This is a genomic window from Xanthobacter variabilis (assembly GCF_043831965.2).
In the GTDB taxonomy this organism is placed as follows: domain Bacteria; phylum Pseudomonadota; class Alphaproteobacteria; order Rhizobiales; family Xanthobacteraceae; genus Xanthobacter.
Map to the genome: position 1 here is coordinate 4,378,891 of NZ_CM195533.1, position 56,604 is coordinate 4,435,494.

The following is a 56,604-nucleotide window of genomic DNA, read 5'->3' on the forward strand; positions in this document are numbered from 1 at the left end:
GCATCCAGCGCTGGGAGCGGGCGGACAGGCGCAGCAGCTTGAGGGCCAGCAGCGGATCCCGCCGCGCCCCGCGCACCAGCGCCCGCACCGCTTCGCGGTGGGGCTCCAGCGCATCAAGCCGCCGCATGAGCACCTCGAACAGCCGCTCCTTCGGCCCCTCGCCGGCGAAATCCTCCGCATCGGGGCCCCCCTCCGCCAGCACATGCCGATCGGTGGCGCGAAAGAAAGCCGCCAGCAGATCGTCCACAGTGGCATAGGCCGCCCGCATCTCGGAAAGGGCCACCCCGCTCTCGGCGGCCACCGCCGCAAGATCGATCCGCCACAGGGGGCGTGTGGCCAGCAGATCCAGGAAGCTGCGCAGACAGGCCTCGCGTGCAGTCTCCGATGTCATGGCTCGACCCTCCGTTGACTCGCCCGGGCCCCGCACAGGGGCTCACAACACGCGCCCCAGCTCCCCAAGCGGCTACATTTCCCACCTGGATGGGCCAGCGTGCCTTAGGAGATCCGAGGTTACGCCAACACTTCCGCCGAGCTTGCGGCGAACAACCGGGATCCGGCCGCGCGCTTGGCATCCTGGTGAGGGCCTGGGATCACGCTGGAGATCCTGGCGGACCGCCACGTCCCGGGTCAAGCGCCCCCATCTCTGGCCCGCTGCCTTCAGACGCACCAGGATGCGCGCGGCTGCCCCTTGGACGGAGGGGCCGCCCGTAGAGGCAAGGGGCGCGGACGAGCCCCGCCAGCGCCCCGGAAGGAACCGTTCGACAGTCAGCGCAGGTGGCAACGCAGACGCTCCTCCCACCAGCCTGTCCCTCGCGCGCGGCTTCTTCCCCCACTAGAGGGCGAGGGAAAGGCCCCATGGACAAACCTTGGTGCCGAATATCGATCGATCGCCACTCAGCGGGCGCGGCTCGCCTCAGCCCGCAAGTTCCTTCCCGCGCCGCGTCGCGGCGGCGACAGCCGCTTCCATCAGGGGACCGAAACCGCGCGTTTCGTGCATGAGAACCGCGAGAGCCGCAGCCGTGGTGCCGCCAGGTGAGGTGACATTCTGCCTCAGGGTCGCCGCCGGAAGATCGGAAGCCTCAAGCAGCGCCCCGGAACCCGAGACGGTGGCGCGGGCAATGCGCGCGGCAAGATCGGCGGGAAGACCCGCAACCCGCCCCGCTTCGGCCAGCACCTCGGCCAACAGGAACACATAAGCCGGCCCGGAGCCGGAAACGGCCGTGGCTGCGTCCATCAGGCCTTCCTCATCCACCCACTCCACGATGCCGATGGCGCCGAGCAGCGCGCTGGCCAGGGCGCGGTCGGCGGCCGAAACCGTCTCGCTGGGCACCGCGACGCTGACGCCGCGTCCGATGGCCGCCGGCGTGTTCGGGATGGCGCGCACCAGGGGCGTGCCCTCAGGGAAATAGTCCGCAAGGAAGGAGAGGGTGCGCCCCGCCATGATGGAGACCACCAGAGTGCCCGCGCGCGCCAGCGGCGCCACCTGGGGCACGGCCTCCGGCGCCACCTGGGGCTTCACCGCGAGCAGCAGCACGGCGGGTGACGCAACGAGGTGCGCCGGCGGGTTCACCGACACGCCCCGCGCCCTGAGGTCGGCGGCCATGGCTTCGGGCAAATGGGGATCGATGACCACGGCCAGATTGGCCGGCAGGCCGAGCTTCAGCCAGCCTTCCAGCATGGCCCCGCCCATCTTGCCCGCGCCCAGCAGCACCACCGGGCCGGACAGGTTCTTCAACACCACGTCGCTCATGATCGCCTCGCATCGCGGCCGGCGAGCGCCTGGGCCGTCGCCGACTGTTCGAGGCTCTGCTTTAAGCCAGCCGCGCGCGGGGGGAAACCCGCGCGGGCTCAAATCGGGAACGGCTCACGCTTCGCCCACGGTGTCGAACAAGGCGGTGTCCATGGCCTCGCGCGCGGTCTTGCCGGCCCACACCACGAACTGAAAGGCGGGATAATAGCGCTCGACCGCGTCAAGCGCGGCATCCACGATGGCCTCGCACTGCCGGTCGGAAGCAGTGGCCCCGCCCGCCAGCACCAAGGCATGGCGGAACATGACGACGCCTTCCTGGGACCAGATGTCGAAATGGCCGAGCCACATCTGCTCGTTGACCAGGGCGAGCAGCTTCAACACCTCACCGCGGCGCCCCTCGGGCACCTTGAAATCGAACGCGCAGGCGACGTGCAGCGCCTCCAGCTCGTCCATCCACTGAAAGGAGACATGGCAGTCGGTCCAGCGGCTGGCGAGCGAGAGGGTGATCTCGTCTTCGTCGGAGCGCTCGAAGGACCAATCGTGGATAGCGGCGAGCTGCTCCACGAGATCCACGGGATTGGCCGGCGCTTCGGCTTCAATGTCGATGAGAGACATGCCTCGACCTCGCGGTGGGAGGAACGCGGAGACGGCCGGACACGGCAGGGGCAGAACGACGCCCGGGCAACGAGGCCAAAGGCATGCGCAGTGCACCGCGCGCCATGAAACGACCCCCTTCAAGACGAACCACTTCAAACCGAGCACACGCCGGTGCCGCGCCGCCTGGTACGGGGTGAGGACCCGGAGAATCCCGAAGCCTGCGCCCCATGGCGGCGTGCCAGACACGATTGCGCCCGACACCCGCACCGGACCCGTGCACGTCAGGCGAGCCTACGCCCCGTCGTATACCCGCGACACGACGAACCGGCTTCGAATCGCCACGAAAATCAGTATATCGCGGGTAAAGATGGCGCGGCTACGACGGATTGTGTACACCGCTTGCGCATGCACACAAAAGGTGCGCTCCGAACGCGCGGAGCGCCCGCGCCGCCTCAGGCCTGGGAGCCGTGGCCGAAGCTCTCGTCATAGGGCTGGGCTGGGGTCTCGCTCCCGTGCGCTCCGGCCGGAGCATCCGGGCTCACGCCGAGCTTGGCCTCCAGGGCGGCGAGGCGCTCAGCCAGGCGCTCATTCTCCTCGCGGGCGGCGGCGGCCATGTCCTTCACGGCCTCGAACTCCTCGCGCTTCACGAGATCCATGTCGCGCAGGAAGCGCTCCACCTGGGTGCGCATCACGGTCTCGGCCTCCCGCCGCACACCCTGCGCCACGCCCGCCGCATCGTTCACAAGGCGGGCCATCTCATCGAAAATGCGGCCGGTGGTCTGGGTCATGGCGGTGGTCTCCTGCGGCGGCGCGGCGGAACTCAGTGTGCGGCGGCGCGCGTCGATTTGCCGTGAACATGGCGAGAGCGCGCCTCCGGCGCAAGGCCCGCGCCGCTGCGGCACACCGGCACCGGGCCTGTGCGGTGCGGCATGCTTCCCGCCCGGCATCCTTGACGACGGCGGCCCGCCCGCGCCAGATGCGCCCCGGTCATCCGGCCCCGGCGCGCTCCAGTCCAGGATTTTCGCAGCATGCTCGCCCTGCCCTTCCCCGCCATCGACCCCGTTCTGGTGCAGATCGGCCCGCTTTCCATCCGCTGGTATGCCCTCGCTTACATTGCGGGGCTCGTGCTCGGCTGGCTGCTCGGGCGACGGCTGGTCGCCATGCCGAAGCTCTGGGGCGGCACCTCGCCCATGAAGCCGCAGGACCTGGACGATGCCCTGTTCTGGGCCACGCTGGGCGTCATCCTCGGCGGGCGCATCGGCTATGTGCTGTTCTACAACCTGCCCCATTTCATGGCCTATCCGGCGGACATCATCGCCGTGTGGAAAGGCGGCATGTCGTTCCACGGCGGGCTTACGGGCACCATCGTCGCGCTCATCCTGTTCGCCCGCTCGCGCGGCATCCGCATCCTCTCGCTGCTCGATGTGGCGGGCGTGGTGGCGCCGCTCGGCCTGCTGTTCGGGCGAATCGCCAACTTCATTAATTCCGAGCTCTGGGGCCGCCCGGCCGATGTGCCCTGGGCGGTGATCTTCCCCAATGGCGGCGGCGTGCCGCGCCATCCCAGCCAGCTTTACGAGGCGGGGCTGGAAGGAATCCTGCTGTTCGCCGTCATGCTGGTCGCGGTGCGCATGGGCGCCCTGAAGCGGCCCGGCCTTGCCGCCGGCATTTTCGGCATGGGCTACGGCTTTGGGCGCATCGTCGGTGAGTTCTTCCGCGAGCCGGATGTGCAGCTTGGCTATCTCGCCTTCGGCACCACCATGGGCATGTGGCTTTCGCTGCCCGTGGTCCTGGCCGGCGCCGCCCTGGCCGCCTATGCGCTGAAGACGAAGGCCGCCGCGTGAGCGGTCCTCTCGCGCAGGAGATCCGCGCCCTTATCGCCGCCGACGGGCCCATGCCGGTGAGCCGCTACATGGGGCTGTGCCTCGGCCATCCCCGATACGGCTATTACATCACCCGCGATCCGCTGGGTGCGGGCGGCGATTTCACCACCGCGCCCGAGATCAGCCAGATGTTTGGCGAGCTGCTGGGCCTTTGGGCGGTGGCCACCTGGCAGCAGATGGGCGCGCCCGCCTCCTTCGTGCTGGCGGAGCTCGGCCCCGGCCGGGGCACCCTCATGGCCGATGCCCTGCGGGCGGCGCGCATCCTGCCCGCCTTCGGCGCTGCGGCGCGCGTGCATCTGGTGGAAACGAGCCCGGTGCTGCGCGACGCCCAAAGGCGCACCCTGGCGGATATTGACGTGCAGTGGCACGCGCGTATCGAGGAGCTGCCGCCGGGCCCAGCCATCGTGCTCGCCAACGAATTTTTCGATGCCCTGCCCATCGACCAGTATGTGGCCGCCGCCGATGGCTGGCACGAGCGGCGCGTGGGGCTCGACGGGGACGGGCAGCTGGTCTTCGGCCTCGATCCGCGCCCCTCGCCTCTGGCCGCGGCCTTCGCGCCGCGGGGCCCGGCTCCCGAGGGTGCGGTGCTGGAGCGCATGGAAAGCGGCCCCGCCCTTGCCCTCGCGCGCCGCCTCGTCGCCGAGGGGGGCGCAGCCCTGATCGTGGACTATGGCCACGCCGGCGGTTTCGGCGATACGCTGCAGGCCCTTGCCCGCCACGCCTTCGCCGATCCGCTGGCGGAGCCCGGCGAGGCCGACCTGACCGCCCATGTGGATTTCGCCGCCCTCGCCCGCATGGCCCGTGGGCAGGGCGCGGCCGCATTCGGCCCCCTGCCCCAGGGCGAGTTTCTGCTGCGGCTGGGGCTCGCCCAGCGGGCCGAACGGCTGATGGCGGAAGCTGGCCCGGCAGGTGAAGCGGCCGTTGCCGCAGCCGCCCTGCGGCTGGCCGGAACTGGGGAAGGGCAAATGGGCGAACTGTTCAAAGTGCTGGCCCTCGCGGGCCCATCCCTTGGTGCACCGCCGGCCTTCGATGCGGCGGAGGCCTTCCACGGCTGAGGGGCAGCCGGACGTTTGAGGCCCGCCGCGCCGTCCTCAAACGGACGATGGGCAACGACCCGGCGCCGACATCACAGATGCCCATTGTGCCGCCGCCGCGTGGCGTGCCCGAAGGTCGCCGCCAGCGGGTGGGCTCCCTCGCCAGGCATTGTCGATGCCTCCGCCCTCCCCGCGACGCGGGCAACTTAGGCTTCCGCCTGCGAAGGGGGCCCTCGGGCGGACAGGGCCTTTGCACCCAGCAAGATGACCCAGGGCGAATACGCCCTGCGCGTCCCGCCCACGCAGCACCGCCAGTTCACGGCGCCGGCGCGAGCCCTCTCACGCGAACGGGATCCGGGATCGCGTGAAAAAACGCCCACCCAATGGCTTCCGCCTTTCCTCGTCTTCGCAGGCGCGGAAAAGCTCAGGCGGCCTTGCGCTTGAGGCCCAGAAGGCCGGCCACCTCGGGGCTCGCCGGGTGCGCCATGAGGGCGTCCGGTGCGCCCTGCTGCACCACACGCCCCTGGGAGAGAATCACCAGATGGTCCGCCGCCAGGGCCATCTGCCGGTCGTGGGTGGAAGCGAGCACGGCGGGCCGCCCGTCGCGGCTGATGGCGATCAGCTCCGCCACTACCTCGTCCCGGGTGACGGGATCAAGCGCGGAGGTGGGCTCGTCCAGCAGCAGCAGCTCGGGCTCACGGGCGAGGGCCCGGGCCAGGGCCACGCGCTGCTGCTGGCCGCCGGACAATTGCCGGGGCCGACGCTCCGCGAATGCGGCGAGGCCGAACCGCTCCAGCAGGGCCAGCGCCTTGGGCCGACGCTCGGCGCCGTCGAGGGAGAAGGCCACGTTCTGCCACACGCTCAGATGGGGAAACAGGCACAGGCTCTGCGGCACATAGCCGATGGGCCGGGCCTGGGGCGGCAAACCGTCGAACGGCGTGCATTCGGAAGGCAGGAGACCGGCGAGCGCCTTCAGGATGGTGGTCTTGCCCTCCCCCGAGCGACCGAGCAGCACGGTGAGTCCGCGCACCTCGAACGCCACATCGAGCGGTACCGGGTGCTCCAGGTGACAGGTGATTTTCATGCGGGGCCGTCCCATCTGCGGGTGAAGGCGCGCATGAGCAGCGGCACCGGCATGGCCAGGAGAAAGAAGGCCCAGAGCAGCGGATAGACCGCCTGAAGGCCGAGATCCTGAAGATTGACCCACAGCTTCACGGGCATGCCCTGTGGGAAATAGGCGACCACCAGCACGATGCCGAATTCGCCCACCGCCCGCACCCAGGCCACGGCCAGTGCCATCAGCAGACCCGGCGCCGCCAGCGGCAGCGTGACCAAGGCCACCAGCTCCACCGGCCCGCGGCCGAGGGTAAGCCCCACCTCCTCCAGTTCCAGCGGCACCCCTTCAAAGGCCGAGCGGGCGGCGATCACGAAATAGGGCCCGGCGCCGTAGCAGGTGGCGAGAATGAAGGCCGGCGGATTGTTGCTGAGCACCAGCCCGGCCTGGGAAAGCAGCGCGCCCGCCGGCCCATAGGGGCCATAGAAGGAGGCCAGCAGAATGCCCAGCGCGAGCGGCGGCGAGAGCAGCGGCAGCAGCAACAGCACATCCGCGATCCACTTGCCCCGCGCGCGGCTGCGCGCCAGCCACCAGGCGAGCGGCGTGCCGAGCAGGATGATGATGACCATCGCCAGGCCGCCATAGCCCAGAGAGACCCAGATGGCGTCCCAGTCTCCATCGGCAAGCTGAAAGCTCGACCAGTCGGTGGCCGTGGCCAGGGTGACGAAGGGCGCCACCAGCACGGCGAGAACTAGCGCCGCGACCACAGCCGCGACACCGAGCAGGCGGGAGCCGGAACGGCCCGTTGTGAGAGACAAGGGGCGCCTCGCAGCTCAGATCTTGCCGCCCTTGGGCGGGCCATAGCCCGCCTCCTGGAACATCTTCTGTCCCTCGGGGGTGGTCATGAACTTCAGGAATGCGGCGCCAGCCTGCGGATTGGGTGCGTTCTTCAGCACTGCCGCGTAGAACACCATGGGCTGGGGCTTCACCACCTCCGGCTTGCCGTCCTTGCCGGGCAGCTCGAAACTCACCTTGTCGTACCATTCGGCGGACAAGGCGGGGTTGGAGAGGTTGATCTCGTCGGGAAGGGTGATGAAAGGCAGCTTGGCGGAAGCCGCCGCGCTCTGATAGCCGGAGCTTGCGTCCACCTGCCCGGCTTCCAGCCGCGTCAGGGCCGAGCCCTCGGCGAAGATCTGCTGGTCGTTGAAGACGCCGCCCAGCACCTTCTGCATCAAATCCGGCTGGTTGTAGTAACGCTGCGCCAGCAGGAAGGTAAAGATGATGTTGCGTCCCTGGGGATCGGTGGCGGGATCGGTGCGGCCGAACTTCACGCCCGGCTTCTCCAGCACCTTCCACCAGGGGGTCTTGCCCTCCCTGGCCGCCTGGAAATCGGCCGCGAATGCACTTTTCTCGTTGTAGACGATAACCATGGCCGTGCTCGCCACCGGCACGGCGCCATCCACGAGGCCCGCTTTCCTCAGGATCTCCACCGGCCCCGGGGTGATGGACACGAAGACGTCGGCCTGGATCTGCCCGCCGGCGATGAGCCGCGCCAGCCCATAGGCGCCCTGGCCAATGCCCTGGAAGGGGGCGCCGCTCTGCGCGGTGAAGGCGGGCCCCAGCGCCCGGTCCATCACAACCCCCATGGAGCCCGCATAGGCCACACGCACCGGATCTGCGGCACGGGCCGTAGTGATACTCAGGGCCATCACACCCAGCAGGAACGCCGGTATTCGCATCTCGGTCCTCCGGAACGGAAAGGCACGCGCCATGCGTCCGAACGCGGAAGCGGCGAAGGCGCGGCATGCTTCGGCCGTCGGTGTCCGGGTGCGGTGTTATATTCTCATGAATATAGCTTGAATCAAGCCTCCAAAAGCCCCGCCCCTTGGCCGGCAACCTCCGCCGCTCCCTGCAACGCCCTGAAGACGCAGCGTGAACCCGGCGGCGTCCGCGCCTGCCGCGGCGATGCGGCGCAGCATCCGCCCCGACCGGCGACAGGTGCCCCAAGAGGCACCCCAGGAAGTGCCCCAAGAAGAACCCTTTGCCCTTCCCGTTAAGAAGAAAGCGCTACAGACTTTCCCCAAGGCCCTGCCCCGCGCGGGTGGGGCGCGAGCCAGCGGAACGCGTGCAACGAGGACGCAACCCATGAAGATCGAGGCCCCCTCCCTCGCGGCCCTGCCCGGCATCCGCCACGCGTTTTTCACCCGTTCGGGCGGCGTCTCCACCGGCCTTTATGCGAGCCTGAATGGCGGCATGGGCTCCAGCGACGACCCGGAGGCGGTGCAGGAGAATCGGGCCCGCATGGCGGCCGCCCTCGGCCTTGCGCCGCAGAATCTGCTGGCCTGCTGGCAGGTGCATTCCCCCGACGCCGTTCTCGCCACCACCCCCTGGACCCGTGAGGACGCGCCCAAGGCCGATGCCATCGTGACCCGCACGCCGGGGCTGGGCGCCGCCATTTCCATCGCCGATTGCGGGCCGGTGCTGTTCGCCGACCCCGAAGCGCGGGTGGTGGCCGCGGCCCATTCCGGCTGGAAGGGCGCCATCGGCGGCGTCATCGGCGCCACCATCGCGCTGATGGAGGCGCAGGGCGCGCGACGCGGCGCCATCCGCGCCGTCATCGGCCCCCTCATCCGCCAGTCGAGCTATGAGGTGGGAGAGGATTTCGTGGCGCGCTTCCTGGCGGTCGACAAGACTTACGCCCGGTTCTTCGCCCCCGCCGACCGGCCCCACCATGCCTTGTTCGACCTGCCGGGCTTCATCCGCCGCCGGCTGGAGGAAGCGGGGATCGAGCAGATCGAAGACCTGATGCTCGACACCTATACGGACGAGGTGCGCTTCTATTCCTTCCGCCGCTCCACCCATCGCAAGGAGGCCGACTATGGCCGGCTCATCGCAGCCATCGCCCTGGTGCCCGATGCCGATTGAGGCCGGAACGCCACAGGCTCCGGCCCGCCCCTTTCACGGGCGGCCGCATCTCGTGCCCGCCCTGAGCCTTGTTTTCGCCTTGGGCGCCACGCTGCCCGCCACCGCGTCCGACTTTGCGGACGGGCTCATGGGCGGCCCGGATGTGTGGGAGGTCCGCGGCCTGGAGCCGGGGCACGAGCTGGAGCTGCACGCCGGCCCCTCGTCCCGCGACAGTGTCCTTGCGCGCTTCGCCAACGGGGCGCGGCTGACCAACATGGGTTGCGCCATGAAGGACGATGAGCGCTGGTGCCAGGTTGCCCCGCGCGAAGGCGGCAAGCCCACGGGCTGGGTGCAGGGCCGCTTCCTGCGCGAAGGCGCGCCCTAGGGCCGCCTCGTCCTATTGTGGACGCACCTTAGCCTATTGAATTCACGTTCTTTCTTCGCGCAACACGGCTCAAGGCACCGCATAGAGCACCGCGCCTGCCGTCAGGCCGGCGCCCACCGCCGTCATCAGCACCTTCTCGCCCGAAACAAGGGGCCGCTCGTCGGCGCTTGCTGCGAGGGAAAAGGGGATGGTGGCGGCCGAGGAATTGCCGAATTCAGCGATGGTGGAAACAACCGTTTCCGGTCCCAGCCCCACCGCCTTGCGCACCGCCTCGAAGATACGAACATTGGCCTGATGGGGCACGAAGCGGGTGACCGCGCTGGCCGCCACCCCCGCCTCATCCAAAGCGCGCCGCGCGCCCTGCGTCATCATCTCCACCGCCTGGGTGAAAACCGCGCGGCCATCCGGCATGCTCATCAACAAATCCTCGGCCGGCACGTCCGGCCCATAGGGTCTGCGGCTGCCGCCGGCCGGAATGCGGATGAGATCGTAATGGGCGCCGTCGCCCGCCAGATGCACGCCCAGAAGGCCGGCATCCGCCCGCTCGGAGGGCACCAGCAGCGCCGCGCCCGCGGCATCGGCGAACAGCACGGCGCTCGAACGATCCGCCGGATTGATGCGCCGGCTCAGGATGTTGGCGGCCACCACCAGGGCCGGCCGCCCCTGGGTGCGCACGAAGCCGTCGGCCAAGCCCAGGGCGTACAGGAAGCCCGAGCACGCGCCGGCGAGATCGACGCCCCCGGCCCCGGTCAGCCCCAGCCGGTGCGCCAGCAGCGGCGCCGAGGGCGGCAGCAGATGATCCGGCGTGGAGGTGGCGAGCAGCAGCAGGCCGACGTCCGCGCGATCGATGCCCGCGGAGGCCAGCGCCTGCTCGCCGGCCGGCCGGGCAATATCCGTCAGCGCCTCGTCTGGTGCCGCATAGCGCCGGGCGCGGATGCCGGTGCGCCGGGCAATCCAGCCTGCTTCCAGCCCGAGAGCCGCCTCCAGCTCGGCATTCTCCACGCGCCGCGCGGGCGCGTGGCGGCCGAAGCCGGCGATGCGGCTCGCCGGCGCGCCCCTCATGCGAGCACCCCCGGCAGCATGTCGATGGCGGCGTAGATCTCGCCCAACTCGTCGCGGGTCACGCAATATGGCGGCATCACGTAGATGGTGTTGCCCAGCGGGCGCAGCAGCAGGCCGCGTTCCAGGAAATAGGCCATCAGGCGGGGCGCCACCTGGGCCAGGTAGCCCGCATCGCCCACCTTGAGGTCCAGCGCGGTGATGGTGCCGCAGCGGCGCACATTCTCGAACCGCACATCGTGGCGGAAGGGCTCGATGAACGCGCCCTGCCAGGTGGCGAGGGTAGCGACCCGCTTCGCCACCGGCTCATTGCGCCATACCCCCACATTGGCCAGCGCCGCCGCGCAGGCGATGGGATTGGCCGTGTAGGAGGAGGAATGGAAGAAGGTGCGCGAGCGGTCCATGGAGTAATGTGCCGTGAAGATATCCTCACGGCACAAAGTGGCTGCCAGCGGCACCAGGCCCCCGGTGATGCCCTTGGACAGGCACATGATGTCCGGGCTGATGCCGGCCTGGGTGCAGGCGAACAGCGTGCCGGTGCGGCCCCATCCGGTCATCACCTCATCGGCGATGAAAAGCACGCCATGGGCCTCGCAGATGTCCTTCATGGCCGCCAGCACTTCGGGCGGATAGATCAGCATGCCCCCCGCTCCGAGCACCAGCGGTTCCACGATAAAGGCCGCCGGGCCTTCCGCGCACAAGGCGGAGAGGGCCTTCAGCGTTTCTTCCTCGCGCCCGGCATGGGGGAAGGGAACGCGCTTCACATCGAACAGCAGCGGCTCGTAGGCGGAGTTAAACACCCCGCGCTCGCCCACCGACATGGTGCCAATGGTGTCGCCGTGGTAGCCGCCCTCCATCACCACGATGGAGCTGCGGTCGATGCCCATGTTGCGCCAGTAGCCGAGCGCCATCTTCAGCGCCACTTCCACGGCGGTGGAGCCGCTGTCGGAATAGAACACCCGCGACAGCCCCTCGGGCGCCAGCGCCACCAGCTCCCGCGCCAGCCCTTCGGCCGGCGCATGGGTGAAGCCGGCGAAGATGATCTGGTCGAGGGTATCCACCTGCGCCTTCACCGCCTCAACGATGGCCGGGTGGCGATGGCCGTGGGTGACCACCCACCAGGAGGAGATGGCGTCGAGGATGCGCGAGCCCTCGGGCGTATAGAGATAAGCCCCCTCGCTGCGGGCGATGGGCGTCATGACGGGCTGGAGCGCGTGCTGGGTAAACGGATGCCAGATGGGCGAGCCGCAGGGAATGGCGCCATTCATGAAAGCGTCTGTCCTTCTCGTCCTTCGAGAAAATCCTCCCGCCGGAAGCCGGCGGCGAAGGCCGCGGCGAGGCTGGCGGGCGTCAGCGGATCGAGCGGCACCAGGGTGCCGAGCACGCGCACCGCGCCAAGGCGGGCGATCATGCGCGCATTCTCCCCATGGGGCGGGCCGATGAGCACCACGCCCAGCACCGGCACCGCGCGGGCGCGCAGCGCCTCCAGCGACAGCAAGGTGTGGTTGAGGGTGCCGAGGCCAGAGCGCGCGCAGAGCACCACCGGCAGCCGCCAGCGAGCGAACATGTCGATGAAAAGCAGATCATCGGTGAGCGGCACCATCAGCCCGCCCGCGCCCTCGATCACCAGCGGCTTCGCCGGATCATCGGCGGGCGGGTCGAGCCGGGCGGGGTCGATGGTCACGCCGTCGATGGCGGCGGCCAGATGGGGCGAGGCCGGCGTCTTCAGGCGGTAGGCCTCCGGCAGGACATCGCCCGCCGGCAGCGCGCCAAGCCGGGCGGCGGCCTCCGAATCAGTCTCTTCCTCCAGGCCCGATTGCACCGGCTTCCAGTAGCGGGCCTTCAGGAAGCCGGCGAGGCCGGAGCTGAAAACCGTCTTGCCGATGCCGGTATCGGTCCCGGTCACCACGAGACGGGTCATGCCGCGCGGCTCCCCATGTCCTCGGCCAGGGCATCCACCAGGGCGGTCACGTCCGCTTCCTCCACATTGAGCGTGAAGGACACGCGCAGGCGCGCCGTGCCCTCGGGCACGGTCGGCGGGCGCACGCCGCGCACGTCGAAGCCCCGCGCCTGCAGGGCGCTCGCGAGCGCCATGGCCCGGCCGTTGTCGCCGATGATGATGGGCTGGATCTGCGATCCGGAAACAGGCACGCCGATACGCGCGAGCTGGCGCCCCGCATGGGCCACCAGTGCCGCGAGCCGCGCCCGCCGCTCCGGCTCCGCCTTCAGCAGCCGCAGCGCCTCCTCGGCCGCCACCGCGGTCAGCGGCGAAGGGGCCGTGGCATAGATGAAGGGCCGGGCCCGGTTCACCAGGAAGTCGCACAGCACCCGGGCGCCCGCCAGGAGCGCGCCGGACCCGCCCAGCGCCTTGCCGCAGGTGTGCAGAACCAGCACATTCTCGCGCCCCTCGAAGGACGCGGCCAGCCCGCGGCCGTCCTCCCCATAGACGCCGGTGGCGTGGGCCTCGTCGATGAAGAAGAAGGCGTCGTTGGCGTCGGCCAAGGCCATCAGCTCATGGAGCGGCGCCCGGTCGCCATCCATGCTGTAGAGGCTTTCCACCGCGATCCAGACCCGCCCGGTGCCGCCGCCGGCACGGAAGCGGCGGATCTCCTCGGCGAACGCCTCCACATCATTATGGCGCGCGGTGGCGGCGAGCGCGCGGCCGGCCCGCACCCCCTCATGGGCGCTGGCGTGCACCAGCTCGTCCATCACCACCAGGTCGCCCTTCTGGGGCAAGGTGGTGAGGGCCGTGTAATTGGCCACGAAGCCGCCGCCGAAGAACAGCGCCCGCTCGGCATGGAAGAACCGGGCGGCCGCCGCCTCCAGGCTTTCATGCTCCTCGGTATTGCCGCGCAGCAGGCGCGAGCCGCCGGCGCCCACGGGGGTGCCGGCATCCAGCGCGCGCCGCACCGCCTCGCCCAGGCGCCCCGAGGCGGCAAGGCCGAGATAGTCGTTGGAGGCGAAATCACGCCCGGCGCGGGGAGCCAGGGTGCGCAGGCGATCCTTGCGCTCCAGCCCCCTGAGGGTGGCGGCATAGCGCTCCAGCAGGCCGGAGCGGCCGGGTTCGGTCATTCCGCCGCTGCCGCCGCCATGGAGGCGCAGGGGGCCTCGACCTCCACGGTCTCGATCTCCACCTTCATTTCCATGGGGTGGAGCCCCAGCCGCTGGAACAGCTGCGTGTCCTTGTCCTCTTCGGGATTGCCGGCGGTGAGCAGGGTCTCGCCCACGAAGATGGAATTGGCGCCGGCGAAGAAGCACAAGGCCTGCATCTCGTCGCTCATCTCGGTGCGGCCGGCGGAGAGGCGCACGTGGGAGGTGGGCATCATGATGCGGGCGAGCGCGATGGTGCGCACGAAATCGATGGGGTCCACCTTCGGCGCGTTTTCCATGGGCGTGCCGGGGATGGCGATGAGCATGTTGATGGGCACGCTGTCCGGCGGCTCGGGCAGGTTGGCGAGGGTCACCAGCATGTCGACCCGGTCCTCCGCCTTCTCGCCGAGGCCGAGAATGCCGCCCGAGCACACCTTGATGCCCGCCTCGCGCACATTATCCAGCGTCTCCAGCCGGTCGGCGAAGGTGCGGGTGGTGATGACGTTGGCGTAATGGGCTTCGGAGGTATCGATATTGTGGTTGTAATAATCGAGCCCCGCCGCCTTCAGCCGCCCCGCCTGATCGGGGGAGAGCATGCCGAGCGTCATGCAGGTTTCCATGCCGAGGGCTTTGACCCCCTCCACCATGGCCACCACGAAACCCATGTCGCGTTCCTTGGGGCTGCGCCAGGCGGCGCCCATGCAATAGCGCGTGGCGCCGGCGTCGCGCGCCTTCTTCGCCTCGGCCAGCACACGCTCCACTTCCATGAGCTTGGAGGCGTCGAGATCGGCATCATTGCGGGCGGACTGGCTGCAATAGCCGCAATCCTCCGGGCAACCGCCGGTCTTGATGGACAAGAGGCGGCTCAGCTGCACCGCATTGGGGTCGAAGTTGGCGCGGTGGACGGTCTGGGCCTGGAACAAAAGATCGTTGAACGGCGCGCCGTAAAGCGCCAGCGCCTCGTCCCGGGTCCAAGCCCGACGGGACGCTCCGCCCTGCGAAGCCAACCCGTCTTCCATGTTCACGGCGACCGACATGTCCACTCCCGACCGTTTCTTGAAGTCCGCTTCCGGCGCGGACCCGGGAGCGGGCCCGGAAGCGGGCCCCGGGTGTCCGGCGCGGAAAGGGCGGACCTTAGCCAATGACGCCCCCGCAGGGAATAGCCGACAGCACGGCCAAGGTTCCCTCTTTGTCCACGCGCCCCTATGGGTTACCAATAAGGCGACGCTGGATGCTCCCCATGAACGCCATCACCTCGCTCAAGTCGTTCTTCATCGGCCGCGTCGCCGGCCTGCGTGCACCCCTTTATGCCCATGCCGGGCAGATCACCGTGCCCGCCGACGATCCCCATGACGAGATCGCGGACCACCGTCACGACCACGACCCGGCCGAGGGCCAGTCCTTCGTCATCGATTATGTGGACCATGCCGGCAATCGCAGCCATCGGCGCATTTCGGTCTGGGCCGTGCAGCGCAATGTGGAGGGCGTGCCCATCCTGGTGGCTAAGTGCCACGAGCGCCAGGCCACCCGCGCCTTCCGGGTGGACCGCATCAAGGCCGTCACCGATTTCGACGGTACCCGGCGCGAGCCGCTTTCTCGCTTCTTCTTCGAAACCTTCGGCTTCACCTGGCCCAAGGACGCCATCATCGTGCCGAGCGCGGAACCCGCCGATGTGCGCTGGGACCGCATCCGCACCCTCATAGGCCAGTCCGGCGTGGTACTGCTGCTCGCCCTTGCCCTCGCCGACGGCGACCTTGGCGCGGCGGAGATTGAGGAAATCCAGTTCTTCTGCGAGCGGACCTGCACCGCCGCCGGGCTCGACCTTTCCGGCGCCGAGCGGGAGCGGCTGGCGGCCCATCTCGGTCGCCTGCGGCCGACACCGGAGAGCGTGGACCGGGCGCTCGACACCCTGCTGGACGCGGAACAGCCCGCCATCGCGCGCTTGCTGAAGGCCGGCCTTCAGGTGATCGCCGCCGACGGCACGCTGATGGAGGAGGAAGCGCGAATGCTGGACAGCTTCTGCGTGACCCTCACCGGACAGAGCCTGCTTTAGGGCGTTTCCGAGCGAAGCGGAAACAGGCTCGCCTCAAGAACATGCGTACAGGCGAACGGATCGACCGCTCAGCCTTTCCATGGAAAGCTGAAGCAGTCGAGCCGGCCGGGAATGCCCGGCCCCCGCCGCCTGCGATCAGCCCGGCGGGGTGTCGTTGGAATCCCGGAATTCGAAGATCTTGCGCAGGAAGCCCGGCGCCACGGCGGAGATGGGGTTCACCCGCAGCGTCGGCCCGCTCATGGGACCGACAACCTCGAACGTCACGCCCAACAGCCCTTCATTGGGGCCACCGCCGAGGAACATGCCCAGCACCGGCAGCTTGGAGAACATGTTGTTGAGGGCGTAAGCGGGCACGAAGGTGCCCCGCATGGACAGCCGGTTGGCGGCAAAATCCAGCGTGCCGTCGAAGGTCACGCCCGCAGAGGTGCCCCAGATGGCGCCATCCTTAAAGGTGATCTTGCCCGGCGTGCGCACGAACTGAGCCTGAGCTTTCTCGAACGCCGCCGATCCATCAACGATGTTGCCGGAGGAGTCGCGCACCGCGCTGGACAGCTGGGTGAGTCCCGGCTCCCCCTTCACGAAGAAGTTGCGCAGATGCAGCAGGCCCTGCTGCGGGGTGTCGTCGCTGCGTGGCGGGTCCACAACCAACCAGGCATCGCCCCCCTGCATCTTGGGATAGATGTCGAGAAAGCGCAGCAGCGCGCCGGCATCGGTGGTGGCCACCTGCAGCGCCGGCCCCTTGCCGCGCCAGTCGCGGATCTCATTCTTCCAGTCCCGGATCTTACCGGAAAGGGAGCCCTCGCGGCCCACCTTGGCCGAAAGGTCCAGCTCCGTGATCTCCACCCCGCGCCGCGCGACGCGCAGGTCGAACTGGCGCATCACCTCGCCATTGTTGCCGGTCAGGGCCCCCACCTTCGCGTCGAGATCCACATCCGGCATCTTGGGCTGGCGGCGGTTGGCCGAACCGGTGGGTGTGGTCATGATGCTCTTCATGATCCCGCGCGCGTCCATCACCTCGCCGGTGAGGCGGACCTTCAGCACCTCGCCCGCTTTGTCCGCCTTGAGCGCGGCCTTGTCGCCATCGGAAAGCTGGAACACCGGGAACTGGGCGGACAGCAGATCCCCCGAATCCGAAAGCTCCAGCGCGCCCTTCAGCAGGGTGCCCGACCCTTCCATGGTCAGGTCGTTGAGCCGCACCGTGCGGCCCTCGTCATTCATGCTGAAGCGCGCCTTGAGGGGCTTGCCGCTGGGCTTGCTGAGGCCGGGAATAAGATCGGAAATGCGGGCCGCGGTCAGGTCCACCTCGATGGTCGCGCGGGTGTCCACATTGTTGGTGGTGCCGACGAACTGCACCGCCAGCGGTCCCGTTATGCCCGGCACGTCCAGCCCGAGCTTCACCCGCGCCGCATCGTCCACCGTGGCGCTGATGCGGATGTCGGCGTCGGCCACATCCTTCTTCTTCTCATACTCGAAGGCGATGGGCGCGCCGCCGAGCTTGCCGTTGCCACGCAGCAGAATGCCGGTGGGCGAGGCAAACGCCTGCACCGTCGCGCCCTCGAGCCGCAGCGCCTTGAACACCTTGTCCACGCCGAAATCGGTGAGGGTGGCATCCACCGAGTAATCAAGGTCTTCCGGCAGCGGCACCTTGCGGAAGATGATGTTGAGCTGGAGCAACGCGGAGAACTTGCCGCGCGTGGTGGAAGGGTCGAAGGCGGTTCCAGCCGGCCCCTTCAGAGGCTCCATGCCCAGCACCTCAACGGCGGCATCCGCCGGCCCGGCGAAGCGCACCGAAATCTTCGCCGTGGGCTCGCGCGGGAAATAATCCGGCATGAACATCACGCCGTTATTCACCGCGATCTTCCGGTTTTGCGGCGTCACCATGGTTCCATCGGGCATGTCGATGCGCACGGTGCGGCCCGTCACCACGATGGCGAGGCTGGCATTCTCCACCGGTGGCAGCCCCTTCACCGGCAGCAAGGTCACGCCCTTGCCGTTGATGGTGAAATGCACGCTGTCCTCGGGCAGCGGCACCTGCTTCTGACCGATGAGGTCGAGCGGGATGTTGACCAGGAGATTGATGTCACTGGCCGTGCCGCCGGAAACGTTCTCGATGGCGAACTGGCGCGCCGGGGGCGCGATGCTCACCGGCCAGAAGCGCTTGACGGTGGCCACCGGCATGGGCGAGGCAGCGCCCTGCATGCGCAGGCTCGGCACCTGCGCGCCGAAATCGAAGGCGGCGGTGAAGGTGAAGCTGCCGACCTTGCTGCCGAGCAGGCCGCGCTCAACCCGCAGCTGGCGGCTCGCGGTGTCATAGGCGCCAGCCACCTCCACCTGGTCGATGACGAGCGCCGGCTCGCTCATCTCCGGGCCCTTGAGCACCACAGAATCCTGCGAGATGGCGAAGGACCAAGGGTCGCGGGCCTGCGCCGGCACGTGGATCTCACCCTTCAGCGCCACCTTGTTCTCGTTCTTGGCGGCGACGATGGGGTCGAGCACGATCACCCGGCGGGTGGCATCAAGCCGGGCCCCCAGATGGGCATAGTCGATGATGAAGCGCTCGGTCGGCTCCTCGCCATTGCCGATGGCGCCGGCTCCCAGCTCGATATCGGCATCGGCGGCCTTCAGGTCGCCATTCAGGCCCAGGCGCGCCGTCAGCGTCGCGTTCAGGGGCGTGTCCATATAGAAGCGGCGGTGATCCTGGCTGAAGGCCTGGACCAGATCGCGCGTGGACAGGTCGTTGATGACCACTTCCACCGCCCGCTCGTCATTGCGGGCGGGCGCGATGCGCGCCACCGCCGTGGAGACGCCTTGCGGCCCCTGGGAGGTGAAGCTCAGCTCCGCGCCGCCCGCCGGCATCCGCGCCAGCCGCACGGTGATGTGGCGAAACACGATGCGCCGGCCGGAACTCTCATTCTCAACGATGAGGGTACCATCCTTCAGGCCCACGTCCGCCAGGGCGCCTCCATCGAAGCCCACCGCATCGAGATCCTTCAGCCATTGCGCCAGGAAGCGCAGCCGCAGGGGATCGATTTCATCGGAGGCGGCGGCCGGCATTGCGGCGTGGGCCGCCGGATCAGCCGCGCCGGGGACACCCACGGCCGCGACCGGCTGCGCGGAGGGCGCGACGCCGGCCACCGGCGGAACCGGCTGCGACTTGAGGGATGGCTTCACCGGCTGGGCATCGTCGCCCGAGGCGACGGCCACGGCGAGCTGGCCGGAGGCGCTGATGTGAACCGTCATCTGCGCGCCGATGAGGTCCACACGGCGCGCCTTGGGCATGAGCGAGAGCAGGGAGCCTTCCAGCTCCACCTCGGCGCTGGGCGCGCTGGCCATCAGCTCGCCATCGGCCGCGAAAACCTTGATGTCGTGAACCACGACAGCGGTTGCGCCATCGCTCGCCCGCTCCACGGTGGTGGAACCGATGGACACCTTCCGGCCATCGCCGATTCGGTCCTCCAGGGCCTGCTCGATATAGGGCGTCGCCACATTGGCGGTCACCACGCCCGTGGCGATGAGGGCGTAAAGGGTGAGCGCCGCGAGGCTGGCGAGGGCGATGAAGCCGAGCACGATGCTCGCGGCCACGCGCGCGATGCGCCCCCGCGGCACCAGCGCACCCATGAGGCTGCGGATGTGCGCGTGGCGTGGTCTGCGCCGCTGCGAAGCGGGGCTCGGCCCGAAATCCTCCATGCCCGCGTCGTCCTCCCGCAACCGTCTCACTCACCGGACGCTCTGGCGGGTGCCGCCGCGAACCGCCGCGCACCCATTACACGCCCCAACATTTCAACCTAATGTCCATCTTCGGCGTAAAGATGAGGTGGATCGATGCGCGCACAGCATACCGCCCGCCCACGGAACGGGACTATGCTCGCCTCAGGTCCAGCGATTTGCCGTATGGCGCGGAACACGTCGAAAGGAAGGCGAATGGGTAAAATTCCCGAAGTCGGCTCCAAAGCACCCCCGTTTCGCCTCAAACGGGACGGCGGCGGCGAGGTGAGCCTCGACGATTTCAAGGGCCGCAAGCTGGCGCTTTATTTCTACCCCAAGGCCAACACCTCCGGCTGCACCAAGGAGGCGATCGCCTTCAACGGCCTCAGGGCCGCCTTTGCCGCAGCGGACACCGACATCGTCGGCGTTTCCGCCGATCCGGTGAAGGCCCAGGACAGCTTCAAGGCCAAGCACGAGCTCGACTTCCCCCTCGGCTCTGACGAGACCCACGAGATGCTGGAAGCCTACGGCGTGTGGGGCGAAAAGAGCATGTACGGCCGCAAGTTCATGGGCATCACCCGCGCCACCGTGCTGATCGGCCGCGACGGCAAGATCGCCAGGGTCTGGCCCAAGGTGAAGGTGGACGGCCATGCCGAGGATGTTCTGAAGGCGGCCCAGGAGCTGGCGTGAGGCCGCGCTCCGGCGGTGGAGCGCGGCCATCCCGGTGGCGAAAGAGACGCCGCGACCGCTGACTTGTCCACAGATCCCCGCCCCGATGGGCGGGTTCCACCGCCGCGCCGGCCCATCTGACCTTCCGTCAGATAAAGCAGAGAATCAGGCCACGGCGACGTTCTGCGGCAGCACGAACGGACCGGGCGGGGCCACCCCCACCCGCACCTTCACCCCGAAAGCCCGCTCCAGCACCTCGTCCGTGAGCACCTCGGCCACCGGGCCCTCGGCCACCAGGCCACCATGGGCGAGCACCACCAGGCGGTCCGCCACCATGGCTGCGAGGTTGAGGTCGTGCAGCACGGCCAGCACGCCGCCGCCGGCATCCGCATGGGCCCGGGCGAGGCGCAGGACCGTGAGCTGGTGGGCGAGATCGAGGCTGGCCGTGGGCTCGTCCAGGAACAGGTAGGAGGGCTTGCCCGCCTGCGCGCATTCCAGCTGGGCCAGGATGCGCGCGAGCTGCACGCGCTGGCGCTCGCCGCCCGAAAGGCTCTCATAGCGGCGCTCCGAAAAGCCCGGTAGGTCCACCTGCCGCAACAGCCGCGCGACGCGCGACGCGCCCTCCCCGGCCGCCGCCGGACCAACGCCCATGAGGCCCACCGAGATCACCTCCGCCACCGAGAAGGCGAACGCCACGTCCGCCGCCTGGGGCAGCACCGCGCGGCGCCGCGCCAGCTCGGTCGCCGGCATGGCGTGAATGTCCGCTCCATCGAGCCGCACCGTGCCGCCCGCCAGCCGGTGCTCGCCCGACAAGGCTTTCAACAGCGTGGACTTGCCTGCACCATTGGGGCCCACCAGCACCGTCACCTCGCCCGGCCGCAGGGCCAGGGCCACGCCATCGAGCAGCACCCGGCCGCCGGCCACGACCCGCACATCCTTCGCTTCATACATCGTCTCACCCCACGAAGGCGCGGCGCCGCAGCAGCAGCCACAGGAAGAAGGGCGCACCCACCAGGGCCGTGACCACGCCCAAGGGCAGTTCCGCCGGCGCGGCGAGCATGCGCGAGAGAATGTCGGCCGCCAGTAGCACCGCGGCCCCCAGCAGGGCCGAGGCCGGCAGCAGCACCCGATGGGAGGGGCCCAGCGCCAGCCGTGCCAGATGGGGCACCACGAGGCCGATGAAGCCCACCACCCCGGCGGCCGCCACCGATGCGCCCACGCCCGCAGCGACACCGATGATGGCAATGCGCTTCAGCCGTTCCACCGCGATGCCCACATGGAAGGCCTCCGCCTCACCGAGCGCCAGGGCGTCGAGCCCGCGCGCCAGCAGTGGAGAGGCCAGCACCAGAGCGATGATGAACGGCGCGGCAAGCCCCACCTTCACCCAGGTGGCGCCGCCGAGGCTGCCCATGGTCCAGAACAGGAACTCGCGGGTCTGCTGCTCGGAGGCCATGAACACCATGACACCGGTGCCCGCGCTCGCCAGCGCGCCCAGCGCCAGCCCCGCGAACAGCAAGGTGGCGACCGAGGTGCGGCCGTCGCTGGTGGCGAGCCGGCCGATGAGCAGCGTGGTGGCAAGCCCGCCCAGGAACGCCGCCAACGGCAGGCCGAGCAGCTGCACCGAAGAGGGCAGCACTGCCCCGAGCGCGCCGCCGAACACCACCCAGGCCACGGCCGCCAGCGCCGCCCCGGGCGCCACGCCCACAAGTCCCGGATCGGCCAGGGCATTTCGGAACACCCCCTGCATCATGGCCCCGGCCACCGCCGTGCCGGCCCCCACCAGGGCGCCGAGGACGGCGCGCGGCAGGCGCACATCCATGATGACGATGCGTTCGCGCAAAAGCCCCTCGGCCGCCGGAACGCCACTCACCGCATCCCACAGCACCGCCAGCACACGGGCCGGCGGAATGGCGAACGGCCCGATGGCGAGCGCGCCCAGGAAGGACAGCACCGCCAGCACCGCGAACAGGCCCAGGCCCGCCGTCACCGGCCGGCGCGCGGGGCGCGCGGCGGCGGAAAGGGGCATGTGTTCCGCGCTCATTCGTCGGGCTCCGCCGCCCAGGGCCGCGCCGGCAGCTCGGGCATGTTCGAGTCATGGAGCGCGGCTGCCAGGTCACGCGCCGCCTGCGGCGCCCGCGGGCCGAAGCCGAGCAGATAGGAGCCGGGCAGGCTGACGAATCGCCTCTGCGTCGCCGCCGGCGTGCCGGCGAAGGCGGGCAGGCCGAGCACGGTTTCGGCGTCCAGCACCTGCCCGCCGCCGCGCATCACCACCACCGCGTCCGGATCGGCGGCCATGGCCGCCTCGTCCACCGCCGGCTTGTAGCCCTTGATGGCGGCCATGGCGTTCCGCACCCCCGCCAGCTGGAACATGGCATCCGCGCTGGTGTCCACGCCGCCCACCACCGCCGTGCCATTGCCGATGGAGAGCACGAACACCGCACGCGGATGCGCCTTCAGCTCCGCCACGGCCTTGCCGAGCGCGGTGAAATCGGCGCGCACGGCCTCGGCAAGGGCCCTTCCCTTTTCCTTTTCGCCCACCGCGGCCGCCACCGCCTCGATCTTGCGCACCACGCCGTCCGCGTCATGAGCATCGGGAATGATGACGACCGGCACCGAGGCGCTCTCCAGCACATCGAGGGTGGAGCGCGGCCCCGCGCCCTCCACGGCCAGGATGACGCTGGGCCCCACCGACAACACGCCTTCGGGCGCCAGCGTCCGCGAATAGCCCACGTCCGGCAGCTTGCGCGCGGCGGCGGGATAACGGCTGGTCTGGTCCACCGCGATCACCCGATCCCCCAGGCCAAGGGCGAACAGGATCTCCGTGACCGAGCCGCCGATGGACACGATGCGGGAGGCATCCTTCACGGACACCACCCGCCCGCGCGCGTCCGTCACCTCCAGCGCCTGGGCTGAGGCAAGAGCCGGCAGGATCGCGAAAAGCATTGCAGCCACAACGATATTGAGCGACATCAATATGCGCAATTTTGAATCACTCCAATCTCGTATTCCAGAGTCGATCTGATTCACTTGACTCGCCATATTCGATTTATTCAAAATTAAAAACCTCTAGAGATGGCGACAATCGTGCATCAATAGATGGATTTATTTTCATATTTTGACAAGCGCGCGTTGACTCAGCTTGACGCATCATTGGTAGCGCGATAACCCGGACCTCGCAGGCGAGACGGTCCTGCAGCGCGCGAAGTTCTGCCCCACGAACGGTAGCCAGCCACGACATGACGCGGAGACGATCATCGTGCGTGGGCCATCACACCCCCATCGAGCCCCTTTCATTCGTTCATTTCTTTTGAGCGGCGCCGCAGCCGGCGCGCTGTTTCTGAACGGCGCCGCCGCGCTGGCGCAGAGCCTGCCGCCGGCTTCCGCCAGCGAAGACGAAATCGCCCTCGACACCCTGACGGTCGCGGCCACGCGCGGCATCGAGACCACGGCGGTGGACGCGCTCGCCGGCGTCAGCGTCATCACGCCCGATGAGCTGCAGCAGCTCATGGCCTCGACCACGCAGCAGGTGTTTTTCGGCATTCCGGGCACCACGGTGCTTCAGAACGGCAATTCCACCCAGGCGTCCATCAATATTCGCGGCATGCAGGACTTCGGCCGCGTCGCGGTTATCCTCGATGGCGCGCGCCAGAACTTCACCCAGCTCGGCCACAATGACGGCGCCGGCTCCTTCTTCCTGGAGCCCGCTCTGCTCAGCACGGTGGACGTGGTGCGCGGCCCGGTGGCCAACATCTACGGTTCCGGCGCCATCGGCGGCGTGGTCAGCTTCCGCACCAAGGATGTGAGCGACATCCTGAAGCCCGGCCAGAAATGGGGGGTGGAAACCAGCGGCGAGTTCGGTTCCAACGGCCCCATGGGCTTCGGCTCCGCCTTCGCGGCCACCCGCATCAACGACAATATGGACCTGTTCTTCGGCGGCACCCTGCGGGACCAGTCGCCCTACACCGACGGCGACGGCAATGAGGTGATCGGCACCGGCTACCAGACCTGGACCGGCCTCGCCAAGCTCACCGTGCGGCCAGCGGATTTCCACGAGGTGAAGCTCACCGCCCTCAACCTCGACAGCAGCTACACCACCGCCAACAGCTATCCGCCCACCGGCACCACCCAATATGGCACCGACGTGACCAACCGCACGTTGACCGCCAGCTACAATTACTCGAACCCGGACGACACCTGGTTCGACTGGCGCTCCACCGCCTACTGGAACCAGGTGAACCAGGACCAGACCAAGGTGGACGGCACCTGCTCCACCTCCACCGGCTGCGTCGGCGATCCGCGCAGCTTTGGCATCGACACCTGGGGCTTTGATGTGAACAACACATCGCGGCTCAATGTCGGTTCCGTGAAGAATGCCCTCACCATCGGCGGCGATTACTTCCACGACGACGTGAGCAACGAGGACAATTACGGCTTCGGCGCCGGATACAATCCCTCGGGCGAGCGCTCCGTGGGCGGCGCCTTCGCCCAATGGCAGGCCGACTGGACCTCCTGGCTCCAGACCATCGCCGCCGTGCGCTACGATTCCTACGAGCTCTCCAGCGACACCACTCCGGGTACCAGCGGCGACCGCTTCTCCCCCAAGATCACCGTGGGCGTCACGCCGTTCGAGTGGATCACCTTCTACGCCACCTATGCGGAAGGCTACCGCGCCCCGGCCGTGACCGAGGCCCTGGTGAATGGCGAACACCCCTCGGTGAGCCCGTATTTCAGCTTCGGCTTCCTGCCCAACCCCAACCTGAAGGCCGAGGTGGGCAAGAACAAGGAAATCGGCGTCAACCTGCGGTTCAACGACATCTTCGCCAAGGGCGACAAGTTCCGCGCCAAGGCCAATCTCTACCGCAACGACGTCTCGGACTATATTGAGATCGACTACATGACCGCCGCCGTGCCGGCATGCGCCGCCGCGGGCTGGATGCTCTGCTACCAGTACCAGAACGTGGCCGAGGCGCAGCTCCAGGGCTTCGAGTTCGAGAGCATGTATGATGCGGGCTATTGGTTCCTGGGCTTCAACGCCACCGTCTCGTCCGGCGACAACCAGACCGACAACCAGCCGCTCGTTTCCGTGATGCCCAACAACGTGGCCACGACCCTGGGCACGCGCCTGTTCGACAAGCGCCTACAGGCATCGGTGCGCTGGCAGTGGGTGGCGGCCAAGACGGCGGAAGACCTGCCTTCCACCTACACCGCCTCGCAGCTCGAGGAGCTGGTGACGCCCAGCTTCAACCTGGTGAACGCCTATCTTTCCTACCAGGCCACCGAGTGGGTCACCGCCCAGTTCGCCCTGGAGAACCTGCTCAATGAGCAATACACTGTCTATCAGCAGTTCGTGCCCAGCGCCGGCATCACCTTCAAGGCCGGGCTGAAGGTCACGATCGGCGGCGACGTTATCGCCGCCGCGACCCCTGCCCCCATCGTCAAGTAGCCGGGCCGCCGCGCCCCATTTTCAGACGGAGCCATAGCATGTTCATTGCCACCAACCGCTTCAAGGTCAAGCACGGTTCGGAAGCCGCCTTCGAGACCGTCTGGCGCGAGCGCGACACCTACATCGCCGCAGTGCCGGGCTTCGTCGCCTTCGATCTGTGCCGGGGCCCGGAGAAGGAGGAATACACCCTCTACATCTCCCACACCGTGTGGGCCACCAAGGCCGATTTCGAGGCCTGGACCAAGTCGGATGCCTTCCGCCTCGCCCACCGCAAGGCCGGCGAGAGCACCAACACGGTGAACTATATCGGCGGCCCGGAATTCGAGGGCTTCGAATCCGTGCTCTCCCTCACGCCCGGCGAAAAGGCGGCCTGACGCCGCCCTTCCCCCATCCTGTCATTGCCTCCACCCGGCCCCGGTTCTCCGGCGCCGGTTTTTTTTCGCTCCGCCGACGGCCTTTCGCGCAAAGCCACGGCGCATTACCTTCTCCCCATTGCCTTGCCCGCCCTTTCGGCCGCCGCGGCGGCTCAGCGTTCGGAAATCGTGAGACATGACCGCCTACACCGATCTTTCCGCCCATTTCGGCCGCGCTTCCGCACTGTCCAACGCCATCGGCATCCTGCAATGGGACAGCGATGTGATGATGCCCAAGGGCTCCATGGATACGCGATCCGAGAGCCTCGCTCTGCTGCGGGTGCTGCACCATGGCCTCGTCACCGACCCGCGGGTGGGCGAATGGCTGCCCGATGCGGAAGCGGACAACGGCCTCAGCGCGTGGGAGCGCGCCAATCTCCGCGAAATCCACCGCTTGTGGACGGTGCAGACCGCCCTGCCCTCCGACCTGGTGGAGGCCTCCTCCAAGGCCGTTTCCCGATGCGAGATGGCATGGCGCAAGGCCCGCGCGGAGGCGGATTTCGCCAGCCTGCTGCCACTGCTGGAAGAGGTGCTGCGCCTGCAGCGGGAGATCGGCACCGCCAAGGGCGAGAAGCTGGGCCTTTCCCCCTATGACGCGCTCCTCAACGATTACGAGCCCGGCGGCCACTCCGAGCGCATCGACACCCTGTTCGACGACCTTGCCGCCTTCCTGCCCGCCTTCACCGAGAAGGTGCTGGAGATCCAGGCCCGGCGGCCCAACACCCCCCTGCCGGCGGGCCCCTTCTCCGTCGAGGCGCAGCGGGCGCTCGGGATGGAGATGATGAAGGTGGTGGGCTTCGATTTCGATCGCGGCCGGCTCGATGTCTCCACCCATCCGTTCTGCGGCGGCGCGGACGACGACGTGCGCATCACCACCCGCTATGACGAGGGCGATTTCTCATCCGCCCTCATGGGGGTGCTGCACGAGACCGGCCACGCCCTCTATGAGCAGGGCCGCCCGGCCGCGTATCTGAGCCAGCCGGTGGGCCAGGCACGCTCCATGAGCGTGCATGAAAGCCAATCCCTGCTGATGGAGATGCAGGCCTGCCGCAGCCGCGAATTCCTCGCCTTCGCCGCGCCCCGCATGCGCGCGACCTTCGGCGGCTCCGGCCCGGCCTGGGAGGCGGATGCCCTGTGGCGCCACTACACCACCGTGAAGCGCGGCTTCATCCGCGTGGACGCCGACGAGGTGACCTACCCGGCCCACGTGATCCTGCGCTATCGCCTGGAAAAGGCGCTGATCGCCGGCGACATGGCGCTGAAGGATCTGCCCGGCGCCTGGGCAGAGGGCATGCGGGCGCTGCTCGGCGTGGTGCCGCCCGATGACCGGCTGGGCTGCCTTCAGGACATCCACTGGCCCAGCGGCGGCTGGGGCTATTTCCCCACCTACACCCTGGGCGCCATGACCGCCGCCCAGCTCTTCGACGCCGCCTGCACGGCCGATGGCGATATTCTGCCCGGCATCGCGCGGGGCGATTTCGGCCCGCTGCTGTCGTGGCTGCGCACGAATGTGCATTCCCAGGGCTCCCTGCTGGAAACCGACGCGCTCCTCACCCATGCCACCGGCCGCCCGCTCGACGCCCGCGTCTTCAAGGCCCACCTGGAACGGCGCTACGGCGGCAGCCAGGAATGAAGCGCCGAGTGGGGGGTCTTCCTTCAGCCGCGCCATCCGCTCATGACCGGATGGCGCGACTGCGGCCCCGCGACAGAGCCACCTGATGCAGCCTTCCCGTTCAGGCGCCCCCGCACGCCGCAAGGTGGCGCCGACCGAGCGCACCAGGATCGCGGCGGCCGAAAGGTGGTACCGCCGGAGGGCGCCAGCCCGGCCTCCCACGGACCATGAAGCGGGACGCAATCCCCCCACAGCCCGTCGACCATGAGGCCTCAGGCCTTGGACGGCGGCGCCAATCGCAGAGAAGGCGCTTCCGCTTGGCCTTAGTCTCCGCGCTCAGGTCGGCATCGAGGGAGGCGGCAACAGGCCGCCCACGCGCCGCAACGCCAGGCCGGCCGCATTAGGATCGCGCGCGCGATCTCAAGGGCGCCACGCCCCCGAAAGCGCCCGCGCAGCTTCCCGCACAGCAGGAACGCGCTCCATCCGCGCACAGCCAGCCGACCACGAGGCCTCACCCCTTGGCGGGCGGTGCCCCGTCGGAAAGGAGGCGTTTCAGCTTAGCTTCCTCCTCCGCCGTTAGATGCGCATCGGCGGAGGTTGCGGCGGCCCGGCGGCGGCGGAGCGCCACCACGGAAGCGAAGGCGCCGAGGGCAAGCACCAGCGCCGGCGTCGCCCACAGAAGGGCATTGCGCCAGGAGAAGCGCGGCCGCAGCAGCACGAACTCCCCATAGCGCGCCACCATGAAGTCGAGCACCTGGCTGTCGCTGTCGCCCGCTTTCAGCCGCTCCCGCACGATGAGGCGCAGGTCCCGCGCCAGCGGAGCGTCGGAATCGTCGATGGACTGGTTTTGGCAGACCATGCAGCGCAGCTCGGCGGAAAGGGTGCGCGCGCGGCTCTCCAGGTTCGGATCGCTCAGCACCTCGTCCGGCTGGACGGCGCGCACCGGCGCCACCAGGAGCAGACCCGCCAGGAGGGCCAGGGCCAGTCGGGTGAAAAAGGGTGCCATCAGCCTCACTCCGCCGGAACTGCCGCCTCGCGCCGCCGCGCGGGCTTGGGCACGCCGATGCGCAGGCGCCGATCCATCAGCGAGAGCAGCCCACCGCACGCCATCACCACCGCGCCGAGCCAGATCAGCGTCACATTGGGCTTGAAGGTGGCACGCACGGACACATGCCCGTCCGTCGTCTCCTCCGCCATGCTCACATAGAGCTGGCTGAAGCCGAAGGTGCGGATACCGGCCTCGGTGGTGGCCATCTGCCGCGAGGAGAAGATGCGCCGCGACGCCTCGATGGTGCCCTCCGAGACCCCGTCATGGCGGATGGAGAACACCGCGGTGCGCGAGCGATAGTTCGGGCCCGTCCGGTTCTCCATGCGCTCCAGGGTGAGGTCGCGGGTGCCGATCACGATCTGGTCCCCCACCTTCACGGCGGCGATCTTCTCATGGCTCCAGGAGGCTTCGCACACGATGCCCAGCAGGCACACACCCACGCCGAAATGGGCGATGGCGGTGCCATAGGCCGAGCGCGGCACCCCGGCGAGACGCGCCACGGCCACCTTCGCCCGCACCCGGCCGAGGCCAGCGCGCTCGGCGATGTCAGTCAGGGCGCCGAGCATGATGAACACGGCAAGGCCCACCGCCAGCGGCGCCAGCACCGGGCCGCCGGTCACCGCCGCCGCCGTCACCACGGCCGCCACCACCGCAAGCCCTGCCGCCAGCATCAGCCGCTGGGCGACGCCCAAAAGGTCGCCGCGCTTCCAGGCCAGCAGGGGGCCGAAGGGAATGGCGAAGATCAGGGGCAGCATCAGCCCACCGAAGGCGAGGTTGAAGTAAGGCGGCCCCACCGTGATCTTCGCGCCCGTCAACGCCTCCAGCGCCAGGGGATAGAGCGTGCCCACCAGCACCGCGGCCGTGGCGGCCGTGAGGAACAGGTTGTTCAGCACCAGCGCCCCTTCCCGCGACACGGGCGCAAACAGCCCGCCCTGCTTCAGCTCCGAGGCGCGGAAGGCGAACAGGGTGAGCCCACCGGCGATGAAGAAGGTGAGGATGCCCAGGATGAAAACGCCACGCGCCGGATCGGTGGCGAAGGCGTGCACCGAGGTGAGCACGCCCGAGCGCACCAGGAAGGTGCCCACCAGCGACAGGGAAAAGGCCAGGATGGCGAGCAGGATGGTCCACACCTTCAGCGCGTCCCGCTTCTCCATCACCACGGCCGAGTGCAGGAGCGCGGTGGCGGCGAGCCACGGCATGAGGGAGGCGTTTTCCACCGGATCCCAGAACCACCAGCCGCCCCAGCCGAGCTCGTAATAGGCCCAGTAGGAGCCCATGGCGATGCCGAGCGTCAGGAACACCCAGGCCGCCAGCGTCCAGGGCCGCACCCAGCGCGCCCAGGCGGCGTCGATGCGCCCCTCGATCAGGGCCGCGATGGCGAAGGCGAACGAGACCGAAAGCCCCACATAGCCGAGATAGAGCAGCGGCGGATGGATGGCGAGGCCCGGGTCCTGGAGGATGGGATTGAGATCGCGCCCCTCCGCCGGCGGCGGGGCGAGGCGCAGAAAGGGATTGGAGGTGAACAGGATGAAGGAGAGGAAGGCGAGGCCAATCAGCCCCTGCACCGCCAGCACATGGGCCTTCAGCCGATCCGGCAGGTTGCCACCGAAGGCCGCCACCAGCGCGCCGAACAGCGCCAGCACGAACACCCACAGGAGCATGGAGCCCTCATGGTTCCCCCAGGTGGAGGTGATCTTGTAGATCAGCGGCATCTGGGAGTGGGAGTTCTCCACCACGTTCAGGACCGTGAAGTCCGACGTGACATAAAGCTGGATGAGAGCCGCGAACGCGAAGCTCACGAAGCCCATGAGGCCGAAGGCGATGGGCGTGGCGGTACCCATCAGCACCGCATCGCCCTTGGCCGCGCCCCAGCTGGGCAGCACCACCTGGAGAATGGAGAGGGCGAACGCCAGGGCAAGGGCGTATTGGCCGAGTTCAGCGATCACGACAGCTCAGCTCCCCGTATTGGCGGCGCCGGTGGCGCGGGCGGGCACGGGCGCGCCATTCTCGCCCTCCTTCCACACGCCCTGCTTCTTGAGGGCGTCGGCCACCTCGCGCGGCATGTATTTCTCGTCGTGCTTGGCGAGCACGCTGTCGGCGCGGAAGGTGCCGTCGGGCAGAAGAGCGCCCTCGGCCACCACCCCCTGCCCCTCGCGGAACAGGTCCGGCAGGATGCCGGAATAGGCCACCTTCACGGCGGCATTGCCATCGGTCACGGAAAAGGTGGTGAGCGTGCCGGCCTTGGTCACGGAGCCCGTCTCCACCAGACCGCCCAGCCGCAGCCGCGAGCCGGGCGCCACCTGCTGCTGCGCCACCTCGGTGGGCGTGCGGAAGAACACGATGGTATCGTTGAGCGCCGACAGGATCAGGCCGGCGGCGAGCGCCAGCACGCCCAGTCCGGCGGCAATCAGCACGAGGCGACGGCCCTTGCGCGTCATTGTGTGTCCTCCCGGTGTCCCACGTTTTCCGACACCCAAGCCTCAACTCGATTGGTCGGGCACCCCGGCGTTTCCCGATAAAACCCGGGAAAGCAAGGAGCGGCACCCGCCCGCTTTCTTCTTATGGAGCCCTTGAGGCGAGGGGCAGCCCTCACCCAAAGGCAGGCGCCTCAGCTGCCCTGCCCCAGGTCCTTCGCCGCGGCATCGATGCGCGCCAGCGCGTCGGCATTGCCTGCGAACGCGGTCCGCGCGGAGGCCAGAGCTTCCTTCACCTTTTCGCCATCCCCCAGCACCTTGTAGGCGCGGGCGAGGCGCAGCCACCCCTCGAGGTCGTTGGGCGAGGCGATCAGGCGGTCCTGCAGCCTCTGCACCATACCGCGAATCATGGTGCTTCTGTCATCCGCCGACATGGAGGCGGCGTTGGCCACATCCGAGGCGCTCGGCCCCGGCGCGGCCGCTGCGGCCGGCGGCCGCATGGCCGGGGCGCCGTTCACCCCACCTTCCACGCGGGCGAGCGCCTTCTTCAAGAGAGGCAGATAGGGCGCATCGGCCGGCGTACGCTCCAGCATAGCCTTCCAGATGGCCGCTGCGTCAGCGTCGCGCCCATCCTGCTCGGCGGCAAGGCCCAGGAAATAGCTGGCGCGCGGCTCGGTGGGGTCGAGCTTCACCGACTCTTGGAACGCCTTGAGGGCCTCGGCGGTCACGATACCATTGGCCTGCATGGTCAGCACTTCGCCAAGGGCGGAATAGCGCAGCGCCGTGGGCCCCAGCACCCGGATGGCCTGGGCGTAGGCGCGGGCCGCGTCATCCAGCCGGCCGAGCCGCAGATAGATCGGTGCCAGCACCTCATAGCCGGCGCCGTCATTGGGGTTCTGCGCCAGGTGCTCTTCCACCTTGCGCACCAGAATCGCCACGTCGCCCCGGTCCGCCGGCCCCTCCATGCGCTCGGCGAGGGGCGCGCCGGGCAGATCGGGCGTGCCGAGATAGATATAGAGCCCGGCGCCGAACAGCGGCACCAGCACCAGCGCCATCACAGCGGCGGTGCGGCGACGGCCGGCATTGCCCTGGGCGGCGGAACTCTCCGCGGCGCGGGCGGCGTCCGCGGCGATCATCCGGCGCGCGACTTCCGTGCGGGCGGCCTCGGCCTGCTCGGGCGGCAGGCGGCCGCTCTCCCGGTCGCGATCGATCTCCGCGAGCTGGTCTCGATAAACGGCAAGATCCGCCTCCCGCTCACCCTTCAGGGTGCGGGAGCGGCTCAGCGGCCACAGCACCGCCAGGGCGGCCAGGGCGGTCATGATCGCGAACAGGGTGAACAGGGGGGCAGACATCATCCTTTAGGCGTTAGCCGTACTCCCGCCGAAAGCAAAGGCCACATCCCGCCCCAGCGTCGCCGAGCCGCAGGGGCGCCGCGACTTGTGATCGACTCCGGGGCCGTCTTCCATTAGATGGGCAGGAGAGATACCGGGCGTTGCACGCCCTGCGCGTGCACCGCCGTAAACCGCGACAGAGGGGCAAGGCCATGGGACTGTTTGATCAGATGTTGGGCGGCGTTCTCAACAACGTTCTCTCCCAGGCGGGCAGCTCCGGCGGCCTTGGCAGCCTTTTGAATTCCGCGCTGAGCGGGCCCATGGCCCAGGCGCTGCCGGGCATGCTCAACGGCGCCCTGGCCAAGACCCCCTATGGCAGCCTCGACGGCCTTCTGGCCCAGCTCCAGGAATCCGGCCTGGGTGAGCAGGTTGCGAGCTGGCTGTCCAGCGGCGACAACCTGCCGGTGAGCGCGAGCGACATCGTCTCTGCCCTGGGTGACACGCAGCTCGCGCAGATGGCCGCGGGAATCGGCCTCACCCCCGACAAGCTCACCGAAATGCTTTCCCAATACCTCCCTGCTCTGGTGGACAAGCTGAGCCCCAACGGCGTGCTGGAACTGCCCAAGTCCTGAGCCGGCCTGCCGGGCGCGCGCCGTGCCGTGCCACGACACCGGGGCAGGACATCAGGCATGACACGGGAGCATCGCGCTACGGACGTGTTGCGCCATGGTCGCGAAATCGCCACCTTCGAGGCGTGGCAAATGAGGTGGCGGGCATGGCCTGCCGCTTCCGTTGCATCCGCTCCAACCGGTGAGCCTGCCCCGTGTCCGAGCCCGAGCGTCATTCTTTCCTGACCTGGCTGCGCAATGCGGCGCTGGATTTCGACGCCTTTCTCGATTCGTCGCTGTTCGGCCTCGGCAGCCGTACCCGGCGTGCCCTGTCCGCCTATGCGGCCTTCACTGAAAACTTCAATATCAGCGGTATCCCGCGCTTCTTCATCGGCCTCGCCTCGGAAGCGCTCACCCTGGGCACCATCGGCTTCGTGGCGGTGCTGGCCCTCGCCATCCCCGCTTTCCACGAAACCTCGGACGACTGGCTGAAGCGCACCGAACTCGCCGTCACCTTCCTGGATCGCTACGGCAACATCATCGGCGAGCGCGGCGTCAGGCAGAACGACACCGTGCCGCTGGAGGATTTCCCCGACCACCTCATCAAAGCGGTGCTCGCCACCGAGGACCGGCGCTTCTACGAGCATTGGGGCATCGACGTTTCGGGCACGCTGCGCGCCGTGGTCACCAATGCGCGGGCCGGCGGCGTGCGGCAGGGCGGCTCATCCCTGTCCCAGCAGCTCGCCAAGAACCTGTTTTTGAGCAACGAGCGCACCATCGAGCGCAAGATCAAGGAAGCCTTTCTCGCCGTCTGGCTGGAAACCCGGCTCACCAAGGGTCAGATCCTGAAGCTCTATCTGGATCGCGCCTATCTGGGTGGCGGCGCCTATGGCGTGGATGCGGCGGCGCGCTACTATTTCGGCAAGTCGGTGCGGGAAGTGAACCTCGCCGAGGCCGCGATGCTCGCCGGCCTGTTTAAGGCGCCCTCCAAATATGCGCCCCATGTGAACCTGCCCGCCGCCCGCGCCCGCGCCTCCACCGTGCTCGACAATCTGGTGGATGCCGGCTTCATGACCGAAGGCCAGGTGTTCGGCGCCCGCCGCAACCCTGCCACCCCCGTGGACCGCAGCGACGAAGCGGTGCCGGATTACTATCTGGATTACGCCTTCGCCGAGGTGAAGAAGCTGGTGGACCAGCTGCCCGCCTCGGTCACGGAGCGCATCTTCGTGGTGCGCACCGGCCTTGATCCCAATATCCAGAAGGTGTCAGAAGCCGCCCTCGACCAGTCGATCCGCGAGTTCGGGCGCGATTACAAAGTGACCCAGGGCGGTATTGTGGTGATGGAGCCCAATGGCACGCTGCGCGCCATGGTGGGCGGGCGCGACTATGGGGAGAGCCAGTTCAACCGCGCCACCGACGCGCTGCGCCAGCCCGGCTCCTCCTTCAAGCCCTTCGTCTACACCGTGGCGCTGATGAATGGGTACAAGCCCACCACCATCGTGCAGGATGCGCCCATCTGCCTGGGCAATTGGTGCCCGCAGAACTATGGCCGCTCTTATATGGGCTCCATCACCCTCGCCACCGCACTCCAGCACTCGCTGAACACGGTGGCGGTGCGCCTGGCGGAGAAGTTCGGGCGCAAGAAGATCGTGGATCTTGCCCACCAGATGGGCATCCGCACGCCCCTGCCCATCAGCGCGCCACTGCCCCTGGGCGCGGCTGAGGTGACGCTCATCGACATGACCACCGCCTATTCGGTGTTCGCCAATGGCGGGCGCAGCGTCTATCCCCACGCGGTGGTGGAAATGCGCATCGGCAATGGCGAGGTGGTGTGGCGCTTCGACCGCGACGCGCCCTCCCCGGTGCAGATCATCCCGACGCCGCAGCTCAACGACATCAACAACATGCTCAACAACGTGGTGGAAAACGGCACCGGCCGCCGCGCGCGCCTCGTGAATTCCAAGGTCGCCGGCAAGACCGGCACCACCAATGCCTATCGCGATGCCTGGTTCATGGGCTTCACCGGCAACTACGTGGCCGGCGTGTGGTTTGGCAATGACGACTACGCTTCCATGAACAAGATGACGGGCGGCTCCCTGCCCGCCATGACCTGGCAGAAGGTGATGGCCTATGCCCACCAGGGCATTGAGATCAAACCCATTCCCGGCGTCAGCTCGCCCATTCCCAAGCTCGATCCGCCGCCGCCGCCCATCGAGGTGCCGGGCCTGGCCGATTCGCTGCGGCCGGTGACGCTGTCGCCCAAGTCGGCGGAGCGGCTCGCCGCGCTGGAACGCCTGCTGAAGGAGGCGGAGGGCGTGGCCGGCGCCCAGCCCGCGCCGCAGCCCCGGGCGGCCCCGGCGGGCGCAGTGTCACCAGCCGCGCCCCTCCCCGTCGCTCCCCTGCCTCCAACCAAGCCTCTGCGCACCGGCTCCACAGCGCCCGCCCCAAGAGGCTAGTGCCCTCAACCCCTTGAGCTTTTCCGCGTTTCACGGAGTCGAAAAGCGGATTTGCGCACAGATGCTTTTGACCGCGGCGTGCGTCACACGCTTCACGCCGCCGGCACAGCGTCAGCGCGTGGCAGAACAGGCGGCGCGGGGCCTCCGCAAGGGGAGACGGGCGCCGAACCCACGCGGATCGCCCCGCCACCACGAAATGCCGCAAGGCCCAAGGCCGCCGCGCGCCCCGGCGACAGGATCGCTTGTCCGCGCCGCCATGTGAGCAACCAGTTGGCGCCAGTCAGGGGCACCACCTGCGGCAAAGCTTGGCCTTCAAGCGTTTGGCCACCTGGACACCACCGACCGCCAGCTGGCGTCCCGTATCCGGCACCCCCTCCGAAGCGCCCGGCTTCAGTTCGGCTGGATGCTCACGGTCACGGTCCGCCCCGCCACCACCTTCACGGCGTCTGGCACCTCGTCGATGCTCACGCGCACGGGCACGCGCTGGGCCAGCCGCACCCAGCTGAAGGTCGGGTTGATGTTGGCGAGCAGGTTGGACGAATCAGAGCGATCCCGATCCTCGATGGCCGCCGCGATACTCACCACGTGCCCGTGGAGATTGCCGCCGGTACCCATCAACCGCATCACGGCCCGATCGCCCACATGGATCCGCTCGAGCTTGGTTTCCTCGAAATAGCCCTGCACGTGGAAGGAATCATCATCCACCAGCGCCGTCACCGGCTGGCCGGCGCTCACATAATTTCCGGGCTGGAGGGTGAAATTCGTGATGACGCCGTTGACCGGCGCGCGCACCTGCGACCGCTCCAGATTGAGCTGGGCGAGCTCGCGATCAGCCTTCGCCTTCTGCACGGCGGCCTCGGCCTCGGCGGCGGCGGTCGACACCTCCTCCAGCTTCTGCCGGCTGACGGTGGTCTCGCTCAGCTGGCTGTAGCGCGCCAGATCGCGATGCGCCTGCTGCAGCGTGGCCTCGGAACTGGCGAGGGCGGCATCCGCCTGCTCGAGGGCGATGCGGAAGCGGGTGCCGTCAATGGCGAACAGGACCTCGCCTTTCTTCACATGGGCATTGTCCGCAACGCTCACGCTCTCCACCAGCCCGGACACATCGGGTGCCACGCGCACCACGTCGGCGCGGATGCGGCCGTCGCGGGTCCAGGGTTCGTCCATGTAATAGATCCACAGGCCGCGCCCCACGACGGCTGCGGCGCAGACGAGGCCGAGGGTGAGAGCCACCCGGCCGAGACGGGGCAGAACGGTGCTCATCGTCAAATTCCATGCAACAGAAAGGAGATGCCGCCAAGGCAGATCACGAACAGCGCGAAATCCGCGAGCGGGGGGTGCCACAGGGCGCGGTAGAGGCCCGCCCGCGCCATCAGCCGACCGAGCAGCGCGCGCGCCACGAGGGCCAGCACCGCGCACAGCAGAAGTTCCGGCACAAACAGGCCGTAAATGTCGATGTCGCCTCTCATGCGGCGGGACTCCAGCAGGCTTCGTCCAGCGGCACCGGCGCGGGCTCAGCCGCATCGGGCGCGAGCGCGCAGCGCAGGCCCACCAGCGCGCCGAGCGCCACCGCGCCTGCGGGGGTGGTGTCGCGCCGGTCGGTGAAGGTGGAAAGGACCAGGTCAATGTCCTCAAGCGGCGGCCGCGTGGCCGACGCCGCGCCACGGCTCCGGAAATAGGCGGCCAGGCGGGATAGCAGGCGCGCCACCGCCTGCCGCCGCAGCGGCGGCAATTGCGGCTCCACGCGCGCCAGATCCGCGATGTTGAGGCCAACCCGCAGATCAAGCAGCGCATTCTCCGGCTTGGGGGCGCCGGCCGGAGGGATGAGAACGTGGCGCTGCACCAGCAGCGCGAACCGGTCCACCAGCCGGCGCACCAGCGCCATCCGGTCGCCACCGCCACGCCCCTCGGCAATGGCCGCAAGATCGGCGCTGTTGGCGCGCAGCAGGCGGGCGATGCCGCGTTCCGCGCCCACCGCCGTCAGCATGCCGGCGGTGGAGGCCGCCGCCATCATGCCGATCAGCCCCGCGACATTGCCGTTGACATAGGCCGCCAGGTCCACGCTCAAGCGGCTGTCGAGCATGGTGGCCAGGGGCACGTTCACGCACATCAGAAAGCCGAGCGGCCCCCATTTCGGGGTCGCCATCAGGGCGCCGAACACGAGCAGGAAGGGGGCGCAGAGCGCCACCAGCTCCACGAAGCTGTCGGCATAAGGCAGCGCCAGGAACTGCAGCAGCCCCACCGCGACGACCGCATAAAGGCTGTAGCGCGCAAACAGCCGCATCACGGGCACCGGATTGTCCATGACCGCGAACAGGGACAGGAAAATGGCCGCCATCTGGGCTGCGCCCGAGCCCTCATGCCATCCGGTGATGATCCAGAAGGCACAGCACACCAGGATGCCGGCGCCCGCCGCGACCCCCGCCAGCGCGGCGCTGCGCACATCCACATGTAGCCGCGGATCACCGGAATAGCGCGCCACCATGCCGCGAAAACGCGTCCGCCGGGTGCGGCCATTGGCGATGTCCGCGCGCAGGGACAAGCAATTGTCCCACACGGCGATGAGCTCGGTGAGCCGCGCCAGCAGCGAACCCACCAGCAGGTCCCGCCAGGCCCACCGCTCCGGCCCCTCGCCGCGCAGCGTGGCCGTCAATTCGGTGATGCGGGCCCTGAGCGACACCGCATCGGCGGCGCTCTCGGCCCCGCCTGCGATCCAGGCGGCCACGTCGTCCAGCAGCGTGGTCACCCGCTGATCCAGCGGCCCGTCCCGGCGTAGCACGGACAGGCGATCACCGAGGCTTGAGAGGATGGGTAGCAGCGCGGTCATCTGCTGCTGCAGCTCCCGCGCCTGGCCGGCCACATGGCGCAGCTCCGAAGTGTCGTAGGGCAGATGGGTGGTGAGGGCGAGCAGATCCACCGTATCGGTGGCAAGCTTGCGCCGGTCGCGCTCCGAGGTCCTCGGGTCCGGCCGGCCGGACAGCACGTCGCCCGCCCAGCGGCCGGCATCGCTTACCCATGCATCGAGGCGCGCGGTCATCAGCGGGCCGAGATGGCGGGGCATGATGAGGCGCGCCACTACCGCGGTGCACAATATGCCCACCGTGATCTCTTCCGTGCGCGACAGGGCGGTTTGGAAAACGGCCTCCGGATTGCTGACACTCATGAAGGCGATGATGGCGCAGGTATAGCCGGCGAGCATCGCCACATAGCTGCGCGGGGTCCGATCGAGCAGGCTGATGAACAGGCACAGCCCCACCCAGGAGGCGAGCGCGAGGCACAAAAGCTCCGGCACCGCCACCAGATTGGGCACCATCACCACCGCGGCGGCGGCGCCCAGAAAGGTGCCCATCACTCGGAACATGGCCTTGGACGTCACCGCCGCGGCCAGCGGCTGCATCACGATATAGGCCGTGGCCATGGCCCAATAGGGCTTTTCCAGATTGAGCTGGAGCGCGATCCAAAGGGCCACCACGGCGGCCCCGAAGGCCTTCAGGGAAAACAGAATTTCGTTGCGGCCGATGCCGAAGGGAAGCCGGATCACGAGGTGAGCTCCTGCAGCAGCGCCGCCTCCAGCTTGGACAGGCCGCGCACCATGACCGCGAGTTCCTCGTCGGTGAGGCCGGCAAAGAAGCGGTCGCGCAGCGCGGCGACCGTAGCCTCGATCTGCTCCACCTGCGCCGCCCCGCGCGGGGTGAGGCTGAGGAGCTTGGCCCGCCGGTCAGCGGGATCCTCGCGCCGCGACACCAGCCCTTCGGCCAGCAACGTGTCTACGATGCGCACCAGCGAGGGGCCTTCCAGCCCCAGCTCTTCGGCAATGGCGCCCTGGCGCAGCTCTCCACCCAGGCGGGCCAGCACCAGCAGCGGCAGCGCGGTGGCCTGGGACATGCCCCTTTCCCCCAACGCCTGGTCGATGGCGCGACGCCAATAGCGCGCCACCCGCGCCACCAGCTGACCAAGGATGTGACGTTCAAAGGAAGTAGGCATGCCTTATGTCTAACATCACAATAGATAACATGCAATATATTAAGCCGCAAACCATTACACGGAGCGCTCCGGCCCCGCAGCCTTGGCCGGCCGAGGGCCGAAAAGGCCAGCCGCGCGGGCAACGCCCGCCGTTGGCACTCCATGATCGCTCATGGCGCGACGCCCGCGCCTCAGCCGCCGCGCCGGCCCTTTTCCCGCCAGGCTTTGGGGGAAACACCAAAGGCGCGCTTGAAGGCGGTGGAGAAATTGGCCGCCGAACCATAGCCCGCCACGAAAGCGGCCTGGGCCACTGTGAGCCCCTCAGCGGCGAGGCCGTCGCGGGCCATCTCCAGCTTGCGGCGGCGGACATATTCGAACACCGTGCTGCCGAACGCGCCGCGAAAGGCCCGCTGGAGCGAATTGATGCTCATGCCCGCCTCGCGGGCGATCTCCTCCAGGCTCATCTCGCGCTGAAGGTGGGCTTCGATGAAGTCGTGTACCGCCCACATGCGCTCACGCTCGCGCGGACGCAGCGCGGCCGGCGCCTCGCCCTCACGACCCGCATCGAGCAGGCCCAAAGCGCCGACCGCGAGCTCCATGGCCCGGCTTTCCGCATAAAGGCCGGCCAGCAGCGGGCCATAGGGAGGTGGCGCCAGGATCTGTTCGGCCAGAGCGATCATGTGGGCGGAGGGGCGCCAGCGGGCATTGGCCCGGTGGTCGCGGGAGAACGCCATCACCGCTTGGTGGCGCCGGTCATCATGTTCCTCGCGCTCCAGCCAGCCGGCGGGCAGGAAGACATTCACCTTGCGCACGCGCGCCCCGCGCCGGCCCTGGCGCACGAACAAATCGGGCTCGGCCCGGGCCATCAGCACCCCTTCGGCCCCCTCCGGCGTGCCCAGATGCAGCGGGCGGCCGCCCAGGAAGATGTCCGCCTCCCCCGCCAGAAACACGGAAATGGTGAGCCCCGCCCCATGCACGACGCGGGTGGTGGCGTCGTGCAGGTCGGTGGCGTCGGTAGCGTGCAGCACCAGCCCGCTGCGCAGCGAACTGAGCACATAGCGCCCGCGCAGCAATGCGCCATCGGCCCCGAGGCGCGGCGTGACGAGGTGAAACCCCTGCTGCCCCGCGCCGCGCGCCAAGGCGGCGATGTCGCGGGAGCGCACCAGGGCGCCACGCGGCGCGCCCTCGGCCGCGTCCGTCGATGGCGGAAGCGCATCGGAATGGGTCATGGATCATGAACAGAGCGCAAGCGTCACGCTGTCAAGCACCAGAAGGCCGATTTAAATTTAGTATTATTCCAGATTAGGACAATTCTTTGCGCAACCCATACCAAAGACGATGCTCAAACCGTTCCAGGTTTAAACAGATGGGGATTTTGCAAACGAATTATACGATCCCACAAAGGCATTCGTACTGGAGAAGACGCGGAGCCGTCCGTTAAAAAAGAAGCACCAGCCGGGGCCAGCCACACGCAAGTCAGCGCCACGCCCGGCGCAACTTGAACGATATTCGCCACCTGCGGGGATTTCATGATTGTATTGAAGCGCCTGCCCGTGCTGCGGCTTCGCACGGGCCATTTCATGTCGGGCACCCTTTTGTCGGGCACCGCGGCGGCTTTTCTCGCCGCCACCCCGGCCGCTCGCGCCCAGGACGCGGCGGCGCGCGACATCCAGCTGGAGACCGTGCAGGTCCAGCAGGAAAAGAAGCTGCAGGAAGAGGTCTTTACCGAAGGGCTCGACACCTATACGGCGGCCATCACCACCATCGGCGTCGGCACCCCCACCAATGTGCGCGAAATCCCCCAGTCCATCTCTACGGTGACCAGCCAGCGCATCGCCGACGAGAATTTCAGCGAACTCGAAGATGCCATGCGCCGCACCACTGGCATGGTGGTGCTCGCCAACGACCAGGGCCGCTCCTCCATCTTCTCCCGCGGCTTTGAGATCGACACCATGCTGGTGAACAACCTGCCGGCGCCGCTCTCCTCCATCCTGGGCACCCAGCCGGACCTGTTCATCTTCGACCGGCTGGACGTGCTGAAGGGCCCCGCCGGCCTCTTTTACGGCGGCTCGGCCGGCAATAATGCGGGCCCGGGCGGCATCGTCAATGGCACGCTGAAGCCGGCGCTCGCCAAGCCCTTCATCAATTCCAACCTCAGCTACGGCTCGTGGGACTTCGTGCGCGCCGAGGTGGATGCGGGCGGCAAGCTGAACGAGGCGGGCACCGTGCGGGCGCGCATCGGCGGCGCCTTCCAGGACCGCGACTCGTTCGTCGATATCAACGACAACCAAGTGTGGGTGGGCTATGGCGCCCTCGATTTCGACATCACCGAAAACACCACCCTATCGGTCTATGCCTGGCACCAGGAACGAGACATCACGCCCTTCAACGGCCTGCCCGCCATCAATCTGGGCAACGGCACCGGCCAGCTCCTGAACGTGCCCCGCTCCACTTTCGTGGGCGCCACCTGGAACCGCTTCAACAATGAAAGCACCGACTATCTGGTGGAGCTGAAGCACGATCTGGACAATGGCGGCGAGGCCAAGGCCTCCCTGCGCTATTCGGATCGCGACATCGACTACAAGTACGCCTATGGCAAGACCGCCGTGAGCACCGCCGCCGCCACCTGGGGCAATATCGGCATGCAATATACGGCGGCGCAGGTCTCCCAGACCACGCTCTCCGGCGACGCCCATATCGCCACGCCCTTCACTTTGTTCGGGCAAGAGCACCAGCTCACCGTCGGCGCGGACTTCCAGCTTCTGGACCAGGACCAGTGGGCGCCCACCTCCACCGGCCTGTCCGACATCTACAATGTCTATCTGCCGAACCCCTATGCGGTGGCCGAGCCGCTCACGATCTATAATCGCGAGAGCACCACCGACCCCGATCAATATGGCCTCTACGCGCAGACGCGCATCAACCCGCTCGATCAGGTGCATGTGCTGCTGGGCGGGCGCTTCTCCTGGTATGACGCCAATTCCACGGTGAACACCTTCACCACCTCGGGCCTGACCACCACCAGCTCGGACGTGGATATCGACGGCAAGTTCCTGCCCTATGCGGGCCTCGTCATCGACATGACGAAGGAAATTTCCGTCTATGCCAGCTACAGCGCCACCTTCACCCCACAGACCGAGCTGAACGCCGCCGGCGACGTGATCGACCCGCGCCAGGGCTACCAGTATGAGGGCGGCGTGAAGGGCTCCTTCTTCGATGGCGCGCTCAATGCCTCCGCCGCCATGTTCCTGATCCGCGACGACAATCGCGCCCTCGCCACCAACGTTGCCAATGTCTATGTGGCCTCGGGTGAAGTCGAGGTTTCGGGCTGGGAAGCGGAAGTCAGCGGACGCCTCGCGCCCGGCTGGGACATTTATGCCGGCTATACCTACACCAACACCGAATACCTCACCGCCACCGCCGCCCAGCTCCAGGCCGGCTTCAGCACCTACACCCCGCGGCACAATTACAATCTGTGGACCAAGTATGAGTTCCAGGAGGGCGCACTGCGCGGCTTCCATGTGGCCGGCGGCCTGAAGATCCTCTCCAGCTTCTACACCCAGTCCGGCAATGTGAAGCTCACGGCAGACGGCTATACCCTGGTGGACCTGCAGGCGGGCTACAAGTTCAACGATAATTGGAAGGCCACCTTCACCGTCACCAACCTGCTCGACGAGGTCTATTACACCCGCGTCGGCTCGGTCTCGGTGTTCAACTTCTATGGCGAGCCGCGCGGCTATTGGCTCAAGGTGAGCGCGACCTATTGATGATGCGCCCCCCTCCCCCCCTCGCGCGCGCCTGCGCCCTTCTTCTCACCCTCGCCGGGCTTCTCGGCGGGGGGCGGGCGGCGGCCGCCGGCCCCGTCACCCTGCCCGGCACCGAAGAGCGGCTGGTGATCGCGAAGAGCGGCCTTGCCTACCGCATCTTCATCGCTTTGCCCCAGGAGCCGCCGCCGCCCGAGGGCTATCCGGTGCTCTATGTGCTGGACGGAAATGCGGTGGCGGGAACGCTGTCCGACTACGCGCGAACCCAGGCCCGCAGCCAGGGCGGGCTGATCCAGCCGGCCGTTCTGGTGGCCGTGGGCTACCCCGGCGACGCGCCCCACAACATGCGCCGGCGCGCACCGGACCTTACCCCGGCCCCCGCCCCTGCCGGCGACCGCTCCACCTATCTGAAGCCCGAGGACACCGGCGCGGCCGACGCCTTCCTGTCCTTCCTGCTGGACGAGCTCAGGCCGTCCATCAACAAGGACTTCGCCGTCAATCCGGCGCGCCAGGGGCTGATGGGGCATTCCTTCGGCGGCCTGTTCACGCTCCATGTGCTGTTCACGCGGCCCGATGCCTTTTCCACCTACATCGCCGCCAGCCCTTCAATCTGGTGGGCCGACAACGCCATCCTGAAAGAGGAGGCGGCCTTCGCCGCGCACCCGCCCGCCGGCAAGCGCCGGCTGCTGCTCACGGTGGGCGGCCAGGAGCAGCAGCTGCATCCGGGCCTGGCCGACCTGCCCCAGGCGGAATCGATCGCCAGGCGCCTGGCGGCCCGCCGCATGGTGGATGCTGCGCGCGAGCTCTCCAGCCGGCTCGCAGCCTTGCCCGGGCAGCCGGTGGACGTCACTTTCGAGGTCTTCCCCGGCCAGACCCACGCCTCCGCCGCCCCCCACGCGCTGCTGGCGGGCCTGGAATTCTTTCTCGGGCCTCAGGCCAAGGACGGCGCGCCATGACCGCCCCCCTTCACACGACATCGGTCGCCCCCGCCCGCTATCGGGGCATGCGGGTGCTTGAAGTGCTGCGGGTGGAGGCGGTCACCGCGCACATGCGGCGGGTGGTGCTCGGCGGGCCCGAGATCGCAGGCTTCGGCACCGGTCCCACCATCAAGCTGCTCATCCCGCCGGAGGGACTCGCTGAGCCGGAATGGCCGATCGAGGGTCCTGATGGCCGCGCCATCTGGCCACCGGAGCCGCGCCGGCCTATTCCGCGCACCTATTCAGTGCGCCGGTTCGAGCCGCAGCGGGGCGAGCTCTGGGTGGATTTCGCGCTGCATGGCCATGACGGCCCGGCCGCGCGCTTCGTGCGGCGGGCGCAGCCCGGGGAGCGGATCGGCGTGGGGGGACCCGGTGGGCGTGTTCTGCCTGCGACGGAAACGGTGCTGCTGGCAGGTGACCTCAGCGGGCTGCCCTCCATCGCCGCGATCCTGGAACGCCTGCCGCCCACCACCCGCGGCTTCGCCTTCCTGGAGGTGCCTGACGCGAGGGATGAACAGCAAATCGCCGCCCCGCCGGGCGTGAGCGTGCGCTACCTCCACCGCAACGGCGCGGAGCCCGGAACGACGCGTCTGCTGGAAGATGCCGTCCGCGCCACGGATCTGCCCCCGGCCGGCGCCATGGCCGCCTGGGTGGCCGCGGAATCCGGCGCAGCGCGCGCGCTGCGCGCATATTTGCGGGACGAAAGGGGATTGCCGCCCCGCGACCTGGTGGCGGTGGGCTATTGGAAGCGCGGCATGAGCGAGCCCGCCTACCACGCCGCGCACGACCATGACCGCGATGCGGACTACCACGAGGCGGCCCGCGAGGCCGGCGCCGCCTGACGCCATGTGGGCAGGAGGCCCCGGCCGGAGCCTGCGCCCTCAATTGTCGTCGGCGTGGGGAACATCGTCCATGGAGACGTTGGAGCAGCTATAGGCCCCCTCGGGCTCATCGAAGCCGGCATGGGTGAGGAAGTCGCAGCGCGAATTCTCCGCCGCCGCCAGCCACGACACCAGCCTGTGGTCGATGCCAGTGGCCATCGCCTCGTCGTCCACGGGCTTGAAGGCGTTGTCGGCGGGCATCTGGGCGCCGGCCTTCTTCGCCGTCTTCAGGTCCGTCACGGCGGGGATCAGGGAGATGGTGTCGGCCGCGTCGGTCGCGGTGATGACCGGTCGCACCGACAGGGTGAACTGGTCCCACCCGCCCCGCGCAAGGCGCGAGGCCTCCGATTCCGCCGTCACACGGGTGGAGAAGACCGGGCCGCCATCGGCGCCCCTGGCCACGCTCACGTCCGCCAGCTTGAACTTGCGGCCGCCGACGGCGCCGCCTTCCGCGCTGCCGCCGGAGTACAGACGATTGAGCATGCCTTCAAGGTAGCTCTTCAACTTGGCATCGGAGAGCGTGCCGCCATCGCTGATCCTGGCGCGCGGCACCACGGCCAGGGCCATTTCGGTGCAGGCATTGGGCAAGGTCACCGCGGCCACCGCCGGCTCGGCCCGCAGTGCCTTCGCCGTGCTGGCCTCGGCCCCCACGGGCACGGCCACGTCGATGGCGATGTCGTCGCCGTCATAGGCCGCGAGGCGCAGCCGGCTCCACACATCCTTCAGCTTCGCCCTCACCGCCCCATGGGACAGGCTGGTGGCCGACACGTCGAGATCGGCCAGGGCCGCGGGCGGCGTGGCCATGGACTTCAGCGACTGCGAGCGTAGCACCACGGAAAGGCCGCCATAGACCTGCCCGCACCAGTCATCCCCCATGTGCTGCACCGCCAGAGCCGCGCTGGAGAATCCGGCGGCGGGGCGGAAGAACGAGACCCGGTCCAGATCGCCCACTGCCAGCGTCTCGTCCCACACCTGCTGGATGCCGCGCTCATCCTCGCTGAAGCTCAACGTGTAGGCGTCCGCGCCGCTCCCCACGGTCAGCTTCAGCGTGCCGTCGGCCAGGGTGCCGGTGATGGGCAGAGCGGGGCGCGGATCGCCCGCGGGCGCGGCCAGCGTTCCGGTAACCTTGCCGCCATTGATGTCGAGGGTGGCGATGGCGGCGCGATACGGCTCGAAGAAGGGCAGCCCCAGCGTCATGTACTGTTCCGCGGCACTGGCGCCGGAGCCCGGGGCCGCGATTCCGAGGGCGAGCATGAACGCTCCAAGGCCCAGGCCGTGGGCGCGTGGCGGAAAACGATGGGGCTTGAAGCATCCCGACATGATGAGATTCCTTCCCGGACTCGGGACAGCCGCAGAGCGACCGGGCGCAAGCCGTGGGTCCGCCCGCAGGGCGCGAGTTCCTTCTTCCTGCTGGAAATGGGTTGCGGATGCTTTAATGCACCCCCCTCGCGGGGCTGCCCGCAGGCGCTGTCCGCAGGCGAATTTGCGGCTCATGCCATCCCGCCATTTTCCACCGGCGCCCAGCGTGCGCGCCCGCGCCGAGGTGGCCGGAGCGCGGTACCAGGGGGCAACTCCGCCGCCTTTGGTATAAGCTGCCCATCCTTCCGAGATGCCGCGAGCCTTCCCTATGACCGCCTCCGTGAACGCCACCCCGGACACCGCGCCGGGCCTTGTGCCCCGCCCGGCCCACGCCTTTCGCGTCACCACGCCCGACGGGCTTTCCATCCAGGTTCAGGAATGGGGCACGCGTGAGGGGTCGGAGCTGCTGTTCATCCACGGATTCTCTCATTGCGGCATGGTCTGGATGAACCAGCTGAACGCGCCGGAGCTGGCCCATTGCCGGCTCGTGGCCTATGACTTTCGCGGCCACGGCGCCTCCGACAAACCGTTGGAGCCGGACTATTACAAGGACCAGCAGCGCTGGGCCGGCGAGTTGGCCGCCGTGATCGCCCAGAGCGGGCTCAAGCGCCCCATCCTCGTGGGATGGTCCTATGCCGGGCGGATCATCGGCGACTATCTGGCCGCGCACGGCAGTTCCGCCCTCGGCGGCATCGTGTTCGTGGATGCGGCCACCGCCAATGCCCGGGAATTCTACGGCACCTGCAATCGCCTGATGCGGCGCATGTGCTCACCCGATCTCGCCGAGAATATCGCCGCCACCCGCACCTTCGTGCGCCGCTGCTTCGCCGGCGCGCAAGCCCAGGACCTGGTCGAAACCCTCATCGGCTTCAACATGGTGGTGCCCGCCGAAGTGCGCGCCGCGCTGTTCGACCGGGCCGCGGAATATGAGGATGTACTGCGCGGCCTCTCGCTGCCGGTCCTGGTGGCCCAGGGCGAGCGGGACGAGGTGGTGGCCCCCGCCATGGCCCGCCATATCGCCGCGACTGTGCCCGGCGCCCGCCTTGCCCTTTATCCGGAAGCAGGCCATGCCCCCTTCCTGGAAGCGAGCGCGGCCTTCAATGCCGACCTCGCCTCCTTCGTTCACGTCGTCGGGCGCTGAGCGCCACCTGAGGCTGAACCCCGCTGCGGCGCAACGAAAGCGTGGCTTTGGGAACGCACGACCGAAAAAAGCATGCCGCACCCCGCTGCAGCGGGAACCCAAGGGCCACAAAGCGGTTGCGGTCATGTCCGTTTGTGGCGAAAAAATGGATGCCGCTGGTGCGGGGCGGCGCGTATCGCATGCGTTGTTATCCACGGGTCCAGTAGGTCCCCGACTGAGACCGACGACACGAGACCGAGCGCCATGATGCACTTCAAAGCCCTCGCCGCCGCAGCGATCGCGGCCGCACTGGTATCGGCGGGCCCGGCACGGGCCAATGATCGCATTGAACTTTTCCCGTTCGCGAAGCTGTTCCTCGCCACGCCGTCGGACGTGGGCGTGGTGAGCAGCTCCTCGCCCATTCCGCGCCAGATGGTGGCCTTCGACTCCAAGTACAGGCCGGGCACCATCGTCATCCGGACCTCGGAGCGGCGGCTTTATTATGTGACCTCGCCTGGACACGCCATCCGCTATGGCGTGGGCGTGGGCCGCGACGGCTTCCAGTGGTCGGGCGTGAAGACGGTGAGCGCAAAGCGCGAGTGGCCCGGCTGGACCCCGCCCGCGCAGATGCTGAAGCGCCGCCCGGACCTTCCGCGCTACATGCCCGGCGGCATCGACAATCCGCTCGGCGCGCGCGCCATGTATCTGGGATCGAGCCTCTACCGCATCCACGGCTCCAACGAGCCGGAAACCATCGGTCAGGCGGTGTCATCAGGCTGCATCCGCATGACCAATGACGATGTCGTGGACCTTTATAACCGCGTGCGCGTGGGCACCACCGTCTACGTGCAGCGCTGAGGCGTGGGCTTCGGCCCGGCCCCGTTGCCGCGCAGGCCAATGGAGCAACCCCTCAGAACACACAAAAGCCCGGGCTGAGCCCGGGCTTTTTGATGTGGGGATGACCGAGATCGGCCTCTTCCCCAACAAGGTCGTCCCTCCGCGCATCAAAGACATGCGGCGGAGGAACGAAGTCCTCGTTACCCTGAAAGCGGAGTACATCCGTCCGTCTTCCACGGCGCCGCCCATCACATTCGTGATCCGGCGGCTTTCAACCAGGACAAACCCAAGATGGGCACGGCATGAGGGATTTTCAAGGGGCGGGAGACAGGCACCCACCCCGAGAACACGCCCGGTCAGTTCGCCCCGGACGCCTTCTTCACAAAGGTCCCGTCGAACGTCTTGCCGAGATCGATGTTCGCGGCCTTCAGCTCCGGGTCGAACTCCACCAGCATGCCCAGCGCCGTCTTGCGCGCGCTCTCGGGAATGAGGCCGGTGATGGAATACATGGGCATGGAGTTCTTCACGGCCGCCTCATACAGCGCCGTGTCGCCCAGCAGGTATTCCTGCGGCACCACGGCGGCCACATCGGCCGGGGTCGCGGTGTGCAGCCACTTCAGGGCCTTGTAAAAGGCATTCACCAGCTTCTGCGTGGTGACCGGATTCTGGGCAGTGAAGTCCCGCTTCAGGTAGAGCACGGCCGCCGGGTTGGGCCCGCCGAAAATCTTGTCACTTCCTTCCTCGGTCCGGCTGTCGGCCAGGATGATGACGTCGCCGTCGCTCTCCAGCTTGGTGATGACGGGGTCGAGGTTGGACATGGCCTCGATACCGCCATGCTTCATCTGCGCAACCGAGGAGGCTCCGCCGCCGACCCCCACGAAGGACACGTCCTCCGGCTTCAGCCCGTCCTTCGCCAGCAGGAAATTGACGAAGAAGTTGGTGGAGGAACCGGGGGCGGTGACGCCCACCTTCTTGCCCTTCAGATCCTTCACGCTCTTGATACCGGTGTCCTTGCCTGCCACCAGCACGATGCCGGGGAAGCGGCCGAGTTCGATCACCGAAACGATGTCCTGGCCCTTGGCCTGCATGCGGATGGTGTGCTCATAGGCACCCGTCACCGCGTCCACCGAGCCGCCGATGAGGGCCTGAAGCGACTTCGCGCCGCCACCGAAATCATTGATGGTGACGTCGAGCCCCTCGTCCTTGAAGAAGCCCTTCCGCTCCGCGATTGTCAGCGGCAAATAATACAGCAGCGGCTTGCCACCAACGCCGATGGTGACCTGCGGCTTCTCCGCCTGCTGGGCGGCCGCCGGCCCGGTCACCACCGCGGCAAGGCCGGCCAGCGCGAGCGCGCCTGCGGCGAGGGTCTTCAACATTCCCATTGTTTTCCTCCCTGTCATTGCGCCGTGGCCGGCGCCGGGCGCCAGACCAGAAGCCGCTTTTCAATGGCACTCACCAGCATGTCGATGATGATGACGAAGATGGAGAGCACCATCATGCCCGAAAACACGCCGGTGACGTCGAACACACCCTCGGCCTGATGGATGCGGTAGCCGAGCCCGGCCGCCGCGCCCAGATATTCACCCACCACCGCGCCCACCAGCGCGAAGCCCACGGCCGTGTGCAGCGAGGAGAACATCCAGGTGAGGGCGGACGGCCAGAACACGTTGCGCATGAGCTGGCGCTCATTCATGCCCAGCATGCGCGCATTGGCGAGCAAGGTGGGGCTTACCTCCTTCACGCCCTGATAGACGTTGAAGAAGACGATGAAGAACACCAGCGTGACGCCCAGCGCCACCTTGGACCAGATACCCAGCCCCAGCCACAGCGCGAAAATGGGCGCCAGCACCACGCGGGGCAGCGCGTTCGCCATCTTCACATAAGGGTCGAACACCGCCGCCAGCACCGCCTTGCGGGCGAACCAGAAGCCGATGAGCACCCCGCCCGCGGCGCCGATGGCGAAGGCCAGCAGCGTTTCCAGCAGCGTGATGCCAAGGTGATACCAGATGGCCCCCGAGTAGAAGTCGAGGAAGGTGCGCTGGAACACCGCCACCGGGGTAGAGAAGAAGAACGGATCCAGCACATAGAAGGGCTTGGCCGAGATGGCGGGAATGTTCAGCTTCACCGTGGAGCCGAGATGCCAGATGGCCAGCAGCACCACGGCCACCAGCAGTTGAAGCCCCAGCAAAGTTGAGCGGCTGCGCATCATTGCCCTTGCTCCACCGTTTCCGATTGTCTGTAGCCCTTCACCACCTCATCCTTCAGCGCCGCCCAGATCTCCTTGTGCAGGCGGTGGAATTCGGGATCGAGCCGCACGTCGATGTCGCGCGGGCGGGCGATGGGCACCTTCCATTCGCCAATGATGCGCGCCGCCGGCCCCGCGCCCATGATGACCACCCGATCCGCCAGCGCGATGGCCTCTTCCAGATCGTGCGTCACGAACATCACCGCCTTGCGGTCGGCGCTCCACAGATCCAGCAGCAGGTTGCCCATGATCTGGCGCGTCTGCGCGTCGAGGGGACCGAAAGGCTCGTCCATCAGCAGGATCTTGGGGTGGCGGATCAGCACCTGGGCGAGGCCCACGCGCTTCCTCTGCCCGCCCGAGAGCATGTGCGGATAGCGATCCGCGAAGGCGGCCAGGCCCACGCGCGCCAGCCATTCGCGTGCCTCGGCCCGCGCCTCGGCCTTGGGGGTGCCGACGATGTCGAGGCCGATGGCCACATTCTCGACCGCCGTCTTCCAGGGAAACAGCGCTTCCGCCTGGAACAGGTAGCCGGCCTTCCGGTTCAGGCCGGACAAGGGCTCGCCGAAGATGGAGACGCTGCCGGAGGCGGGCTTCAGCAGGCCGGCGGTGGCATTGAGAAGGGTGGACTTGCCGCAGCCCGTGGGCCCCACGATGGCCACGAACTCACCATCCGCGACCGCAAGGTTCGCGTCATCCACGGCGACGAAGGAGGCCCCGCCGCGCTTGGCATTGGGAAAGGCGATCCGCACCTTCTCCAGAACCACGGCGCTCGTCTGCACCTGTGGAGCCGGCTGGACCACACTGAGAACTGGCGACACCCTTCCCTCCCTGGGTCGCTGAAATTGTACCCGCCGCGTGTTCTTACCGCCGCGGACGGGCGCGCAACGTAGCGGGGCCTCGGTCACGGAAGCAACCCACCGCGTGCAGGAAAGGGAGGAAATGAAAGACTTTTCAGCGCTTGAGCGGTGTGCGGTGCAGCAGACGAACGCCGCCAGCGGAGGTCGTCACGCCGGATCGCGCTCCGGTAATGCAACCAGGATCAGCACGCCGAGCACGGCCATATAGATGCGGAAAGCGGCCTCCTGGCCATTCCACTCCCGCGATTGCCACATGGCGAAATATTCGCCCGCGACCACCATGAAGCCGAAGAACCAGACCAGGAAGGCGAGCGCGGCGCCCATATAAACGAGCCCCTTCGCGCATTCGAAGACGGCGGCGGGCGCGCGCAGGCGGGCCAGCATGGCCAGGGCACCAGCGGCGAGAAGCAGGCCGCTCAGCCCCTCCGCGGCGATGATGGCGGCGTAGGCCGCCCGCCAGATCCGCTCATCGGTAATGGCCCGCCCCATCAGGGCGTTGCCGGGAAAGGTCGTGTCCATGCTCAGAACATGGCCCACGAACGCATAGTTCGAGCCGTAGTCGACCAGGTTCCCGTAGGCGACGATCAGCGCATAGGCGGCGAGCGACGCCACCAGTACGACCTTTGTGAGGCGCAATCCCATCTCTGGCTCCCGCATCGCGGCGCAAGGCTCCAAGCGGCGCGAGGAGCATCATCTCCCCGCCGCCGGCAGGCCGGCTTGAACCAGAGGATATATCAGCGCCGGCGGAAATTCTGCTGGCGGCGCGCGCCGGGAGGCGGGGCGGAACCCTCGACCTTGTGCCGGAAGTTGATGCGGCCGCGATCGAGATCATACGGCGACATCTCAACCACCACCCGGTCACCCTCAATGGTGCGGATGCGGTTCTTCTTCATCTTGCCGGCGGCATAGGCCAGGATCTGGTGATCATTGTCCAGTCGCACGCGGAAATTGCCGTCGGGCAGGACTTCCGTGACGGTGCCCTCGAACTCCAGCAGCTCTTCTTTCGCCATATAGCCTTCTCCAGTGACCCCAATCGGGGCGGAATTGGCGGGCCTTATCTCACGTTTCCGCGTTCCGGCCCATAGGTGTCATGCATGCGGGAAGCGCTTTTCGGCGCCCCCGCACCTGGTTTGAACCTTCGCGAACCTCAGCGGCCGGGGCGCTTGGCGCCCTTGCCCTGGGTCTCGCCGCGCGGCGCGGAACGAGTCGGCACCGCCTTCATGAAACCGATACCACCCAGTTCGCCACCGGCAGGCCGGCTGCCGGAACGCTCCCCGCGGGCGGCACGGCCTTCGGGACGCTCGGAGCGGCTGGGGGCGCGGCCATCCTCATGACGGGGCTGGCCACCACGGGACTGCCCGCCACGCGGCGGCTGGCCGCCACGCCCTTCGCGACCCTCGCCGCCCCGCGCCTCGCGCGGCTGGCCATCGCGGCCCTCCGCACGAGCAGGGGCCGGGCGCTTCTCGCGACGGGGCGCCTCGTCCCGTCCGCCCTCACGCCGGCCACCTTCGGCCCGCGCATTCTCGCGGCGATCACCATCCTGGCGCTGCCCGCCATTGCGACCGCCCTCGGGACGGCGCGGACGACGCGGCGGACGACCGCCACGCACTTCCTCACGCGCCTCCACGGGGGACACCTCCAGCGGCGTGCCTTCCGGCACCTCGAAGGCGGCGCCCGAGCCACGACGGTCGCTCGAGGGGATCTGCATCTTGATCAGCCGCTCGATGGAGCGCAGGTAAGCGCGCTCCTCGTGGTCGCAGAAGGAAATGGCGATGCCCTCGCGGCCGGCGCGCGCGGTGCGGCCGATGCGGTGGACATAGCTCTCGGGCACGTTCGGCAGATCGAAATTGATGACGTGGCTCACACCCGTCACGTCGATGCCGCGGGCGGCGATATCGGTGGCCACCAGGGTGCGCACGGTGCCCTCGCGGAAGGCGGCGAGCACGCGGTCGCGCTGGTTCTGGGACTTGTTGCCATGGATCGCCTCGGCAGCGATGCCCACCTTGGCCAACACGCGCACCACCTTGTCGGCTCCGTGCTTGGTGCGGGTGAACACCAGGGCCCGGTCGATCTCCTCCTTGGCGAGGACCTCGGCCAGCAGCTGGCCCTTGTTGGGCTTGTCCACCAGCACCACGCGCTGGTCCACGCGATCGGCGGTCTTGGAGACGGGGGTCACCGCCACCTGTGCCGGATCATGCAGCATGGAACCCGCCAGCTCGGCGATGGCCGAGGGCATGGTGGCGGAGAAGAACAGCGAGTGCCGCTTGTGGGGCAGCCGGCGCACGATGGCGCGGATGGCGTGGACGAAGCCCATGTCCAGCATCTGGTCCGCCTCGTCGAGGACGAACACTTCCACCTGGTCGAGCCGCACCGCATTGTTCTCGGCAAGGTCGATGAGGCGGCCGGGGGTGGCCACCAGCACGTCGACGCCGCGCGAAAGGGAGCGGATCTGGCGGCCCATGGGCACGCCACCGATGGCGAGCGCCACCGAGATGCGCGCATGGCGGCCGAACTTCTGGAAATTGTCGACGATCTGGCCCGACAGCTCGCGGGTGGGCGAGAGCACCAGAGCGCGCACCGCACGCGGCTCAGGCCGGCGCGGATGGCGCAGCAGGCGGTCAAGAATGGGAAGGGCGAAAGCGGCGGTCTTGCCGGTGCCGGTCTGGGCGATACCGATCAGGTCGCGGCCGGCGAGAATTTCAGGAATGGCCTGGGCTTGAATGGGGGTCGGCGTGACGTGCCGCTCTTCATCAAGGGCACGAACGATGGGCTCGGCGAGGCCGAGGGCAGAAAAAGAGGTCAAGCTCTGTCTTTCATGGGCGAACGGCGCCGGAGCGCGCACGCGTGGCGCTCACGCGGCGGCACAGCTCGCGAGGATCTTCGACATCCCGCGTGGCCAGGGGTGTCCAAAAGAAACATGGAATTCGGGCTAAGCCGCCTGAGACGCTTCCAGGATAATGAAGCTCCGAGCGGTCTCCGCTACGCGGCCCGACAGCGCCGTCACGCGCAGGTGTCACTCGCGATCCTCTCTGGATCTCGGGAACGCCGCCTGCCGACGGATCACTATGGCAGTGCATATGACGCATCCCCATGACGATTTCAAGGCGGCGGCGCTGACACCAACCGTTTTTCAGCGACGAAACGTCGGGGGCGCGTACTCTTTTCTGCCGCACTGCATCTCCATATAGAGCGCGAGAATCCCGTGCCATGGCGGCGCGGGCCATATCCCGCCATCTCCCCAGCGCAACCACCGGGGCATATGACGGGCGGAGGCGCCATGTTCGACCCCCAGGCTTTGATCGACGCCACGACCACCTTCGTGCAGGAGCATCAGGCCCTGGCCCCGGCCATCGTGTTCGCCCTTGCGTTCGGCGAGTCGCTGGCGCTCGTGTCCTTCCTTGTGCCCGCGACCGTGCTGCTGCTGGCCATCGGCGCGCTGGTCGAGGCATCCGGCCTCCACTTCTTCCCCATCTGGCTTGCGGCGGTCGTGGGCGCGTCCCTGGGCGATGCCGTCTCCTATTGGTTCGGCTTCTACTACAAAGAGCGCGCGAAGACCTTCTGGCCGCTGTCCCGGCGCCCCGATCTGGTGGCGCGCGCCGAGGACTTCTTCACCCGGTTTGGAATCTGGGGCGTGGCAGTGGGCCGCTTTTTCGGGCCTGTGCGAGCCGTGGTCCCGCTCATCGCCGGCATTCTCGCCATGCGCCAAAGCCATTTCCAGGTCGCGAACGTGGCCAGCGCGGCGGTCTGGGCCTTCGCCATGCTCGCGCCCGGCGCACTGGCGCTGAAGCTGATCGGCGGCTGAGGCCGCACGGCTCCGGCGCCCGCCATACCCGAGCGCCCACCGCACCGGACGCGCTTACCGTGTCCATGCGGCAATGCCGAAGCTTGTCTCCCCCGGGTATCCTATATATGAATGGATATACCAACCGGGGGAGATAATTTCCATGATCGATTTTGCCATCCGGCGGCGCGGCCTTGTGCTGGGCCTTGTCCTTGCCACCACAGCATTTTTCGGCCCCGCGCGCGCCGAAGAGGCGGCCCGCGCGACCGCAGCTTCCGCCGACACCACGGTCACCACCTTCGCCGCGGCGAGCCTCACCAATGCCTTCCAGGATATCGGCAAGGCTTATGAAGCCAAGAACAAAGCCTCGCTGAAATTCTCCTTCGCCGCCTCTTCCGCCCTTGCCAAGCAGATGGAAGCGGGTGCGCCGGCCAACATCTTCGCCTCCGCCGACCTGAAATGGATGGACTTCGCCGAGCAGAAGGGCCTCATCGTGCCGTCCTCGCGCGTGGTTCCCATCGGCAATGAGCTGGTGCTGGTTGCCCCGGCGGACAGCGCCAAGCCCGTCACCATTTCCAAGGGCATGGACATCGAGGCCCTGCTGGGCCCCAAGGGCCGCATCGCCACGGGCCTGACCGACAGCGTGCCGGTGGGCATCTACACCAAGACCGCCTTCACCAATCTCGGCGTGTGGGACAAGGTCGCTCCCCGCATCGTCGGCGCCGAAAGCGTGCGCGCCGCCCTTGCCCTGGTGGAGCGTGGCGAGGTGCCTTACGGCGTGGTCTACGCCACTGATGCCGCCATCGCCAAGAATGTGAAGGTGGTCGCGGTGTTCCCGGCCGGCAGCCATCCCCCGGTGGAGTACCCCTTCGCCCTCGTGAAGGAGCACGACACGCCGGAGGCCAAGGCCTTCTTCACCTTCCTCACCGGCCCCGAGGCCAAGGAAATCTACAAGAAGTACGGCTTCTCGGTGAAGTGAGGCACCGCGGCGGTCGCCCCGCGGCGGCCGTGGGCGTGCCTTGCATCAGAAAAAGGCTGCAGGTGCGAAGATACGCTTCGCACCTGCAGCACTTCGGTTTACAGTTTTTGTGACATTGCTTTTCGGAATTTTCACATGCTGCTGACACCAGAAGAATGGACAGCGGTGGCCCTGAGCCTGAAGGTTGCCTTCTGGTCCACCATCTGGAGCATGCCGCCGGCCATCGTGGTGGGCTGGATCCTGTCCCGCACCGAATTTCCCGGCAAAGGTCTGTTCGACGGTTTCGTGCATCTGCCGCTGGTTTTGCCCAAGGTCGTGGTCGGCTACATCCTCCTGCTC

51 protein-coding genes (2 of these 51 cut by a window edge) are annotated in these 56,604 nt (G+C 68.1%); 19 read left to right on the forward strand and 32 right to left on the reverse strand.

Features of this window, described 5'->3' with window-relative positions:
* The 4 genes from V5F26_RS18950 to V5F26_RS18965 form a co-directional block, all read right to left on the reverse strand.
* Positions 1-391: the 5' portion of a TetR/AcrR family transcriptional regulator gene (locus V5F26_RS18950; protein ID WP_234052919.1), read on the reverse strand. 266 nt of this gene lie to the left of the window's left edge; only the first 391 of its 657 coding nucleotides appear in the window; it begins with the start codon at positions 389-391; the stop codon falls past the left edge of the window.
* 522 nt (positions 392-913) lie between these two features.
* Positions 914-1,750, reverse strand: a complete 837-nt coding sequence (gene proC, locus V5F26_RS18955; RefSeq protein ID WP_234052920.1) for a pyrroline-5-carboxylate reductase — start codon at positions 1,748-1,750, stop codon at positions 914-916.
* A 114-nt stretch (positions 1,751-1,864) separates the two neighbouring features.
* The gene (locus tag V5F26_RS18960; protein WP_394058453.1) at positions 1,865-2,365 is read right to left on the reverse strand and encodes a type III secretion system chaperone family protein; all 501 of its coding nucleotides are present in this window, start codon (positions 2,363-2,365) and stop codon (positions 1,865-1,867) included.
* Positions 2,366-2,799: 434 nt separating this feature from the next.
* Positions 2,800-3,135, reverse strand: a complete 336-nt coding sequence (locus V5F26_RS18965) for an accessory factor UbiK family protein (protein ID WP_394946512.1) — start codon at positions 3,133-3,135, stop codon at positions 2,800-2,802.
* 240 nt (positions 3,136-3,375) lie between these two features.
* On the opposite strand from V5F26_RS18965, the gene lgt reads away from it, so the two are divergent.
* Both lgt and V5F26_RS18975 read left to right on the forward strand, forming a co-directional pair.
* Positions 3,376-4,188, forward strand: coding sequence for a prolipoprotein diacylglyceryl transferase (lgt, locus tag V5F26_RS18970; protein ID WP_394946513.1), 813 nt, complete (start codon positions 3,376-3,378; stop codon positions 4,186-4,188).
* Between the two features lie 50 nt (positions 4,189-4,238).
* On the forward strand, positions 4,239-5,282 hold the full coding sequence (locus tag V5F26_RS18975) for a class I SAM-dependent methyltransferase (RefSeq protein WP_394946810.1): 1,044 nt from the start codon (positions 4,239-4,241) through the stop codon (positions 5,280-5,282).
* A gap of 403 nt (positions 5,283-5,685) precedes the next feature.
* Here the strand turns inward: V5F26_RS18975 and V5F26_RS18980 are convergent, their stop codons facing one another.
* From V5F26_RS18980 to V5F26_RS18990, 3 genes are read right to left on the reverse strand one after another with little or no spacing between them, the layout of a single operon-like run.
* A complete protein-coding gene (locus V5F26_RS18980; RefSeq protein ID WP_394058460.1) occupies positions 5,686-6,345 on the reverse strand; it encodes an ABC transporter ATP-binding protein in 660 nt (219 codons plus the stop codon).
* Positions 6,342-7,133 (reverse strand): molybdate ABC transporter permease subunit, encoded by a 792-nt coding sequence (locus V5F26_RS18985; protein WP_394946515.1) that lies wholly within the window; start codon positions 7,131-7,133, stop codon positions 6,342-6,344. Before V5F26_RS18985 ends, V5F26_RS18980 begins: the two co-directional genes overlap by 4 nt.
* A 15-nt stretch (positions 7,134-7,148) precedes the next feature.
* A complete protein-coding gene (locus tag V5F26_RS18990; RefSeq protein ID WP_394946517.1) occupies positions 7,149-8,054 on the reverse strand; it encodes an extracellular solute-binding protein in 906 nt (301 codons plus the stop codon).
* A gap of 406 nt (positions 8,055-8,460) precedes the next feature.
* Between V5F26_RS18990 and pgeF the strand changes: the two genes are divergently transcribed.
* Positions 8,461-9,240 (forward strand): peptidoglycan editing factor PgeF, encoded by a 780-nt coding sequence (pgeF, locus tag V5F26_RS18995; RefSeq protein ID WP_394946518.1) that lies wholly within the window; start codon positions 8,461-8,463, stop codon positions 9,238-9,240.
* A gap of 52 nt (positions 9,241-9,292) precedes the next feature.
* The gene (locus tag V5F26_RS19000; RefSeq protein ID WP_234052929.1) at positions 9,293-9,604 is read left to right on the forward strand and encodes an SH3 domain-containing protein; all 312 of its coding nucleotides are present in this window, start codon (positions 9,293-9,295) and stop codon (positions 9,602-9,604) included.
* Between the two features lie 69 nt (positions 9,605-9,673).
* On the opposite strand, the gene V5F26_RS19005 is transcribed toward V5F26_RS19000, so the two are convergent.
* The 5 genes from V5F26_RS19005 to bioB are packed head-to-tail and all read right to left on the reverse strand — an operon-like array spanning position 9,674 to position 14,772.
* The gene (locus V5F26_RS19005) at positions 9,674-10,666 is read right to left on the reverse strand and encodes a beta-ketoacyl-ACP synthase III (RefSeq protein ID WP_394946519.1); all 993 of its coding nucleotides are present in this window, start codon (positions 10,664-10,666) and stop codon (positions 9,674-9,676) included.
* Positions 10,663-11,931: an adenosylmethionine--8-amino-7-oxononanoate transaminase gene (locus tag V5F26_RS19010; RefSeq protein WP_394946521.1), complete on the reverse strand. Its 1,269-nt coding sequence runs from the start codon at positions 11,929-11,931 to the stop codon at positions 10,663-10,665. The genes V5F26_RS19005 and V5F26_RS19010 overlap by 4 nt, the downstream gene beginning before the upstream one ends.
* The gene (gene bioD, locus V5F26_RS19015; protein WP_394946522.1) at positions 11,928-12,584 is read right to left on the reverse strand and encodes a dethiobiotin synthase; all 657 of its coding nucleotides are present in this window, start codon (positions 12,582-12,584) and stop codon (positions 11,928-11,930) included. Before bioD ends, V5F26_RS19010 begins: the two co-directional genes overlap by 4 nt.
* Positions 12,581-13,735 carry an 8-amino-7-oxononanoate synthase gene (locus tag V5F26_RS19020; protein WP_394058471.1) on the reverse strand — a complete coding sequence of 385 codons (1,155 nt, stop codon included), beginning with the start codon at positions 13,733-13,735 and terminating at the stop codon, positions 12,581-12,583. Before V5F26_RS19020 ends, bioD begins: the two co-directional genes overlap by 4 nt.
* Entirely contained in the window at positions 13,732-14,772 is a 1,041-nt protein-coding gene (gene bioB / locus V5F26_RS19025; RefSeq protein WP_394058650.1) for a biotin synthase BioB, read from the reverse strand. Before bioB ends, V5F26_RS19020 begins: the two co-directional genes overlap by 4 nt.
* A gap of 221 nt (positions 14,773-14,993) precedes the next feature.
* Between bioB and V5F26_RS19030 the strand changes: the two genes are divergently transcribed.
* A complete protein-coding gene (locus V5F26_RS19030; RefSeq protein ID WP_394058472.1) occupies positions 14,994-15,806 on the forward strand; it encodes a WYL domain-containing protein in 813 nt (270 codons plus the stop codon).
* 135 nt (positions 15,807-15,941) lie between these two features.
* Here the strand turns inward: V5F26_RS19030 and V5F26_RS19035 are convergent, their stop codons facing one another.
* Complete coding sequence (locus V5F26_RS19035; RefSeq protein ID WP_394946523.1) at positions 15,942-19,523, reverse strand: YhdP family protein; 3,582 nt, start codon at positions 19,521-19,523, stop codon at positions 15,942-15,944.
* 174 nt (positions 19,524-19,697) lie between these two features.
* Here V5F26_RS19035 and V5F26_RS19040 point away from each other — a divergent pair, with 174 nt between their 5' ends.
* On the forward strand, positions 19,698-20,201 hold the full coding sequence (locus tag V5F26_RS19040; protein ID WP_394946524.1) for a peroxiredoxin: 504 nt from the start codon (positions 19,698-19,700) through the stop codon (positions 20,199-20,201).
* A 144-nt stretch (positions 20,202-20,345) separates the two neighbouring features.
* On the opposite strand, the gene V5F26_RS19045 is transcribed toward V5F26_RS19040, so the two are convergent.
* Genes V5F26_RS19045 through V5F26_RS19055 form a run of 3 tightly spaced genes read right to left on the reverse strand, consistent with a single transcriptional unit; the run spans position 20,346 to position 23,123 of the window.
* Positions 20,346-21,131, reverse strand: coding sequence for a heme ABC transporter ATP-binding protein (locus V5F26_RS19045; RefSeq protein WP_394946525.1), 786 nt, complete (start codon positions 21,129-21,131; stop codon positions 20,346-20,348).
* A 4-nt stretch (positions 21,132-21,135) separates the two neighbouring features.
* The gene (locus V5F26_RS19050) at positions 21,136-22,221 is read right to left on the reverse strand and encodes a FecCD family ABC transporter permease (RefSeq protein ID WP_394946527.1); all 1,086 of its coding nucleotides are present in this window, start codon (positions 22,219-22,221) and stop codon (positions 21,136-21,138) included.
* On the reverse strand, positions 22,218-23,123 hold the full coding sequence (locus V5F26_RS19055; RefSeq protein ID WP_394946529.1) for a heme/hemin ABC transporter substrate-binding protein: 906 nt from the start codon (positions 23,121-23,123) through the stop codon (positions 22,218-22,220). The genes V5F26_RS19050 and V5F26_RS19055 overlap by 4 nt, the downstream gene beginning before the upstream one ends.
* Before the next feature lie 364 nt (positions 23,124-23,487).
* Here V5F26_RS19055 and V5F26_RS19060 point away from each other — a divergent pair, with 364 nt between their 5' ends.
* From V5F26_RS19060 to V5F26_RS19070, 3 genes are all read left to right on the forward strand, one after another.
* Complete coding sequence (locus V5F26_RS19060; RefSeq protein ID WP_394946531.1) at positions 23,488-25,623, forward strand: TonB-dependent hemoglobin/transferrin/lactoferrin family receptor; 2,136 nt, start codon at positions 23,488-23,490, stop codon at positions 25,621-25,623.
* A gap of 38 nt (positions 25,624-25,661) precedes the next feature.
* Complete coding sequence (gene hmuQ, locus V5F26_RS19065; protein WP_234052941.1) at positions 25,662-25,997, forward strand: heme-degrading protein HmuQ; 336 nt, start codon at positions 25,662-25,664, stop codon at positions 25,995-25,997.
* A 175-nt stretch (positions 25,998-26,172) separates the two neighbouring features.
* The gene (locus V5F26_RS19070; RefSeq protein ID WP_234052942.1) at positions 26,173-27,669 is read left to right on the forward strand and encodes a carboxypeptidase M32; all 1,497 of its coding nucleotides are present in this window, start codon (positions 26,173-26,175) and stop codon (positions 27,667-27,669) included.
* A 490-nt stretch (positions 27,670-28,159) separates the two neighbouring features.
* Here V5F26_RS19070 and V5F26_RS19075 read toward each other — a convergent pair whose 3' ends face one another.
* From V5F26_RS19075 to ccmI, 4 genes are all read right to left on the reverse strand, one after another.
* Entirely contained in the window at positions 28,160-28,654 is a 495-nt protein-coding gene (locus V5F26_RS19075; RefSeq protein WP_234052943.1) for a cytochrome c-type biogenesis protein, read from the reverse strand.
* A 5-nt stretch (positions 28,655-28,659) separates the two neighbouring features.
* Complete coding sequence (locus V5F26_RS19080; protein WP_394946532.1) at positions 28,660-30,642, reverse strand: heme lyase CcmF/NrfE family subunit; 1,983 nt, start codon at positions 30,640-30,642, stop codon at positions 28,660-28,662.
* 6 nt (positions 30,643-30,648) lie between these two features.
* Positions 30,649-31,134, reverse strand: coding sequence for a cytochrome c maturation protein CcmE (ccmE, locus tag V5F26_RS19085; protein ID WP_234052945.1), 486 nt, complete (start codon positions 31,132-31,134; stop codon positions 30,649-30,651).
* Positions 31,135-31,304: 170 nt separating this feature from the next.
* Complete coding sequence (gene ccmI, locus V5F26_RS19090; RefSeq protein ID WP_394946534.1) at positions 31,305-32,465, reverse strand: c-type cytochrome biogenesis protein CcmI; 1,161 nt, start codon at positions 32,463-32,465, stop codon at positions 31,305-31,307.
* A 188-nt stretch (positions 32,466-32,653) separates the two neighbouring features.
* Between ccmI and V5F26_RS19095 the strand changes: the two genes are divergently transcribed.
* Positions 32,654-33,073 (forward strand): YidB family protein, encoded by a 420-nt coding sequence (locus V5F26_RS19095; RefSeq protein ID WP_234052947.1) that lies wholly within the window; start codon positions 32,654-32,656, stop codon positions 33,071-33,073.
* A gap of 191 nt (positions 33,074-33,264) precedes the next feature.
* Positions 33,265-35,505, forward strand: coding sequence for a transglycosylase domain-containing protein (locus tag V5F26_RS19100; RefSeq protein ID WP_394946535.1), 2,241 nt, complete (start codon positions 33,265-33,267; stop codon positions 35,503-35,505).
* A gap of 390 nt (positions 35,506-35,895) precedes the next feature.
* Here V5F26_RS19100 and V5F26_RS19105 read toward each other — a convergent pair whose 3' ends face one another.
* The 5 genes from V5F26_RS19105 to V5F26_RS19125 all read right to left on the reverse strand — a co-directional run bounded on the left by V5F26_RS19105 (position 35,896) and on the right by V5F26_RS19125 (position 40,694).
* Positions 35,896-36,765, reverse strand: a complete 870-nt coding sequence (locus V5F26_RS19105; protein WP_234052949.1) for an efflux RND transporter periplasmic adaptor subunit — start codon at positions 36,763-36,765, stop codon at positions 35,896-35,898.
* Positions 36,766-36,767: 2 nt separating this feature from the next.
* On the reverse strand, positions 36,768-36,971 hold the full coding sequence (locus V5F26_RS19110) for a DUF1656 domain-containing protein (RefSeq protein WP_234052950.1): 204 nt from the start codon (positions 36,969-36,971) through the stop codon (positions 36,768-36,770).
* A complete protein-coding gene (locus tag V5F26_RS19115) occupies positions 36,968-39,043 on the reverse strand; it encodes an FUSC family protein (protein WP_394946536.1) in 2,076 nt (691 codons plus the stop codon). The genes V5F26_RS19110 and V5F26_RS19115 overlap by 4 nt, the downstream gene beginning before the upstream one ends.
* Entirely contained in the window at positions 39,040-39,486 is a 447-nt protein-coding gene (locus V5F26_RS19120; RefSeq protein WP_394946538.1) for a MarR family winged helix-turn-helix transcriptional regulator, read from the reverse strand. Before V5F26_RS19120 ends, V5F26_RS19115 begins: the two co-directional genes overlap by 4 nt.
* A gap of 170 nt (positions 39,487-39,656) precedes the next feature.
* Positions 39,657-40,694, reverse strand: coding sequence for an AraC family transcriptional regulator (locus tag V5F26_RS19125; RefSeq protein ID WP_394058499.1), 1,038 nt, complete (start codon positions 40,692-40,694; stop codon positions 39,657-39,659).
* 300 nt (positions 40,695-40,994) lie between these two features.
* Here V5F26_RS19125 and V5F26_RS19130 point away from each other — a divergent pair, with 300 nt between their 5' ends.
* From V5F26_RS19130 to V5F26_RS19140, 3 genes are read left to right on the forward strand one after another with little or no spacing between them, the layout of a single operon-like run.
* Positions 40,995-43,232 (forward strand): TonB-dependent siderophore receptor, encoded by a 2,238-nt coding sequence (locus V5F26_RS19130; protein WP_394058501.1) that lies wholly within the window; start codon positions 40,995-40,997, stop codon positions 43,230-43,232.
* Positions 43,232-44,185, forward strand: coding sequence for an alpha/beta hydrolase (locus V5F26_RS19135; protein ID WP_394946540.1), 954 nt, complete (start codon positions 43,232-43,234; stop codon positions 44,183-44,185). The genes V5F26_RS19130 and V5F26_RS19135 overlap by 1 nt, the downstream gene beginning before the upstream one ends.
* The gene (locus tag V5F26_RS19140) at positions 44,182-45,048 is read left to right on the forward strand and encodes a siderophore-interacting protein (RefSeq protein ID WP_394946541.1); all 867 of its coding nucleotides are present in this window, start codon (positions 44,182-44,184) and stop codon (positions 45,046-45,048) included. Before V5F26_RS19135 ends, V5F26_RS19140 begins: the two co-directional genes overlap by 4 nt.
* A gap of 39 nt (positions 45,049-45,087) precedes the next feature.
* On the opposite strand, the gene V5F26_RS19145 is transcribed toward V5F26_RS19140, so the two are convergent.
* Entirely contained in the window at positions 45,088-46,341 is a 1,254-nt protein-coding gene (locus tag V5F26_RS19145) for a hypothetical protein (RefSeq protein ID WP_394946542.1), read from the reverse strand.
* 373 nt (positions 46,342-46,714) lie between these two features.
* Here V5F26_RS19145 and V5F26_RS19150 point away from each other — a divergent pair, with 373 nt between their 5' ends.
* Both V5F26_RS19150 and V5F26_RS19155 read left to right on the forward strand, forming a co-directional pair.
* Positions 46,715-47,587, forward strand: coding sequence for an alpha/beta fold hydrolase (locus V5F26_RS19150; RefSeq protein WP_394946543.1), 873 nt, complete (start codon positions 46,715-46,717; stop codon positions 47,585-47,587).
* A 243-nt stretch (positions 47,588-47,830) separates the two neighbouring features.
* Positions 47,831-48,424, forward strand: coding sequence for a L,D-transpeptidase (locus V5F26_RS19155; RefSeq protein WP_394058510.1), 594 nt, complete (start codon positions 47,831-47,833; stop codon positions 48,422-48,424).
* A gap of 335 nt (positions 48,425-48,759) precedes the next feature.
* On the opposite strand, the gene V5F26_RS19160 is transcribed toward V5F26_RS19155, so the two are convergent.
* The 6 genes from V5F26_RS19160 to V5F26_RS19185 all read right to left on the reverse strand — a co-directional run bounded on the left by V5F26_RS19160 (position 48,760) and on the right by V5F26_RS19185 (position 54,308).
* Complete coding sequence (locus V5F26_RS19160) at positions 48,760-49,785, reverse strand: ABC transporter substrate-binding protein (protein WP_394946544.1); 1,026 nt, start codon at positions 49,783-49,785, stop codon at positions 48,760-48,762.
* A 14-nt stretch (positions 49,786-49,799) separates the two neighbouring features.
* Complete coding sequence (locus V5F26_RS19165; RefSeq protein WP_394946546.1) at positions 49,800-50,612, reverse strand: ABC transporter permease; 813 nt, start codon at positions 50,610-50,612, stop codon at positions 49,800-49,802.
* Positions 50,609-51,466, reverse strand: coding sequence for an ABC transporter ATP-binding protein (locus V5F26_RS19170; RefSeq protein ID WP_394058512.1), 858 nt, complete (start codon positions 51,464-51,466; stop codon positions 50,609-50,611). The genes V5F26_RS19165 and V5F26_RS19170 overlap by 4 nt, the downstream gene beginning before the upstream one ends.
* 186 nt (positions 51,467-51,652) lie before the next feature.
* Positions 51,653-52,147: a DUF2165 family protein gene (locus tag V5F26_RS19175; protein ID WP_394058514.1), complete on the reverse strand. Its 495-nt coding sequence runs from the start codon at positions 52,145-52,147 to the stop codon at positions 51,653-51,655.
* Between the two features lie 92 nt (positions 52,148-52,239).
* On the reverse strand, positions 52,240-52,515 hold the full coding sequence (gene infA / locus V5F26_RS19180; RefSeq protein ID WP_234052962.1) for a translation initiation factor IF-1: 276 nt from the start codon (positions 52,513-52,515) through the stop codon (positions 52,240-52,242).
* A gap of 137 nt (positions 52,516-52,652) precedes the next feature.
* Entirely contained in the window at positions 52,653-54,308 is a 1,656-nt protein-coding gene (locus V5F26_RS19185) for a DEAD/DEAH box helicase (RefSeq protein WP_394058516.1), read from the reverse strand.
* A 474-nt stretch (positions 54,309-54,782) separates the two neighbouring features.
* Here V5F26_RS19185 and V5F26_RS19190 point away from each other — a divergent pair, with 474 nt between their 5' ends.
* The 3 genes from V5F26_RS19190 to modB all read left to right on the forward strand — a co-directional run.
* The gene (locus V5F26_RS19190) at positions 54,783-55,307 is read left to right on the forward strand and encodes a DedA family protein (protein ID WP_234052964.1); all 525 of its coding nucleotides are present in this window, start codon (positions 54,783-54,785) and stop codon (positions 55,305-55,307) included.
* 142 nt (positions 55,308-55,449) lie between these two features.
* The gene (modA, locus tag V5F26_RS19195; protein ID WP_394058518.1) at positions 55,450-56,265 is read left to right on the forward strand and encodes a molybdate ABC transporter substrate-binding protein; all 816 of its coding nucleotides are present in this window, start codon (positions 55,450-55,452) and stop codon (positions 56,263-56,265) included.
* A 135-nt stretch (positions 56,266-56,400) separates the two neighbouring features.
* A protein-coding gene (gene modB / locus V5F26_RS19200; RefSeq protein WP_234052966.1) for a molybdate ABC transporter permease subunit crosses the window boundary here: on the forward strand, positions 56,401-56,604 show its 5' end (the start). It continues 489 nt past the right edge of the window; 204 of the gene's 693 nt are visible here — the first part of the coding sequence; its start codon is at positions 56,401-56,403; the stop codon falls past the right edge of the window.

Bases quoted from the DNA above. Each gene is read 5' to 3' on its own strand.
- V5F26_RS19075 (WP_234052943.1), bottom strand. From the start codon at position 28,654: ATGGCACCCTTTTTCACCCGACTGGCCCTGGCCCTCCTGGCGGGTCTG.
- V5F26_RS18975 (WP_394946810.1), top strand. From the start codon at position 4,239: ATGCCGGTGAGCCGCTACATGGGGCTGTGCCTCGGCCATCCCCGATAC.
- V5F26_RS19020 (WP_394058471.1), bottom strand. From the start codon at position 13,735: ATGACCGAACCCGGCCGCTCCGGCCTGCTGGAGCGCTATGCCGCCACC.
- V5F26_RS19005 (WP_394946519.1), bottom strand. From the start codon at position 10,666: ATGAGGGGCGCGCCGGCGAGCCGCATCGCCGGCTTCGGCCGCCACGCG.
- ccmI (WP_394946534.1), bottom strand. From the start codon at position 32,465: ATGATGTCTGCCCCCCTGTTCACCCTGTTCGCGATCATGACCGCCCTG.
- V5F26_RS19155 (WP_394058510.1), top strand. From the start codon at position 47,831: ATGATGCACTTCAAAGCCCTCGCCGCCGCAGCGATCGCGGCCGCACTG.
- infA (WP_234052962.1), bottom strand. From the start codon at position 52,515: ATGGCGAAAGAAGAGCTGCTGGAGTTCGAGGGCACCGTCACGGAAGTC.
- V5F26_RS19150 (WP_394946543.1), top strand. From the start codon at position 46,715: ATGACCGCCTCCGTGAACGCCACCCCGGACACCGCGCCGGGCCTTGTG.
- modA (WP_394058518.1), top strand. From the start codon at position 55,450: ATGATCGATTTTGCCATCCGGCGGCGCGGCCTTGTGCTGGGCCTTGTC.
- ccmE (WP_234052945.1), bottom strand. From the start codon at position 31,134: ATGACGCGCAAGGGCCGTCGCCTCGTGCTGATTGCCGCCGGACTGGGC.
- V5F26_RS19110 (WP_234052950.1), bottom strand. From the start codon at position 36,971: ATGAGAGGCGACATCGACATTTACGGCCTGTTTGTGCCGGAACTTCTG.
- V5F26_RS19095 (WP_234052947.1), top strand. From the start codon at position 32,654: ATGGGACTGTTTGATCAGATGTTGGGCGGCGTTCTCAACAACGTTCTC.
- V5F26_RS19120 (WP_394946538.1), bottom strand. From the start codon at position 39,486: ATGCCTACTTCCTTTGAACGTCACATCCTTGGTCAGCTGGTGGCGCGG.
- V5F26_RS19105 (WP_234052949.1), bottom strand. From the start codon at position 36,765: ATGAGCACCGTTCTGCCCCGTCTCGGCCGGGTGGCTCTCACCCTCGGC.
- V5F26_RS19160 (WP_394946544.1), bottom strand. From the start codon at position 49,785: ATGGGAATGTTGAAGACCCTCGCCGCAGGCGCGCTCGCGCTGGCCGGC.
- V5F26_RS19070 (WP_234052942.1), top strand. From the start codon at position 26,173: ATGACCGCCTACACCGATCTTTCCGCCCATTTCGGCCGCGCTTCCGCA.
- V5F26_RS18980 (WP_394058460.1), bottom strand. From the start codon at position 6,345: ATGAAAATCACCTGTCACCTGGAGCACCCGGTACCGCTCGATGTGGCG.
- lgt (WP_394946513.1), top strand. From the start codon at position 3,376: ATGCTCGCCCTGCCCTTCCCCGCCATCGACCCCGTTCTGGTGCAGATC.
- hmuQ (WP_234052941.1), top strand. From the start codon at position 25,662: ATGTTCATTGCCACCAACCGCTTCAAGGTCAAGCACGGTTCGGAAGCC.
- V5F26_RS19130 (WP_394058501.1), top strand. From the start codon at position 40,995: ATGATTGTATTGAAGCGCCTGCCCGTGCTGCGGCTTCGCACGGGCCAT.
- V5F26_RS19145 (WP_394946542.1), bottom strand. From the start codon at position 46,341: ATGCTCGCCCTCGGAATCGCGGCCCCGGGCTCCGGCGCCAGTGCCGCG.
- V5F26_RS19030 (WP_394058472.1), top strand. From the start codon at position 14,994: ATGAACGCCATCACCTCGCTCAAGTCGTTCTTCATCGGCCGCGTCGCC.
- pgeF (WP_394946518.1), top strand. From the start codon at position 8,461: ATGAAGATCGAGGCCCCCTCCCTCGCGGCCCTGCCCGGCATCCGCCAC.
- V5F26_RS19165 (WP_394946546.1), bottom strand. From the start codon at position 50,612: ATGATGCGCAGCCGCTCAACTTTGCTGGGGCTTCAACTGCTGGTGGCC.
- V5F26_RS19190 (WP_234052964.1), top strand. From the start codon at position 54,783: ATGTTCGACCCCCAGGCTTTGATCGACGCCACGACCACCTTCGTGCAG.
- V5F26_RS18990 (WP_394946517.1), bottom strand. From the start codon at position 8,054: ATGCGAATACCGGCGTTCCTGCTGGGTGTGATGGCCCTGAGTATCACT.
- V5F26_RS19010 (WP_394946521.1), bottom strand. From the start codon at position 11,931: ATGAATGGCGCCATTCCCTGCGGCTCGCCCATCTGGCATCCGTTTACC.
- V5F26_RS19135 (WP_394946540.1), top strand. From the start codon at position 43,232: ATGATGCGCCCCCCTCCCCCCCTCGCGCGCGCCTGCGCCCTTCTTCTC.
- V5F26_RS19040 (WP_394946524.1), top strand. From the start codon at position 19,698: ATGGCGCGGAACACGTCGAAAGGAAGGCGAATGGGTAAAATTCCCGAA.
- V5F26_RS18960 (WP_394058453.1), bottom strand. From the start codon at position 2,365: ATGTCTCTCATCGACATTGAAGCCGAAGCGCCGGCCAATCCCGTGGAT.
- V5F26_RS19045 (WP_394946525.1), bottom strand. From the start codon at position 21,131: ATGTATGAAGCGAAGGATGTGCGGGTCGTGGCCGGCGGCCGGGTGCTG.
- bioD (WP_394946522.1), bottom strand. From the start codon at position 12,584: ATGACCCGTCTCGTGGTGACCGGGACCGATACCGGCATCGGCAAGACG.
- V5F26_RS19050 (WP_394946527.1), bottom strand. From the start codon at position 22,221: ATGAGCGCGGAACACATGCCCCTTTCCGCCGCCGCGCGCCCCGCGCGC.
- V5F26_RS19175 (WP_394058514.1), bottom strand. From the start codon at position 52,147: ATGGGATTGCGCCTCACAAAGGTCGTACTGGTGGCGTCGCTCGCCGCC.
- V5F26_RS19055 (WP_394946529.1), bottom strand. From the start codon at position 23,123: ATGCTTTTCGCGATCCTGCCGGCTCTTGCCTCAGCCCAGGCGCTGGAG.
- V5F26_RS19140 (WP_394946541.1), top strand. From the start codon at position 44,182: ATGACCGCCCCCCTTCACACGACATCGGTCGCCCCCGCCCGCTATCGG.
- V5F26_RS19125 (WP_394058499.1), bottom strand. From the start codon at position 40,694: ATGACCCATTCCGATGCGCTTCCGCCATCGACGGACGCGGCCGAGGGC.
- V5F26_RS18965 (WP_394946512.1), bottom strand. From the start codon at position 3,135: ATGACCCAGACCACCGGCCGCATTTTCGATGAGATGGCCCGCCTTGTG.
- bioB (WP_394058650.1), bottom strand. From the start codon at position 14,772: ATGGAAGACGGGTTGGCTTCGCAGGGCGGAGCGTCCCGTCGGGCTTGG.
- proC (WP_234052920.1), bottom strand. From the start codon at position 1,750: ATGAGCGACGTGGTGTTGAAGAACCTGTCCGGCCCGGTGGTGCTGCTG.